This is a genomic window from Leptothoe spongobia TAU-MAC 1115, from assembly GCF_018739885.1.
Lineage (GTDB): Bacteria > Cyanobacteriota > Cyanobacteriia > Phormidesmidales > Phormidesmidaceae > Leptothoe > Leptothoe spongobia.
On sequence record NZ_JADOES010000004.1, the window covers coordinates 1 to 57,671 of the forward strand.

General features: G+C 48.3%; 52 protein-coding genes, 1 tRNA gene and 1 riboswitch (1 of these 54 running past the window's edge). Of the genes, 37 read left to right on the forward strand and 16 right to left on the reverse strand.

Annotated elements, in window-relative coordinates; translation table 11 throughout:
- The 4 genes from IXB50_RS02895 to IXB50_RS02910 form a co-directional block, all read left to right on the forward strand.
- A partial coding sequence (locus IXB50_RS02895; RefSeq protein ID WP_215607436.1) for a LamG-like jellyroll fold domain-containing protein occupies nucleotides 1-2,327 on the forward strand: 2,327 nt, incomplete at its 5' end.
- Between the two features lie 477 nt (nucleotides 2,328-2,804).
- Entirely contained in the window at nucleotides 2,805-4,547 is a 1,743-nt protein-coding gene (locus IXB50_RS02900; protein WP_215607437.1) for a Mu transposase C-terminal domain-containing protein, read from the forward strand.
- Between the two features lie 3 nt (nucleotides 4,548-4,550).
- Entirely contained in the window at nucleotides 4,551-5,381 is an 831-nt protein-coding gene (locus tag IXB50_RS02905; protein ID WP_215607438.1) for a TniB family NTP-binding protein, read from the forward strand.
- Nucleotides 5,381-5,881, forward strand: coding sequence for a TniQ family protein (locus IXB50_RS02910; protein WP_215607439.1), 501 nt, complete (start codon nucleotides 5,381-5,383; stop codon nucleotides 5,879-5,881). The genes IXB50_RS02905 and IXB50_RS02910 overlap by 1 nt, the downstream gene beginning before the upstream one ends.
- 13 nt (nucleotides 5,882-5,894) lie before the next feature.
- Here IXB50_RS02910 and IXB50_RS02915 read toward each other — a convergent pair whose 3' ends face one another.
- Nucleotides 5,895-6,104 carry a ribbon-helix-helix domain-containing protein gene (locus IXB50_RS02915; protein ID WP_216867578.1) on the reverse strand — a complete coding sequence of 70 codons (210 nt, stop codon included), beginning with the start codon at nucleotides 6,102-6,104 and terminating at the stop codon, nucleotides 5,895-5,897.
- A gap of 138 nt (nucleotides 6,105-6,242) precedes the next feature.
- Here IXB50_RS02915 and IXB50_RS02920 point away from each other — a divergent pair, with 138 nt between their 5' ends.
- From IXB50_RS02920 to IXB50_RS02930, 3 genes are all read left to right on the forward strand, one after another.
- Entirely contained in the window at nucleotides 6,243-7,055 is an 813-nt protein-coding gene (locus tag IXB50_RS02920) for a PDDEXK family nuclease (protein ID WP_215607440.1), read from the forward strand.
- 68 nt (nucleotides 7,056-7,123) lie between these two features.
- Nucleotides 7,124-9,016, forward strand: coding sequence for a type V CRISPR-associated protein Cas12k (gene cas12k / locus IXB50_RS02925; protein WP_215607441.1), 1,893 nt, complete (start codon nucleotides 7,124-7,126; stop codon nucleotides 9,014-9,016).
- 509 nt (nucleotides 9,017-9,525) lie between these two features.
- Entirely contained in the window at nucleotides 9,526-9,669 is a 144-nt protein-coding gene (locus tag IXB50_RS02930) for a hypothetical protein (protein ID WP_215607442.1), read from the forward strand.
- Nucleotides 9,670-10,036: 367 nt separating this feature from the next.
- On the opposite strand, the gene IXB50_RS02935 is transcribed toward IXB50_RS02930, so the two are convergent.
- Nucleotides 10,037-10,110 (reverse strand) — tRNA-Val (locus IXB50_RS02935).
- A gap of 233 nt (nucleotides 10,111-10,343) precedes the next feature.
- Between IXB50_RS02935 and IXB50_RS02940 the strand changes: the two genes are divergently transcribed.
- The 3 genes from IXB50_RS02940 to rpsU all read left to right on the forward strand — a co-directional run bounded on the left by IXB50_RS02940 (nucleotide 10,344) and on the right by rpsU (nucleotide 13,298).
- On the forward strand, nucleotides 10,344-11,114 hold the full coding sequence (locus IXB50_RS02940) for a DUF1350 family protein (protein WP_215607443.1): 771 nt from the start codon (nucleotides 10,344-10,346) through the stop codon (nucleotides 11,112-11,114).
- Between the two features lie 107 nt (nucleotides 11,115-11,221).
- Complete coding sequence (locus IXB50_RS02945; RefSeq protein WP_215607444.1) at nucleotides 11,222-12,688, forward strand: tetratricopeptide repeat protein; 1,467 nt, start codon at nucleotides 11,222-11,224, stop codon at nucleotides 12,686-12,688.
- A 421-nt stretch (nucleotides 12,689-13,109) separates the two neighbouring features.
- On the forward strand, nucleotides 13,110-13,298 hold the full coding sequence (gene rpsU / locus IXB50_RS02950) for a 30S ribosomal protein S21 (RefSeq protein ID WP_215607445.1): 189 nt from the start codon (nucleotides 13,110-13,112) through the stop codon (nucleotides 13,296-13,298).
- A 1,109-nt stretch (nucleotides 13,299-14,407) separates the two neighbouring features.
- Here the strand turns inward: rpsU and IXB50_RS02955 are convergent.
- Nucleotides 14,408-15,598, reverse strand: a complete 1,191-nt coding sequence (locus tag IXB50_RS02955; RefSeq protein WP_215607446.1) for a metallophosphoesterase family protein — start codon at nucleotides 15,596-15,598, stop codon at nucleotides 14,408-14,410.
- Between the two features lie 49 nt (nucleotides 15,599-15,647).
- On the opposite strand from IXB50_RS02955, the gene trmB reads away from it, so the two are divergent.
- Entirely contained in the window at nucleotides 15,648-16,304 is a 657-nt protein-coding gene (gene trmB, locus IXB50_RS02960; protein WP_215607447.1) for a tRNA (guanosine(46)-N7)-methyltransferase TrmB, read from the forward strand.
- A 142-nt stretch (nucleotides 16,305-16,446) separates the two neighbouring features.
- Here the strand turns inward: trmB and IXB50_RS02965 are convergent, their stop codons facing one another.
- The 3 genes from IXB50_RS02965 to IXB50_RS02975 all read right to left on the reverse strand — a co-directional run bounded on the left by IXB50_RS02965 (nucleotide 16,447) and on the right by IXB50_RS02975 (nucleotide 20,612).
- The gene (locus IXB50_RS02965; protein ID WP_215607448.1) at nucleotides 16,447-16,929 is read right to left on the reverse strand and encodes a hypothetical protein; all 483 of its coding nucleotides are present in this window, start codon (nucleotides 16,927-16,929) and stop codon (nucleotides 16,447-16,449) included.
- A 298-nt stretch (nucleotides 16,930-17,227) separates the two neighbouring features.
- Entirely contained in the window at nucleotides 17,228-17,983 is a 756-nt protein-coding gene (locus tag IXB50_RS02970) for an aspartate/glutamate racemase family protein (protein WP_215607449.1), read from the reverse strand.
- Nucleotides 17,984-18,215: 232 nt separating this feature from the next.
- A complete protein-coding gene (locus tag IXB50_RS02975) occupies nucleotides 18,216-20,612 on the reverse strand; it encodes a glycoside hydrolase family 9 protein (RefSeq protein WP_215607450.1) in 2,397 nt (798 codons plus the stop codon).
- Nucleotides 20,613-21,129: 517 nt separating this feature from the next.
- On the opposite strand from IXB50_RS02975, the gene IXB50_RS02980 reads away from it, so the two are divergent.
- Together IXB50_RS02980 and IXB50_RS02985 are read left to right on the forward strand one after the other, a co-directional pair.
- Nucleotides 21,130-21,450 carry a hypothetical protein gene (locus IXB50_RS02980; protein WP_215607451.1) on the forward strand — a complete coding sequence of 107 codons (321 nt, stop codon included), beginning with the start codon at nucleotides 21,130-21,132 and terminating at the stop codon, nucleotides 21,448-21,450.
- 1 nt (nucleotide 21,451) lies between these two features.
- On the forward strand, nucleotides 21,452-23,761 hold the full coding sequence (locus tag IXB50_RS02985; protein WP_215607452.1) for a hypothetical protein: 2,310 nt from the start codon (nucleotides 21,452-21,454) through the stop codon (nucleotides 23,759-23,761).
- Between the two features lie 2 nt (nucleotides 23,762-23,763).
- On the opposite strand, the gene IXB50_RS02990 is transcribed toward IXB50_RS02985, so the two are convergent.
- Nucleotides 23,764-24,582, reverse strand: coding sequence for a hypothetical protein (locus IXB50_RS02990; protein WP_215607453.1), 819 nt, complete (start codon nucleotides 24,580-24,582; stop codon nucleotides 23,764-23,766).
- A gap of 163 nt (nucleotides 24,583-24,745) precedes the next feature.
- On the opposite strand from IXB50_RS02990, the gene IXB50_RS02995 reads away from it, so the two are divergent.
- The 7 genes from IXB50_RS02995 to IXB50_RS03025 all read left to right on the forward strand — a co-directional run bounded on the left by IXB50_RS02995 (nucleotide 24,746) and on the right by IXB50_RS03025 (nucleotide 27,924).
- On the forward strand, nucleotides 24,746-25,120 hold the full coding sequence (locus IXB50_RS02995) for a hypothetical protein (RefSeq protein ID WP_215607454.1): 375 nt from the start codon (nucleotides 24,746-24,748) through the stop codon (nucleotides 25,118-25,120).
- Nucleotides 25,121-25,183: 63 nt separating this feature from the next.
- Entirely contained in the window at nucleotides 25,184-25,441 is a 258-nt protein-coding gene (locus IXB50_RS03000; RefSeq protein WP_215607455.1) for a hypothetical protein, read from the forward strand.
- 11 nt (nucleotides 25,442-25,452) lie between these two features.
- Entirely contained in the window at nucleotides 25,453-26,238 is a 786-nt protein-coding gene (locus tag IXB50_RS03005) for a hypothetical protein (protein ID WP_215607456.1), read from the forward strand.
- A 6-nt stretch (nucleotides 26,239-26,244) separates the two neighbouring features.
- On the forward strand, nucleotides 26,245-26,928 hold the full coding sequence (locus IXB50_RS03010) for a hypothetical protein (RefSeq protein WP_215607457.1): 684 nt from the start codon (nucleotides 26,245-26,247) through the stop codon (nucleotides 26,926-26,928).
- A gap of 96 nt (nucleotides 26,929-27,024) precedes the next feature.
- Nucleotides 27,025-27,267 carry a hypothetical protein gene (locus IXB50_RS03015; protein ID WP_215607458.1) on the forward strand — a complete coding sequence of 81 codons (243 nt, stop codon included), beginning with the start codon at nucleotides 27,025-27,027 and terminating at the stop codon, nucleotides 27,265-27,267.
- Nucleotides 27,268-27,361: 94 nt separating this feature from the next.
- Nucleotides 27,362-27,652 (forward strand): hypothetical protein, encoded by a 291-nt coding sequence (locus IXB50_RS03020; protein ID WP_215607459.1) that lies wholly within the window; start codon nucleotides 27,362-27,364, stop codon nucleotides 27,650-27,652.
- Nucleotides 27,649-27,924, forward strand: a complete 276-nt coding sequence (locus IXB50_RS03025; protein ID WP_215607460.1) for a hypothetical protein — start codon at nucleotides 27,649-27,651, stop codon at nucleotides 27,922-27,924. The genes IXB50_RS03020 and IXB50_RS03025 overlap by 4 nt, the downstream gene beginning before the upstream one ends.
- Before the next feature lie 337 nt (nucleotides 27,925-28,261).
- On the opposite strand, the gene IXB50_RS03030 is transcribed toward IXB50_RS03025, so the two are convergent.
- The 3 genes from IXB50_RS03030 to IXB50_RS03040 form a co-directional block, all read right to left on the reverse strand.
- On the reverse strand, nucleotides 28,262-32,002 hold the full coding sequence (locus IXB50_RS03030; RefSeq protein ID WP_215607461.1) for an NACHT domain-containing protein: 3,741 nt from the start codon (nucleotides 32,000-32,002) through the stop codon (nucleotides 28,262-28,264).
- Between the two features lie 711 nt (nucleotides 32,003-32,713).
- Nucleotides 32,714-32,881, reverse strand: a complete 168-nt coding sequence (locus IXB50_RS03035; protein ID WP_215607462.1) for a hypothetical protein — start codon at nucleotides 32,879-32,881, stop codon at nucleotides 32,714-32,716.
- Between the two features lie 10 nt (nucleotides 32,882-32,891).
- The gene (locus IXB50_RS03040; RefSeq protein ID WP_215607463.1) at nucleotides 32,892-33,038 is read right to left on the reverse strand and encodes a hypothetical protein; all 147 of its coding nucleotides are present in this window, start codon (nucleotides 33,036-33,038) and stop codon (nucleotides 32,892-32,894) included.
- Between the two features lie 110 nt (nucleotides 33,039-33,148).
- On the opposite strand from IXB50_RS03040, the gene IXB50_RS03045 reads away from it, so the two are divergent.
- The 5 genes from IXB50_RS03045 (at nucleotide 33,149) to IXB50_RS03065 (ending at nucleotide 40,767) form a co-directional block, all read left to right on the forward strand.
- Nucleotides 33,149-35,104: an eCIS core domain-containing protein gene (locus IXB50_RS03045; protein WP_215607464.1), complete on the forward strand. Its 1,956-nt coding sequence runs from the start codon at nucleotides 33,149-33,151 to the stop codon at nucleotides 35,102-35,104.
- Nucleotides 35,105-35,363: 259 nt separating this feature from the next.
- Nucleotides 35,364-35,717: a hypothetical protein gene (locus IXB50_RS03050; protein ID WP_215607465.1), complete on the forward strand. Its 354-nt coding sequence runs from the start codon at nucleotides 35,364-35,366 to the stop codon at nucleotides 35,715-35,717.
- Nucleotides 35,718-36,004: 287 nt separating this feature from the next.
- Nucleotides 36,005-36,349 carry a hypothetical protein gene (locus IXB50_RS03055; protein WP_215607466.1) on the forward strand — a complete coding sequence of 115 codons (345 nt, stop codon included), beginning with the start codon at nucleotides 36,005-36,007 and terminating at the stop codon, nucleotides 36,347-36,349.
- Entirely contained in the window at nucleotides 36,346-38,265 is a 1,920-nt protein-coding gene (locus IXB50_RS03060) for an AAA-like domain-containing protein (RefSeq protein WP_215607467.1), read from the forward strand. The genes IXB50_RS03055 and IXB50_RS03060 overlap by 4 nt, the downstream gene beginning before the upstream one ends.
- 15 nt (nucleotides 38,266-38,280) lie before the next feature.
- Nucleotides 38,281-40,767: an AAA-like domain-containing protein gene (locus tag IXB50_RS03065; protein ID WP_215607468.1), complete on the forward strand. Its 2,487-nt coding sequence runs from the start codon at nucleotides 38,281-38,283 to the stop codon at nucleotides 40,765-40,767.
- A gap of 221 nt (nucleotides 40,768-40,988) precedes the next feature.
- Here IXB50_RS03065 and IXB50_RS03070 read toward each other — a convergent pair whose 3' ends face one another.
- From IXB50_RS03070 to IXB50_RS03085, 4 genes are all read right to left on the reverse strand, one after another.
- Nucleotides 40,989-41,381, reverse strand: a complete 393-nt coding sequence (locus IXB50_RS03070) for a hypothetical protein (RefSeq protein WP_215607469.1) — start codon at nucleotides 41,379-41,381, stop codon at nucleotides 40,989-40,991.
- Nucleotides 41,382-41,396: 15 nt separating this feature from the next.
- The gene (locus IXB50_RS03075) at nucleotides 41,397-41,777 is read right to left on the reverse strand and encodes a hypothetical protein (protein WP_215607470.1); all 381 of its coding nucleotides are present in this window, start codon (nucleotides 41,775-41,777) and stop codon (nucleotides 41,397-41,399) included.
- A 73-nt stretch (nucleotides 41,778-41,850) separates the two neighbouring features.
- The gene (locus tag IXB50_RS03080) at nucleotides 41,851-42,438 is read right to left on the reverse strand and encodes a hypothetical protein (protein WP_215607471.1); all 588 of its coding nucleotides are present in this window, start codon (nucleotides 42,436-42,438) and stop codon (nucleotides 41,851-41,853) included.
- Nucleotides 42,439-42,734: 296 nt separating this feature from the next.
- Nucleotides 42,735-43,025: a hypothetical protein gene (locus IXB50_RS03085; RefSeq protein ID WP_215607472.1), complete on the reverse strand. Its 291-nt coding sequence runs from the start codon at nucleotides 43,023-43,025 to the stop codon at nucleotides 42,735-42,737.
- Nucleotides 43,026-43,325: 300 nt separating this feature from the next.
- Here IXB50_RS03085 and IXB50_RS03090 point away from each other — a divergent pair, with 300 nt between their 5' ends.
- From IXB50_RS03090 to IXB50_RS03100, 3 genes are all read left to right on the forward strand, one after another.
- The gene (locus tag IXB50_RS03090) at nucleotides 43,326-44,645 is read left to right on the forward strand and encodes an AAA family ATPase (RefSeq protein WP_215607473.1); all 1,320 of its coding nucleotides are present in this window, start codon (nucleotides 43,326-43,328) and stop codon (nucleotides 44,643-44,645) included.
- A 410-nt stretch (nucleotides 44,646-45,055) separates the two neighbouring features.
- Entirely contained in the window at nucleotides 45,056-46,141 is a 1,086-nt protein-coding gene (locus tag IXB50_RS03095; RefSeq protein WP_215607474.1) for a tyrosine-type recombinase/integrase, read from the forward strand.
- An 80-nt stretch (nucleotides 46,142-46,221) separates the two neighbouring features.
- Complete coding sequence (locus IXB50_RS03100; RefSeq protein WP_215607475.1) at nucleotides 46,222-46,632, forward strand: NUDIX hydrolase; 411 nt, start codon at nucleotides 46,222-46,224, stop codon at nucleotides 46,630-46,632.
- Nucleotides 46,633-46,813: 181 nt separating this feature from the next.
- Here IXB50_RS03100 and gcvT read toward each other — a convergent pair whose 3' ends face one another.
- On the reverse strand, nucleotides 46,814-47,890 hold the full coding sequence (gene gcvT, locus IXB50_RS03105) for a glycine cleavage system aminomethyltransferase GcvT (protein ID WP_215607476.1): 1,077 nt from the start codon (nucleotides 47,888-47,890) through the stop codon (nucleotides 46,814-46,816).
- Nucleotides 47,891-48,259: 369 nt separating this feature from the next.
- Here gcvT and IXB50_RS03110 point away from each other — a divergent pair, with 369 nt between their 5' ends.
- On the forward strand, nucleotides 48,260-49,042 hold the full coding sequence (locus IXB50_RS03110; protein ID WP_215607477.1) for a hypothetical protein: 783 nt from the start codon (nucleotides 48,260-48,262) through the stop codon (nucleotides 49,040-49,042).
- Nucleotides 49,043-49,122: 80 nt separating this feature from the next.
- On the opposite strand, the gene queG is transcribed toward IXB50_RS03110, so the two are convergent.
- Nucleotides 49,123-50,070, reverse strand: coding sequence for a tRNA epoxyqueuosine(34) reductase QueG (queG, locus tag IXB50_RS03115; RefSeq protein WP_215607614.1), 948 nt, complete (start codon nucleotides 50,068-50,070; stop codon nucleotides 49,123-49,125).
- A gap of 257 nt (nucleotides 50,071-50,327) precedes the next feature.
- Nucleotides 50,328-50,441: riboswitch (guanidine-I (ykkC/yxkD leader) on the forward strand.
- 157 nt (nucleotides 50,442-50,598) lie between these two features.
- Here queG and IXB50_RS03120 point away from each other — a divergent pair.
- The 8 genes from IXB50_RS03120 to IXB50_RS03155 form a co-directional block, all read left to right on the forward strand.
- Entirely contained in the window at nucleotides 50,599-51,774 is a 1,176-nt protein-coding gene (locus IXB50_RS03120) for an agmatinase family protein (RefSeq protein WP_215607478.1), read from the forward strand.
- 67 nt (nucleotides 51,775-51,841) lie between these two features.
- Entirely contained in the window at nucleotides 51,842-52,195 is a 354-nt protein-coding gene (hypA, locus tag IXB50_RS03125) for a hydrogenase maturation nickel metallochaperone HypA (protein ID WP_215607615.1), read from the forward strand.
- 81 nt (nucleotides 52,196-52,276) lie between these two features.
- Entirely contained in the window at nucleotides 52,277-52,972 is a 696-nt protein-coding gene (gene hypB, locus IXB50_RS03130) for a hydrogenase nickel incorporation protein HypB (RefSeq protein ID WP_215607479.1), read from the forward strand.
- A 76-nt stretch (nucleotides 52,973-53,048) separates the two neighbouring features.
- Nucleotides 53,049-54,098 carry an ABC transporter substrate-binding protein gene (locus tag IXB50_RS03135; RefSeq protein ID WP_215607480.1) on the forward strand — a complete coding sequence of 350 codons (1,050 nt, stop codon included), beginning with the start codon at nucleotides 53,049-53,051 and terminating at the stop codon, nucleotides 54,096-54,098.
- A gap of 67 nt (nucleotides 54,099-54,165) precedes the next feature.
- The gene (locus tag IXB50_RS03140) at nucleotides 54,166-55,011 is read left to right on the forward strand and encodes an ABC transporter permease (protein ID WP_215607481.1); all 846 of its coding nucleotides are present in this window, start codon (nucleotides 54,166-54,168) and stop codon (nucleotides 55,009-55,011) included.
- A 5-nt stretch (nucleotides 55,012-55,016) separates the two neighbouring features.
- Entirely contained in the window at nucleotides 55,017-55,793 is a 777-nt protein-coding gene (locus IXB50_RS03145; RefSeq protein WP_215607482.1) for an ABC transporter ATP-binding protein, read from the forward strand.
- 198 nt (nucleotides 55,794-55,991) lie between these two features.
- A complete protein-coding gene (locus tag IXB50_RS03150) occupies nucleotides 55,992-57,419 on the forward strand; it encodes a dihydrolipoyl dehydrogenase family protein (RefSeq protein WP_215607483.1) in 1,428 nt (475 codons plus the stop codon).
- 154 nt (nucleotides 57,420-57,573) lie between these two features.
- Nucleotides 57,574-57,671, forward strand: partial view of a hypothetical protein gene (locus IXB50_RS03155; protein ID WP_215607484.1) — the start only. 142 nt of this gene lie beyond the right edge of the window; the window shows 98 of its 240 coding nt (coding positions 1-98); the start codon lies at nucleotides 57,574-57,576; its stop codon lies beyond the right edge, outside the window.

Below are 57,671 nucleotides of genomic sequence, written 5' to 3' on the forward strand. Positions count from 1 at the left end.
GTTTTCTCAGAAATTGGGCTATTTTGGTTAATCTATATGTACTACTGTCTCATTTGAGACGGGTGCAAGATCTGAGTATTATCTATCTCAACGGACATGAGATCGGATCCAATACAGCAGATACGCCCTATCAGGGATCGGGCAACCTACGCCTAGGCAGTGGCTTAGGTGGTGATTATAAGTTTTCGGGGCGACTGGCAAACGTGCGCATCTGGAAGCGTGTCCGGACTGCTGATGAGATTAACGCCACAATGCACCAGCAGTTCACTGGCCAGGAAACGGATTTGGTGGCTTGCTGGCCATTAAGCAAACTTGAAAACAATGGCACGACCACTCCGGACCTGACGGGAAATCATCCAGGCACCATCAATGGAACCCTGGTGAGCGGCTTCTACGATGCGCTAGTGAGTAGCGAATACAGCACCATCACCGTTGACCCAGTCACACAGCGTAAGTCCGCCATGATGCGACGGTTCTTTGCCTGTCCCACCCTGTATGGCATTGAACTCTTGCCAGAGAAGCGAATAGAACAACTGCAACTGCAATGGATCGGCAACGGTCAATTTGCCCCCACCTTGTTGGGCTACATCGAAGGCGCTCCCCCCATCCCCAGCGAAAATCTCACCGAAAACAACGACTATAACGGAGCCACCTCCGTTGAGCTAGACGTGTCCGAAGACATGGAATTTAGCTGGAACCGCTCTCAGGAAGATGTTTTAGGAGCAAGTTTCGAAGGGTTTATCGGGAGTGACACTGAAGGCTATGGCGGGCAGTTTGCACTACGTAAAACAGATAAGTTCCGAGGTGGGTATAAAGGCAGCTTAGACTTTAGCTATCAATTTATTGAGGAGAGTAGCATTACCTCAAGTGCATCGAATTTGATGAGCGATAGCCTCGAGTTACGCGGTTCTCCGGAACAAACGGTTAAATTCTCCCACCTGGGTACCCGCTTTATTCCCAAGAATGTTGGTTATGCCTTAGTGGTTTCTAGCCTGACCGATATTTTCATCACCAAGCTCAGCCGTACGGGCAGAATGGTGGGCTACCAAGTCCAACCCATTAAAGCAATTCCCCCCGATGTCAATACCATTACGTTTTTGATCAATCCGGCCTACACCATGAATGGTAGTTTAGACGGCATGACCGGGAGCTATGCCACTAGCGATCGATTCTTCCGTCACGTTCCTGAAATGCGGTCACAATTCGGTTCTCTCTATCCAGCTAGTTACTACCGCCTAAAAGAAGCCTACGATTTGAAACAGGCCATCGAGCGGGAAGATAAGCGCCGAGAATCCTATTTTGAACAGTTCGATGTACGTTACTTTGGTCTTCAAAGTGAGAAGTCTCTAGAGCAAGAAATTGACGGTGGTGATGTCCCCGAGAGTATTTCTGTGCAACGGGAGGAAGACCAGTTTGATACAAATATGACCGATGACGAGCGCAACGCCGCTGAAGAAGAAAAAGCTAAGAAAATAAAGGAGGAGATGAAGGCTGCCCAGGGTGGAAATAAGGATGAAGTTAAGGCAAAGCAGGTAGAAATTCAGAATAGAATTGACGACGAAGACAAAAAAGCCCATGCTTCAGAGAGCTTTGACAATTGGCAAAAGAAAATGGAAAACATTTCCATTCGAGCCGGTAAACACAACATTGTCAACACCTATGTGTGGGATGCAGACGGTGGATTGCGCTCAGAGGTACAAAGCTTTGCCAACACCGCAGAACACACCATAGGCGGCTCATTTGACTTGAGCGCTAGCCTGGGGGCAGACGTCGTAGTTGGTGTTGGTTCTGGACAAGTGGAGTTAACGGCCTTGGCCAATATCAATCTGACTCAAACCATCACTAAAACTCAGAGTCATAGCCGTGGCATTGAGCTAAATGTTGACCTCAGCGGTGTCGAAAGTATTGGCATTACCGACTATAACGACTATCCCATCATGCCTGGGGAGAAAGTAGATCGCTATCGGTTTATGAGCTTCTATCTCGAAGGCTCCAATGACAACTTCTACGACTTCTTTAACTATGTTGTCGATCCAGAATGGCTACGCAGCAATGACGAAGAAGCGCGGGCTCTGCGTCAGACAATGGCAGGTAAAGCCAACAAAACCTGGCGAGTTCTGCACCGGGTCACCTACGTAGAGCGCCCAGCCTTAATGGGCTTTGGCCACGATACTCGTAATCTGGTTGGGAGCAGCGATGAGATTACCCAACGTCTCTACTCCAAGATAGAGAAACTAGAGGAAGATAATCGCAACCTGAACCGCAAGATAGATGCACTGTTTGAATTGACCAAAAATATCGGTCAGTCCTTAAATGGAGGGTCATAAATATATCTGGAGGGCTAGAAGGGGGAAATGCCTTAGCATAGAGGGGACTAAATCGATAAAGCCGGTTGATAACCCCTTCTCTAACAGCTCTCTGACAGCTAGCTTTCCAAGTATCCTGTCAACTACAGTCTCCCAAGCGTTTGCAAGGGAGATTTTTTGTCACTCCTACAATAGAGATGGGGCTGCCACCACAGCTGCTTTGAGCATCTCGATAAAGGCAAATACCGGTGGCGGCAGCAGGGCATCCGCCAGGGTAGCCACGCAAATATAATTCGGTAAAAAGGCTCCGGCAGGCTGTAAACCGTCTTAACTTCCTCTAGAATCTGAAGAATTTTTCAAAAAAGTGACACATTATCTGGCGGAAATAGTTCATATAAACTATGATTCAAACGTACTTATTTCGATTGACCAGATAACCCGCAATGGGATATTTCGCACAAATATTCGCTTAGTTACTCAGTTTCCAGAGGTGAAATAATGCAGTTTGATGCAGCACGATCAGAAAATAACTTTCCGCCAGATGCTCAACCCCAAAAAGGGTCAGAGATAAGCGAGGATCTTGCGACATCAGGTGCCCATATTATCGTCACTGAACTTTCTGAAGAAGCTCAACTCAAGCTTGAGGTTCTTCAGACGTTGATTGAGCAATGCGATCGCACCACCTATGGCGAAAAACTGCGCGACGCTGCCGAAAAGCTGGGATGCTCTGTTCGTACAGTACAGCGTCTGGTTAAGCGCTGGGAAACTGAAGGAGTAGCATCCCTGGCTGCTTCAGGTAGAGCTGATCGCGGCAAACATCGTATTTCCGAATACTGGCAAGATTTCATCATCAAGACCTATACAGCTGGCAATAAGGGCAGCAAGCGCATGAAGCCCAAGCAAGTTGCTGTAAGGGTACAGGCAAAAGCTCGTGAAATTAGCGATTCCAAACCACCCAGCTACAAAACGGTTTTGCGTATACTACAGCCAATTATTGAAAGAAAGGAAAAGGCCAAAAGTATTCGAAGCCCTGGTTGGCAAGGCTCTACCCTGTCAGTCAAAACCCGAACGGGTCAGGATCTTTCAATTGAGTACAGCAATCATGTGTGGCAGTGTGACCATACTCTCGCTGATGTTTTTCTAGTGGATCAGTACGGAGAAATCCTTGATCGTCCCTGGCTAACAACGGTGATTGATACCTATTCCCGCTGCATTATGGGTATTAATCTTGGTTTTGATGCCCCCAGCTCTCAATTAGTAGCCCTGGCCCTGCGCCATGCCATTCTTCCTAAAACCTATGGCCCAGAGTACAAACTCAACTGTGAGTGGGGCACCTATGGTAGGCCAGAGCATTTCTACACAGACGGGGGGAAAGACTTCCGCTCTAACCATGTCAAGCTAATTGGCACAGACTTAGGTTTTACCTGTCATCTACGTAATCGACCATCTGAAGGCGGTATCGTCGAACGTCCTTTCAGAACTTTGAACGATCAGTTATTTTCCACTCTGCCTGGATACACTGGCTCGAATGTTCAGGAACGCCCTAAGCAAACGGAGAAGGATGCCAAACTAACGCTCAGGGATTTAGATCATTTGATTGTGCGGTTTATTTGCGATCGCTACAACCAGAGCATTGATGCCCGTATGGGTGACCAAACCCGTTTTCAGCGTTGGGAAGCGGGTTTGCCTGATGTGCCTGACGTTATTGACGAACGTCATTTAGATGTTTGCCTCATGAAAGCAAGCCGTCGCAAGGTTCAGCGTGGCGGATACCTTCAGTTTGAGAATTTGATGTTTCGCGGTGAATACCTGGCAGCTTACGCAGGTGAGACAGTCTCCTTGAGATTTGATCCCAATGACATCACAACAATATTGGTTTACCGCAGAGAAGAGACGCGAGAGATTTTTCTTACCCGTGCTTATGCACAAGGTTTAGAAGCTGAAAAGCTTTCATATGAAGAAGCGAAAGCCAGTAGCAAACGACTGCGAACAGCAGGTAAAGCTCTTACCAATGAATCAATTCATCAGGGAGTACTGGAGCAAGATGCCCTGGTGGCTAAAAAAAGCCGTAAACAACGGCAAAAAGAAGAGCAAGTCCTGGTTAAATCTCAATCATCAAAGCCTGAAGCCCCTAAAGATGTTGAGGTGGAACCCATTGAAAATGAGCCTGAGGTGGAAATGGATTTAGACGTGGAAACCTTTTCACCTATTGATTTTGATGATCTTCGTGGAGCTTGGTAAAGCATGATACAGGCACAGGCATTAGCCAAAACATTAGGAGAACCTGCACAGGATGAAGCCTGGCTCAAGGCAGAGACGGCTCGACTTAGAAAAAAGAGTATTCTGCCCCTCGACCATGTGAGTCGGCTTCATGACTGGTTAGACGGCAAACGGAAGGCAAGGCAGTCATGTCGGGTTGTTGGAGAATCCAGAACCGGTAAATCTATTGCCTGCGAGGCATATTTTTACCGTAATAAGCCTCAACAAGAAACAGGTAAAAAGCCAATCGTACCTGTGGTCTATATTCAGCCTCCACAGAAGTGTGGTTCGAAGGAACTCTTCAAAGAAATCATTGAGTTTCTAAAGTACCGGGCAACTAAAGGAACTGTCTCAGACTTCCGGGGTAGGACGATGGAGGTGCTGAAAGGTTGTGAGGTGGAGATGCTAATTATTGATGAAGCAGACCGCCTGAAGCCGGAAACTTTTGCTGATGTGAGGGACTTCTATGACAAGTTAGGAATATCAGTGGTCCTAGTAGGTACAGACCGCCTTGATGCAGTCATTAAGCGAGATGAGCAAGTCTACAACCGTTTCCGGGCATGTCATCGCTTTGGCAAGCTCTCAGGCACAGATTTTGTTAAAACGGTCAAGATTTGGGAGCAATCAGTTTTGAAGTTGCCGGTGGCTTCTAATCTGACTAGCAAGACAATGCAGAAAATTCTTCTTGAAGCGACTGAGGGCTATATTGGACGGTTGGATGAGGTGCTTCGAGAAGCCGCAATTCGTGCATTGTCTCAGGGCATGAAGAAGATAGAAAAGTCAGTGCTCCAAGAGGTGGCCAGGGAGTACAAGTAATGGTTGATTCGGGGATTCAACCCTGGCTGTTTAATGTGGAGCCTTATGAGGGTGAAAGTCTCAGTCACTTCTTGGGACGAGTTAGGAGTCGCAATCATCTAACGGCAAGTGGCCTTGGGCAGCTGGCGGGCATTGGAGCGGTAGTTGCCCGGTGGGAACGATTTCATTTGAATCCTTACCCGACTCAGGCGCAATTTGAAGCGTTGGGAAAACTGCTGGGTATATCTTCAGAACGTTTTTGGACGATGCTACCGCCGCAAGGTGAAGGCATGAAGTGTGAGCCGATTCGTTTATGTGGGGCGTGTTACAAGGAAAGCCCCTGTCATCGGATTGAGTGGCAGTTTAAGTCAAGATGGAAGTGCGATCTCCACAATCTCAAGCTGCTTGCCAAGTGCTCTAACTGTGAGGCAAGGTTCAAGATTCCGGCACTTTGGGAAGATGGACGTTGTAACCGGTGCAGAATGTCATTTGGTGAAATGGCTACTTTGGAGAGATTGTAGCTCGTCATCTGAGTCATTGCCCCTTGGAATGCTCCTTAGTCTCTCCATCCTGCTGTGTGCTCCAATCCTCACCTTCCCGTTTCGCCTCACTAACTGCTCGCTCTAGCAAGTAAGCACACAAATTTGAAACGGGCCGACCATCATAATCCGCCCATTTTTCCAATTCTTCCGCCAAGCGATCGGGGACCGTAACCTGAATTCGTTTACTCATGGAATCAATCATAATTCCAGACCTCCAATCACAGTAGAAATAACACTCATTAGAGCTTAGCTGTGTTAATGTTACTCATATATGAGTTTTATTGATGTCTAGCCGCAGCTTTAACCTTTCTGCCTTGAGTAATTCGTGGAAGAGCAAATTATGACCAACCTCGACCACTACCGACCCACAAGCATATTGAATAGCTCCCCACAGAGTCCTATTACTCAGCCAGGTGGAGGAAATCGTGGACCTACGCCTTTGAAAGCAATCGAAACCCGTTATCAAGGCTGTCTATTTCGCTCAAGGTTGGAAGCACGATGGGCCGTTTTCTTCGATGCCCTGGAAATTCCATGGGAGTACGAAAAAGAAGGCTATGACTTAGGCGAAGCCGGTTGGTACTTGCCAGATTTTTGGTTGCCTCAGCAGCAGTGCTTTTTTGAAGCAAAAGGCGGTGCTGCTGACTTTTCTACGAAACTAAAAGCGTTCTACCTGAGCCTCACTCTCCAGAAGGTGGTCGTTGTTTCCTCTGGCACTATGGGTCTGAGGTTAGACCGCGCAAACCAAACCTACAAAGCTGAACCATCCCACACAATGCTTATGTTCGCTGGCAGAGCCTGGGATAACTGGAAGCCAGCTTCCCATGACTTTTCTCAATGGGAAGCTACCTTGATTTACAGCTTTATTAGCGCAAACCGAGAAATGAATCCCGGTAAGTGCATAACCTGGGAGCAGGCCACTCACCTCTGGCAAACCTATGAGGGACGTCGGCACATGGTAGCCACTATCAATATGGCAGACATAGCCTTAGGTAAAGAACCCCGATATACCTGGGGGCGCTTCACTGCAGCAGGCTGGAAATATAGTGCGGCTGACCATCCCTGTCTGACCTTTACAGATCCCAGTCCACTATCAGCTAAAACATCCTTAAAGCTTTACCAGGCAATGCAATTAGCCCGCGCTGCCCGCTTCTAGAAAAATAGAGCTTCCTGAATGAAGTACAAATGTGCTAGTTTCCTTGTAGAAATTCCAGGCAATCCAAGATGTCTCAAGTCACGATCCAATGTCGTCTTGTAGCACCAGAGGCAACCCGCCGACATCTCTGGAAACTGGCGTCAGAGAAAAATACGCCTCTAATCAACGAGTTGATTCAGGGAGTTGTAAATCACCCTGACTTTGAAGCATGGCGGCAGAAAGGTAGGCATCCAGTAGATATTGTTCGCAAGCACTGCAAGCAGCTTAAATCCGAAGCACGATTTTCTGGTCAACCTTCCCGTTTCTATATGTCTGCCGAAAAGGTAGTGGACTACATCTTCAAATCCTGGTTCAAAATTCAGAATCGACTCCAGAAAAGGCTTTCTGGTAAGCAAGACTGGCTCACTATCTTGAAGAGTGATGATGAATTAGTTGAAATCTGTGGACAATCGCTGGAAAAAATCAAACAAAAGGCAGTTCAAATTCTTAAAGATATCGAACGAAAAACTGAAACCAGCCACACTAAGGAAACTCAAACCTCTAGTCAGAAATCTCTCACCAGAAGCCATCTGTTTAAACGATATCGATCAGCCAAACAGCCTTTGACTCAATGTGCGAGCGCATATCTGCTCAAAAACAGTTGCAGAATTCCCAAACAGTCTGAAGATTCACAGAAGTTTTCTCAACGGCGGCGCAAATCTGAATTACAGGTTCAACGACTTCAAGAACAACTTGAAGCAAGAGTCCCCAAAGGGCGAGATTTAACCGAGCAAGACTGGTTATCAACGCTTTTGACCGCAACCTCTACAGTGCCAAAGGATAACCAAGAGCATAAGCGCTGGCAGGATCGCCTTCTAGCCAAACCACACACCATTCCTTTCCCAATTCTGTTTGAAACCAATGAAGATCTCTCATGGTCCTTGCATTCTAAAGGTCGTCTCTGTGTCCATTTCAATGGTCTCAGAGAGTATACCTTCCAGATTTACTGTGACCAGCGACAACTCTCCTGGTTCAAGCGTTTTCTAGAAGATCAACAAACTAAGCGTGCCAGCAAAAACCAGCATTCCAGCGCACTATTTACTCTCCGTTCGGCTTGCCTTTCCTGGCAAAAGATAGACGACAAAGATCATCCTTGGGACAACCACTATCTAACCCTTTCCTGCACCGTTGATAAACGTCTCTGGAGTGCAGAAGGTACAGATCAGGTTCGTCAGGAAAAAGCAGCTGATACTGCTAAAATTCTGACCCGTCTCAATGCAAAAGACAGTCTCTCAAAGACTCAGGCCGCTTATGCCAAACGCCTTAACTCAATGTTAGACAAACTGGAAAGTCCTTTTGATCGTCCCAGTCAGCCCCGCTATCAAGGGCAATCTCAAATCATCGCAGGGCTCAGTTTAGGCTGGGATTCACCCTTAACCCTGGCTATCTGGAAAGCTGACACACAGGAAATACTAATCTACCGTAGTCTTCGACAGCTACTGGCTAAAGACTACCCTCTCTTTCTCAAGCAACGACGAGAGCAACAAAAGCAATCTCATCGACGCCATAAAGCCCAACGTCAGGGAAAAGAGAATCAATTTGGGACATCTAACTTAGGGCAGCATATAGATCGATTGCTGGCAAAAGCCGTGGTCAATACGGCTAAGCAATATGGTGCGGGCAGCATTGCCATTCCAGCGCTAGACAACATTCGAGATATCTTACAGGTAGAAATCGATGCTAGAGCTGAACAAAAAATTCCAGGATATTTAGAAGCCCAAAAGCGCTACACCAAACAATACAAAAGCAATATTCACAAATGGAGCTATGGCAGACTGCTGGACCAAATTACCAGCAAAGCTAACCAGGAGAACCTTGCTATAGAGAAGTCTAAACAACCTCTATCAGGGACTTCCCAGGCAAAAGCTAAATTCGTTGCAATCAATGCCTATGAATCAAGAAAAACAGTACGCCAGAACTAAAAAAAGACCTATAATTGGTCTAACACTTTTGTACTTTGAAAATTGAATTCTCAATAGCGCCGCGATTCATGCTCTGCCTCTGAGTCGTGTGAAATAAGGGCTAGTTTGGCTGCCGGAAGGCAGTCGTACTTTCTGGCCCTGATAGCTGCTCACCCTGATGCTGTCGGATGGGAAGTCTTGGCTTTTCAGAAGAGATATAAGTCAAATAGAGTAGTCCAATGTCTCTATTATGGCGTAGGTGCGCTCCCAGCAACAAGGGCGCGGATATACCGCTGTAGTGGCTATCGAATCACCCCCGAGCAAGGGGGAACCCGCCTCCATTATTACTTTCAGAGCTTCTGAGACAGACGATATCCCAAATGGATTCGAGCAAAGCCTGCACTCCTTTGATAGAGGGAGTTTTCAGGCTTGACACTCAAGCTCAGTAATGTAGATAAAACTTCTAACCAGGATGCTACATTCGATTCGCGCAAATATGTTCTAAAGCCCTCACAGGCAAAGGAATGTAAATGAGCGCCGTCGCAATCACCCATCCTGGCCAGGGTGGGTTGAAAGAAGCAATCAACCACCACCACACCGCAATGACTACGTCGCAATCACCCATCCTGGCTGGTACAGGTCAAGACATAGGTATTGCATCCATACAGCAGTGATAACCAGATAATTGTGGTCAAGTCTTTTATCAAGAAGGCATGCAATCCTGAGAGTTATCAAATGGCGGGTTGAAAGAGAGCGCATCGTTGACATCCCAATAGGGGATAAGAACTTTGTCTCATAGAGGCATTTTAATAATGCTGTGCAAATGGAGTTCTGACATTTTACAGAAGCCCCCAACGTTAATTTTCAGAACGTTGGGGGCTTCTGTATACCTATACTTAGGGAGTGGATTACTCAGCTAAATGACATTTAATCTGACACCACCAGTTAAGCGACACCAATTTGTCCTAACGACATTAATCTGACACTGATGACGCTAATCTGTCACCACTGACAAATAATTAGTCACTGTACATCAGGGAATGGACGTACGCCGACTCGAACGGCGGACCTCATCGATGTCAACGATGCGCTCTAACCAACTGAGCTATACGTCCTTAACGATTAATAAGCGTAACACAGTAGCTCCAAGTGGAGCAACGGATTTTAGAAATATTACGGAAATAGGGAAGGCAATACGTAGGGCCATCCCTCGTGGGTGCCCTGGGGGTAAACATCGCAAGTATTAGGGCCATCCCTCGTGGGGGCACTTGGGCAAGGGTAGAAGACCCAACCACCAGTCCAGCAAAATTCATCTACGATAATTCAGGATGTAGGGAGCGATTGGTTTATGGACTGGCGAGAGGTGGCGGGTAACTGGCTGTTAATACCGCCAAATCCAGTGGGGATTATTCATTTTCTGGGGGGTGCCTTTGTGGCGGCTGCTCCCAGTGTCACCTATGGTTGGCTGCTAGAAAACCTTTGTGAGCAGGGCTATATCATCGTGGCGACGCCATTTATTAATACGTTTGACCATGGTGAGATCGCAACCGAAGTCCTCACCACCTTCGACCAGGCCATGATCTACCTACGTCGTCAGATCATCGGTGAGCGCTACCTACCCATCTATGGCATGGGTCATAGCATGGGCTGCAAAGTCCACCTGCTGATCGCCAGCCTCTACAATATTGACCGCGCCGGTAATATCCTGATCTCCTTCAATAACTATCCCGCCCGCAAGTCTATTCCCCTACTCGAACAGTTCGTCCAGTTCGCCCCTGATTTCGCCCCAAATTTTGACATTGAGTTTACCCCCAGCCCTGGTCAAACCTTAGATTTAGTTCGAGATCGCTACACCGTAGGTCGCAATCTGCTGATCAAATTTCGCAAAGACACCATCGACCAAACCTATGACCTGAGCGATGTACTGTATCAGCGGTTTCCCCAGATGACGGCCATCCAAATTCTCAAAGGAACCCATACCACCCCTATTGCCCAAGACGTGCGCTGGCAGACGGGCACATCCTTTACCCCATTTGATGCCCTCGGTCAGTTTGTAAAGCAGGAGTTTTATCGAGATTTAGGACAGCTAAAGGAAACGGTACTGCAGTGGTTGGGATAGGGGCAGAAGCCGCCCAAAAATTCGGCCTAGTATAGGAGGTCGAATTTATACATTTGCTGTTAGGGTGGATAAATTCTGGCGTTTTACTATATTTCCTCTATATTATTATGCTTCTTCGCTTGCTGACGTTGGGGACTGTTGGTCTATTACTTATATCTCAGGCCCAGCCGGTCTGGGCGAGCTCATCTAGCCTCATTGCCCAGGCTGATGAGAGTGCTGTGCCTGAAGAAACCCAGGACTCTGCCATTGATGATGATGCTAAGTCAGACAGTGTGGCACCGGACAGTGTGGCACCGGATAGTGCCACGCCAAACCCTGAATCCCAACAGCCTTTAGACGAGGTGGATCAGCTGATTCTTGACGGCCTACGCCAGTATGAAAGCCTTAATTTGCCTGAGGCTAGAACCACTCTAGAGCAGGCGCTTGCAGCAGCCCGTACCAATGAAAATCTGCCCCAGGAGTCGTTTGCGCTCACCATGTTGGGCGTGATCACTATTAATCAGGGGGAGTATGAGACAGCCACAGACTATAGTCAGCAGGCGATCACAGCGTTAGAAACTGTGAATGATCCCGAGTCTGCGGTGGTGGCACTCAATGTCCTCGGTCGTTCGGCTCAACTTCAGGGCAATTTACCTGATGCGATCAATTACAGTCAGAACGCGCTTCAGTTGGCTGAAAATATTGAGTTTGATACGGGCAAATTGGATGCGTTGCATGTGCTAGCAACGACCTATGCAGCCATTGGTCAATATCCCCTGGCATTCAATGCGGCCCAATTAGCGATTCCACTAGCTCAGTCAGAACAAAATGGTCGCATCTTATTGAGTTCTCTCAATGTGGCTAGCTCTTCGTTGTTGGATCTAGAAGAATATGAGACAGCCCTGGCCGTGGCTCAAGATGCTTTGACCGTAGCGACTGAGCTGGAAAGCGATCGAGGCAGGGCATTAGCCCTAAGTAACCAGGGGGTGGCTTACTATCGTCTGTCTAATCTAGAAAAGGCGATTGAGCTGGAGAATGAAGCGTTGAAAGTCGCCCAGGATGCTGGGGTCCTCGATGTCCAATTTACGGCGTTGTATGTGCTGGCTCTGGCTCATTATGACCAGGAGGACGTGGATACAGCGATTGATTTTTATCAACGTCGTCTCACCCTCAGTCGTGAGTCCGAATCGGTGGGGGCTGAACTGCAATCGCTGCTATGGCTGGGGTCAGCGTATTTAGATAGTGGTCGGTATACAGATGCGATCGCATCCTTTGACGAACTATCCACACTATCCGAAACCCGTAAACAGCCAGCATTTCAGCGATGGAGTCAGTCCGGTTTAGGCTTTGCCAACGTACAGCTGCAGGACTACCCCACCGCCCAAAGTCACTTTGAACAAGCGTTAGACATTGCCAAATCCATCAATGACCGGGTGGGCGAATTCGAATCCTTGAATCTGTTGGCTCAGGTTCACCAGGCCCAAAATAATGCCGAACAAGCCGAAGAGTATGCGACTCAAGCGGCAGCCATACAGGCCGAAGTACAAGCCGAAGTAGACGCGCAAGCAGAATCATCGACAGCTAACGAAGAGTGATTCATGAATGCCAGGTTTAAGCCCAGGCATTCTCTTTTTTGTACGTCTCTTTTAAGCCTTCAACATCATAGCGAGTAAGCAGTGTGTCTCCTTCGGCATCCGCTTGCTCGCTTCTTCTATTTTCAATGCTGCTTGAGGCTGGAAAGATCTTTATGGCAAACTCTAAGCCTCAATATTTGAGCATTTACCCTCACAATTATTTCGGTTGCTTTACCAATGTAAATTTGTCGCAGCAGTTGAAATATATTAATATTCAAGGCTGTTTGGAACGTCGTCTTCGAACAATTTTTTCGATATGATGCAATCTTGAAATTTGTATAGGGTAGTTGGCTAAGGGGAGGACAGAACACCTACCCGTCGTTGATGAACAGATTCTTTAAAACGCTTAAATCTAGTGATGAATCAAGGAGTGTTAGGTTAGATGGCCCAGGTCATTATTGGTGAAAATGAAGCTATAGAGTCAGCGTTACGGCGCTTTAAGCGTCAAGTGTCGAGGGCCGATATCTTTTCAGATATCAAAAAGAAACGTTATTTTGAAACTCCTATTGAAAAAGCCAAGCGCAAGGCGATTGCCCGTCGTCGTAAGCGTCGGTTCAAATCCAGTACCTAACCCAATGGCTTGAGCAACGGCTTGACTAGGACGTAGTTTAGCCCCCCTAACAGCGAAGGGGCGATGAAGTTAAACTTCATCGCCCCTTCGCCATAATTAAAGCCCTAGCCTTTAAGCGGCTCTGCCTAGAATAATTGCCAAGCCCCTTGAGGTCAGGCGGTTTAGGAATAGTGTTTTCTGCTATGTCCTAACTTTACTTCCACCAAGGACCGATAACCGTGCGTGAAATCACACATTTTTAAGTTTCATGTCACACTACCGCGTTGCAACCCAGGCGAACTACCGATAAAGGCCTCATCAGCTTAATTAGTAATAGAAAAAAATCCGCTTAGATTTCATCGATGGGGTCTAAGCACCAGCCCTGTAAAGGTGAAATGAATACTTTTAATAATTCTCAAAAGCTCCTCTCTTAAGTAGATTCAACTTTTCCGAGCTAGAAAAGCATTCTCTACAAATTAAAAATTCCTGATAGCAATAGCCGATTTGTTTGGGATATTTTTTCTGAAATAGTCTTAAACTGCCTGAATTTCTCTGATTTTAGTGCATTTGAACTAGCTATCTAAATTGCAAAGTTTGGTCCTAATCCATGAGTAATAATGGTTTTGTCCAAATATAAAGCTCATTGCTAGCCCACCTTGAAAGGGCTGGGTCTAAGCACTTAGGCTTGATAAAGCTCTAGCGGCCATCCATCAGAGGCCTGGAAAAACGTGAATCACTGGCCTGTCAGTTCGTCTAATCGTAGGGGTTCAACGGACATATCATGATTTTTGAGGTGGTTGATATTATAGGCCAGGTTTTCCACAGCGAGGGCGAGGTGTCTTAGCCCGCAGGCCTCGGGATGCGTCGAGAGGGAGGGGGGCTTATGAAAACCAGATGTCCGTAATGTCAGAGGGCCTGTCAAGGGCATTTCAGCAATTATGACCAAAAGCTGACTTTAAAAAACCTCTACGGTCGAAAATTCGTCCTGGAGGTTTTTTCAGATTGGGTGGGCCATGTTTTTTCGGCAAATCCCTTGCTAAATTAGAAGTGGCTTAAGAGATGCCCGGTGCATTAACTAATTACAACTAACTTGGTAATTACCCCGGTCCCGATGAGGCCGGGGTTTCATTTTATGCCGTTGCTGATTTTGAGGATGAAGCGATCGGTGACGCGGTCCCAGACTTTAGCCATAGGGTGGCATTGTTATCAACATAGTTGGGCTGTCCGTCAGCGGCAATGGCGCTAAAGCTCTGAAAGTAGCGCTGTAGCTTGGGGGGCAGTTCGGGAAAATCAAACAGGCCATCGCCAGCGGCAATGGCGGCCCAAAAGTTTCGCATGATGGGGGCGTATTGCTCTGCTTCAGTCGGTGACAGGTGGAGGGGCTTACTGGTGAGTAGCTTCATCATAAAGGGGAAGGATCGATCGGCCATCCACTGATGGGAGGTGGCTTGCAAAGTGGGCCAGTCGGGAACGGCCTCGATGCGGTGGGAGGTGATGTCTAGACGATGGGCATTGCCTGTTTTAGTCAGCTCACAAATGCGGTACGGATGGGGATAGCTGACGAGAGAACCGGTAGTGACTTCGTAGAGCTGATCGGCCTGGGCTACATCCTGGACATGCAGGTGACCGGTGAGCATTAGGGGCACCCCGGCTGTTTGCAGCCGCTGGGTAAGATCGCTAGCATTTTGGACCATATAGCGCTGTCCCATGCGACTGCGAGATTGGCGGGGCAGGTGTTCTAGGGCATTGTGATGGAGCATCACCAGAGTCAGCGGTCCACTGGACTGGTCGGTGGGCTGGTCGGTGGGCTGGTCGGCGAGTTGGTCTAGTTGTTGGTCAAGCCAGTTGAGCTGTGCTGGGTCGAGCCAGCCGCTGTAAAAGGGGTCTCCATTCGCTTCAAAGCCGTTGGAGTTGAGGCCGATCAGATGCAGGCCATCGAGAAGTTTATGGTGATAGTAGGGCTGACCTGGGTCGGTATAGCCAAAGGCTTGGTATAGATGGACAAACTCATCTAGGGATATGGTGAGATCGCATCCACCAGATCGCACCACATCATGATTACCCGGCACTACATACACCGGAAAAGGCAGCTGCTCTAAGCGACGTACGAGCCATTGATGATTTTCCCGCTCACCATGCTGGACCAAATCCCCAGGCAGCAACAAAAAATCAATCCCCACTTGCTCCAGGTGATCTAAAATCTGCTCAAAGGCTGGAATACTCACCTCGACAAGGTGAAATCGACTCGGTGAGTCCCATACAGTATGGGGTAAGGCAATATGGAGGTCACTAACCACCGCAAAACGAGCCAAAAGAGCCATAGGAGTTGATAGGGTAGATAAGCTTGTCCCATAATCGCCTTTTTCGACCATGACCCGTGTGCGCCAGCACGTCAATCCCCTAAACAATCGCTACAGTACCCCTGTAACACCCCCCCATTGGGGCGATGTGTTTGCTCACCCAGAACAACCGTTACACATCGATATCGGGAGTGCCAAAGGCTATTTCATCTGCGATATGGCCCAGCTCTGCCCAGATTGGAATTTTCTTGGCTTAGAGATTCGAGCACCTCTAGTAGAGCAATGTCTCAGACAGCGGCATGAGCTGGGTTTGAGCAATCTGCATGCATTGTTTTGCAATGCTAATAATTCTCTGCGGCCTCTATTGGCCAGTCTGTCCCAGCCTCCCCAGCGAGTCAGTATTCAGTTTCCTGATCCCTGGTTTAAAACACGTCACCAAAAACGACGTGTCGTCCAACCCCAGCTCGTGGCCGACTTAGCAGAGTATATGCTGGCTGGTAGCTGGGTTTGGCTCCAATCTGATGTGGAAACGGTTGCCGAGGATATGGTGGAGGTCTTTACGGCCAATCCCCAGTTCAATCGCTCGTTGAACCCATCTCACCCTACCCCACCAGGCACAACTGGTCCCTGGCTAGCAGACAATCCCCTAGCCGCCCCAACCGATCGCGAACGAGTCACCCTGGCTCAGGGCAAACCAGTATACCGAGCCTTATTCATCAAGGCTTAGAGAGTGGCCATCGTCCATTCTCCATTGCCCACAATTATCCCAAATCCGAATTCCTCAATCCCGATTCAAAATGAACAATCCTGTAGGGGCATCCCCTTGTGGGTGCCCCTCGATATCAGGTGCTATTAGTCAGGATTTCGTATTATTCAGTAATTGTTAGGTTATAGCGATGACGCCCTTCCTGAGCAAATGAACCGACCCAAAACCGATAAGTACCTTTGGCAAAGACGTCTGTAATCTCAGCATCTTGGCTTCGACGACTAGCATTGTCATTGCAGCGGATAGTCCCATCATTGGGGCCTTGAATCAGTAATGTGGTATCTGCACCACCACTATTCACCGCAATAGTGAGCTGGCTAAAGTCTTGCTCCAGGGTAACAACATGATCCGGAGTGCGATCAGCATAGCCTAAGCAAAATTCACCATTGCTGTCACGACTGGCAATGTTTGCTAGACCATAGGAACCAACAGTTTCGCCAGTAGCTTGGGTAGAGGAAAAGCCCAAGGCCAGTCTCATTTCACTAGCCGCTTGTGCAGCGGTGGCTAGCACTAAAGGCAACGCAATACTGGTTAATTTGAATGCTGTTGATTGAGTTATTGATCTAAGCGTTGTTGACTTAAACATGGTCACACCTAAGAAACACACAGGGGACGCCCATAATGGGCTAAACAAATGTCCCAAGGGTTTAGGACACTTGACGGTCAGTTGTTTAGGGTGGTGAGGTAGACCTCTACCCAAAACAAGGGCACGTATAGTTAGCTATTTCTAGCGACCGTATAGTTCTACAGTATCTACATTCTCAGGACAGGATAAAGCAAAGATGACGCTTTAGTACACTGGTACAGACTAATGTTGCATTAAGCTTAAAAAAAATTGATGGGTAGGGTAGATGAAGCTGACAACATAGCTGCTCATATCTATCCTAGCGACAAAAGTTCTCAGCCTGATAATGAGACGCGTATCCTTTAATTTCTTTACGTTCCGGTAGACGATACGTGAGCCGTTTGCTAGTTGTTTTATCCAAGCTCACCAGGGATTCTGCCATCTTGACCGCTGCTGCGACAGCGTCAATCACTGGCACACCCAGACGTTGTTCCAATTGTTGTTCTAAACCGCTCATGCCAGCACAGCCAAGGCAGATAGCCTCGGCCCCATCCTCTCGGATAGCGAGGTTTCCAGCCTCAGTGAGTACATCCAGGGTTGCTGTCCGATCTTGTTCTGTATCCAGCACAGATAGTCTTGTTGTGCGAACAGAGGCGCATCGTGCAGTCAGTCCTGTTTTCTCGACTGTTTTTTCGACCATATCGCGGACTCGATGCAGGGTGGTGACTACGCTCCACTTGGCTGCCAACATATTGGCAACATAGAGACTGGCCTCAGCAATGCCGACAACTGGTTTTGCCGTAATCTCACGAGCTGCTTCGATACCAGGATCTCCCCAACAGGCCAAAACAAACGCATCGGAGTCCGTATCAAGAATAATCTGTTCTAGAATGCCAGGAATAGCCAGGTACTCATCATAAAAACTCTCAATGGACTCAGGTCCGGTCTGAGGTTGCACCGTTACAATCTCAGTATTGGAAAACTTAACACTTTGAGCCGAGGTATTGATATTGATGGTCATTGGTTGGCAGGTATTGCCATTGATGATTTTGATGCGACAGATAGGTAGAGACATAAACCGACAAAGCAAAACATCTTCAACATTTTGCCGTACTCCTGCTCAAGGTCTCTGGATCCCAAAAACGACCGTTCGGACAACGGCTAATTTTGGTCATAAACTTATGCGGGAAATTTCCCCAAGGGTAGAAGTCAGGAGCCAGGAGCCAGAATCCAGTTCCTTTCTGATTCCTGACTTCTGACTCCTGGATTCTTACCCAGCCTTGATTTCCCGGTCTAAGTTGAACGCCCTAATTTTTATCACTGGCGGCAATATAACCCCAGGCATAGGCCGTGGGGCCGATGGATTGCTGTACCGTAAATTCCACCACAGGGATAAAGTTGTAGGCATCAAAGTAGGCTTCAGACGTAGGCCATTCGTAAGGATTTGGGTTAACTTGTTCTGCAAAGAGGTCTATAGCCCAGGCCCACCGGTCGGCATAGCCATCAGGAACTTGCATATCCACTGGTCCATAGACTGTAATTCCTGGGGGTGGAGCCTGACCGGACACACGGGCGTCCTTAACCAAGATCATATTGGGGTTTCTATAGCCAATGCCAGTGGTATGCACCATATTATTGGGATTAGCACCGGCTGAATATTGGGTTGCTAAAATCCCCGCTCTTAAAAACTCACGTTTTCCTGTAAGGGCGTGGGCCCGAAAGAGGCTTTGGGTTTTGGGTGCGCCTATCAGGCCCCAACCAATGCGCAGCTGAGGGTTTATATTCCATTTATAGCCTGAGAATTCTATGTTTTTAATATCAGCATGGGCATCTCGCACCATTGCCTTGATCGCATTTTGCTGGATCGTCTGATTGACTGTTGGTTGCTGCGTGCGAGCATAGACAAATGCCGCGTGGCGGTGATCATGTTGTTTCCAGGTTGCGATGGGGGTATCGGCATCTTTAAAGACGGTGGTGTCAAGAAATAGCTGATGCCATTGGTTATCGCCAGTCAGTCGATAGAGTTCTGCCGCAGCTAGGTTCCGTTCGTTATAGATCCAGCTATCACGATCGTCTGGGTCTTTAGCCAACTCAGCATTGGCCCAGTTCATCGCGCGAATTGCGCTGTCTTGATAGGTTTGAGCCAGGGTCTTGTCATACTGGTTCAACACATAGGCCGCCCTAGCCGCTACATTGGCATATATATAGCTGGACCAAATCCCTGGTCCATAGGCCATGATCATTTGTGACTCTTGCCAACTACCTTCATAGCCCAGGGGATGGCCTGCGGATTCGATCCCGCCTGGAATGCTGCCCTCTTCAGTTTGTAATCGACGAAATACATCCAGCCCCCACAGGGCTTCATCCAAAATATCGGGTAGATTGTTGCCAGACTCAGGCAGGTTCAAATTAACAGATTTGAAATAGTCTGGATAAAGGTCTACCAGTTCTAGAAAAGATCGGGTGACCTCAAGATGTCCAATCCGTCGATCCCAATCTCCTGCATCCATCCACCCTCCCCAGGCATTGGGAAGCAATTCATCTGTCCGAGTCTCCACCAATGCATCAAAGGCATTCACCGTGTTTTCGAAATGAAAACCCATATTGGTTTCCATTAAGGGGATGGTTGAGCGATAAACTTTGACACCGTCATCCGGATGAAACGAGCGGGGACGTTGATAATCGGTATAAGGTTGTTCTAGAGCAATACCACTGCGCTGATGGTACATGCCCCTGGCAGACACATAAAATGCATCTCGCCAGGTATTTTCTCCAATTTCGAAGTCATAGGATGTGCCCACACCGTCTACATAAACGCGATACTGACCCGGCGTTGAGAACTGACTAAAGTCCATGATGAACACATCAGTGTCATTATGATTTCTCTCTCTTAAGTCTTTGGTGTTAACGGATTGGGAGAGGGTGGTTTTGCCTTCATAGACGTTCTCTCCAGTGTCGGCATTGATTAACCAAAAGGGTTTACCCTCGGGATAAGTCAGTCCGCCTCCGGCTCCCATCCATGTCGACAGAAAAGCAACTTTAGCTGGGTCATCTGGATCAAACCCCAGGTGAGAAACTTGAACGGCTTCACTGCGAGTTTGATCGGGTTGATAGATAAACTCATGATCCTGGAGCGCATTACCTGCAAAGTTAAATTTGTAGGTTTCACCTGGGGTGAGGGGCTCAGGCATTTCTAGGAAGATGGTGTGGACCATTGGCCAGTCAAAGTGCCAAGTGCCTGTGCGAGCCATGCCTCTGATGTTGCTTTTGCGATAAATGTTGGTGGGGGTAATCTTGGTGCCATTACTGGTGATGATTTTATAATGGCCCAGATGGTCAACACATTTAAGGTTAAGTTTGGGACCGATGATTTGATCCACTTGCCAAATTCGATCGGGTGCACTGGGAATAAGCTGGCCAATGATTTTGCCACTGCGCTTGACCCAATTATCTTTCTTGACGATATCCTTTGGCTCGGCTTCATAGGGAACCTGTTTACCCCGCACCAGTTCACCGGTTTCTATGCGCAAGGCCATCACATTTTCACTGACAGTGTAGATGTGAGTGACCGGAATGCCTGCTCCCCTAGCATTTGTTAACGAGGTCAGGTTGGTAATGCTTGACGTTTGGCTGGACGATGGCCCGGCATTGCATTGGCCAACTGTAGTCAAACTCAGTAGAAAAGAAAGGAAACTTTCTAGCATCTAGACACCAGTGAGGGGAGCTTGGAAAATAGGGTTTGAGGATAATTGTCTGATTTACTCCCTGAAAAGTTCCTTATTTTCTTCAACGATGTCTCAAGCCATCATCCAGACAAAAAAAATACAGCAATGCCAAGCTCTTGGGCGATCCATCACCCCAGGTGGACTTTATTTAGGCCCATCCTCAGCTACTAAGAGTTTATAGTTCACGCTTAACGATACAGTTGGAGGGGCCGATGAGTTTCTTGAATTACAGGGATTTCAGTCACTGTTCGCCATAGTTGAGCTCCAAACGAACGCTATCTATTGTGGCACTGGCCTTAGCCGCTGGCAGCTATGCCTAATTTCAGCCCATCAAAGGAAAATGTATAGAAACATGAGGCAGATGGCCATGGGTTTGATGATGGCGGTTTTTTGAGCGTGAGATCGCAATATCTGTAGGCTGCGATCTCACAGCCCCATTCATCAACCGATCTAGTTGGGCACTCTTCAGGTTGTTACCGCTTCTGAGTTCTGAGTCATGCAATTTACGGCCTCAATGATTCCTGCCGATATCGATACCTTTGAAAAGTTGTCGGCTTGGTCGTCAACGATTCTAAATGCTCATGGTTATGCGCTCGACTATAACGAACGGCCCCCGAGTGTGGTCACGGGCGATAGTGGGATTCAGTCTCAATTCGAGAGAAATGGCCCCTTTGTCTCCCATCAAAAAGACCATCGGCTGATCTTTCGTCAAGCATTTCTGTTAGAGGATGATCACGCCGGTAGTGCTTACGCCATGGAGTACCAAGCCGTTAAGGAAGTGATCACAGCTCCCGTTAATGTAGACTTTATCGCCTAAGATGCCGACGCCAACCGTTGCCCCCGCCAGCCTTCAGCAGGCATGGGGGGTTAAGCCTGCCCAGGCCTATCATGGCCCTGTCAACCATGGCACCTATGGGGTGAGAACCCAATTACCGGCTGCCAGACGTGACTATTCTAGTTACCGTGGTGGCAGTTCTGGCAGCTGGGGCCATCGTCCAGGCGCGAGTCAACCCGCTAGACAGTTAGTCGGTCCTGCTAATACAGCCAGTCAGCAACTCCCCAATCGAGTCCGGGCAATGACGGGCTCGACTCAAAAGCTAACCCCGTTCAAGGGTGCCGTCAGTCCTACTAAACCCAGGTTGCCCGGTGGTGCGAGTACGGCAGTTGGCTTGGGATTGACCGCATTCGGCACCGCCCAAGGCTTAGCTCAGGGGCAAGGGCTGTTTGAATCGCTCGGCGGACAGCTCACCAGTGCCGTGGGTTCAACGGGGGGGCTGTTGACGGATGGCTTGATTGCGGGTCCTGTAGACTTGGCTTCTTTCGCAGCAACGGGCCAGACTGCCTCAGTTGCTGACCCGTTTCGAGCCAATGCCGTTGAGGATGCCTGGACTCGTTTGGGAGAGAACTGGGGGCGTCGGCTAGACGCTCTCATCGGGTCTTTCTTTCCGAATCGAACGGGTCCTGACCATGAGTATCAGGGGACCGGCGTCCCACCCTTCCAAGGGGGACAAAGCGCGGGGGTGTCGTACTACGTTTACACCGATTACGTGGAGACCTCCAATTATCATGGGGTGGGCACCCAAAAGACCTTTAGAGCCACCTTACCTGGCCCGATCACCGGGGTTGACGTTGGGGACCATATCAGGTTTGGCTCAAGCCATACAGGTCTGATTTATACCTATGGTCCAAATGGAGATCAAGTGATGGGACCTACGGGTCAAACGGGCCTGTTTGGGTATACCTTCTCGGAGGCCACCATCACCCATGTTGAGCGCGTTGATGGTCTGCCCGATACCGGAGGGAATCCGGCTGCACCCAACCAGACCATCCCTAAGTCAACGCCTCAACCTCATGCGACTGTGCCGTCTGGAGTACCGAACCAGTCCCCGACCACCCTGGATGATCCAGACACAAAAGAGGCCCCTGAAGATACAGGCTTGCCGGTGATTCCGTTTGTCTTGGCTGGAGGGGCTGCTATCCCAGCAGCCCTATTAGCGGGTGGACTCCCTCAGGTGAATCTTGGACCGGGTCCCAACGCCTCAACAGCGAGTGCCGGGGCATCGGGGGCCGGTGGTGGTTTACCCTTAAAGCCATCACCGCCCAGACCTGCCAATCCTGGCAAAACTCCTGGTAAAGCTACACCCCCAAGCATGGGACGAACCCAGAAAAACAACCGCTGTGGCTGTAACAAGGGTCTCTTGGCTGGGATGTCCAACTTATTAAAAAACAATCCGTTAACAGCGGCTAATACAGCCCTATTGACCAAAATCGACGCAACCACAACCGCGACTGGGGTGGGGGTTGCGTCCAATGCCGGTGTTCTCGCTCAAACCCTCAACATGGTTACGACCATTCAACAGTTTAGCCGCAAGACCTGGGACTTTCTCCAGATTGATCGATTCTTAGCCGTCGCTAACTTCACCTTTAACCTGCATAACGCCTATTTTCTCTCTCGCAGTTTAGCCGATACCATCGGCTGGACGGTTGATAGTGTCTTAAACGTCCTGGGCTTGGGTCTCAAGGATGCCGATGACAATCCACTCTCTATCACTGAACTGGTCTCTGACTGGGTTGATACGGCGGTTGATGCGGTGATACCGGAGGAGACACAGGCTGAGGTTGCCGAGACTCTCAATAAGGCGAATCGCATCTACCAGGCAGCCTCTAATATCTACTGGCAGCTATGGAGCTTAATGGATAGCTCTCAAGCCATTGCCGAAACCATCGGCCAGTATGTCGGGAAAATCGGCAATGCCCTGAGACGGTCTGGTGCTGTGATGGAAAACTCCTATGGCTGGATGACTGAGCGGTTCGATACCCTACACACCAGTGGGCGACGGTGGGAGAAACTTCAGGATACGTTGAATTCGGCTGAAGAGGCCGTCAGCGCGGTTGGTCTGGTCTCTGGGGAAATCACCACCATCCAGCAGATTGCCTCAGAGCTACCTGAACAGCGCCAGGCGCTGTCTAACGCGATTAAGGCTAGCGGCGGAACTACGAGTGAGTCTGACCAATCTAGCAGTCCGCTCACTGAGTCAGAAACTATGGTCAAGCTAGACTCTGAAGCCTCTGCAGGCTTGGAAGATGAGACCTTTGATCCCACGACTGCCGGTCGGCCAGAGGAGTAGTGTCAGCCATAAAGCTCTTGATGACGACCATAGAGCCGGTGAGAAACAGCCCGGTCAATCAAAACAATGTTCTGCAGTGACCCGTATAAATGCACTTCAACCTTGTCTAAGACGGTGGTGGCAATTTGTCGTTGTTCATCCAGCTCTTTTGTTTTCCCTAACACCCGTGCTGTTCGTCTCTCACGATAGTTTCGGTTGGGATGCTCACTCACTGACAGTAGAGACCAGTCGGGGGTGCTCCCTTCCAGACTGAGCACACGGCTGATCAGCTCCTTGCCATCCGGTACCGTGTAAGGCGCTGTGATAAAGTCCCATCCATGCTCCTTGTCACGGTAACTGACTTTGTATCGACCGGTCTTAAACGACCAGCTACGGGGGAAGGTGGCATTGATAGCGGTCGCCAGTTGCCGCAGCTGCGCCTCAGTCACCGCCTCGCTATCGCGATCCATAATCCGATAGCTCACCCTCACCTGCTTGCGTCGCTTAGCCCCCCGAGCTTTCCAGGCATCAGTTTTCTCGGAGAAGGTGAAAATCACCTGAGGTTTACCCTTGACAAACTGATGGGGATGAAAGTCAGGCAGGGCAAATATTGGCGGCATGCCATGATTGCCGGATTCTCGGATGTCATAGAACAGTTTGAGGCGGAGGCTAACCATCTGAGTGGTGTCATTGTCCTTGATCAAGCAAGCATGCCGCAGAGCGCTTTCAGGAATGGTGAGATTGTCAATATCTAGATCTGCTCGGAATGAGTCTCTAACAATCCTGTTCTGGACTCGGATCAGGGTTGATTGTAGATGCTCCCATTCATTGATATCAGACATGGTTCATTGATGAGACCGCGTTCTAGGACTAGCCATTTTTAGTCAAGATGGCATCCGTAAGTTTAAGGAACAACCCAGCTATGAACGACTCGGCAGAAACCTATAGGTTTCGACGGGAGTTAGGATCGCCCAACCCCTTCCCATGATAGGACCGGAGCGAATTGTGAGGAGTGTCTCAATGGCCAGTAACTCAAGGAAAAAAGAAGATTTCTTTTTCAATACCACGGGGAAAAACTACGCAAAGCTCAACCTGGTGAAGGCGAGCTTTAGCGGTGCCCTGCTCACCGCCATGGGAGCGGTCGCAGAACTACCCGCTGATGGAACAATCATCGCCACAGGGAAAGAAGCGGCCCTGGGTGTTGGTATCTCCTACCTGAACATCTATTACCCTGGCCCGACGGGCAAGCTGCAGTCGGCCAAGGTGCCCATTGCCCCCAGCAAAGCGGATACCGCCATTGCTGACCTGCCTGGCAAGACCTATCGCGGCAAAAAGATTGAACTCGCACGGGTGCCCCGTCGCCGCTGCTACACCGTCTAAGCGAGGTAGCCTCTCAGGTCTATCAAGTCTAGTTACGTGCTCATTTATTAAGGAATTGGTTTCATGGGTTGGATTGTTGCATTTTACGCAGACGAGGCAGACTCAAACACCTCAGTCGCCGGGGTTTGGGATGGAGACGAGGTCGTACTTTTAGCCGACGTTGCTGACTTGCCCACCTTGTTGAATAGCGCTGAATTTATTGCTGAAGCAGCGGGTAACGACATTAACAGCGCACGGGCGATTGAAGGGGACTTTCAACAGCGGTTTACGGATTACGACGTTAGAACCGTCAAAGCTCAGCAGACGATTACGCTCGTTTAAGGTCATGACGGATGCAGCAGTCTTTTATCTTAGAGCGGCTGCAGACCGAACCGCAGGTCTTAAGGCCAGACGACTTTAGTCATTGTGGCTCAATCCTGGCGGAGTTTATGCGGTGGCCTAGGGGTGAAATGGCCGCAACGGGGGATTCATATGCTCCCGTCTATCTCAATCGGGTCTATGTCGTGAGAGGCTCGGACTACCGAGAGCAACCCACGCTTAGCCTACGGTCACGGTTTGCCCTGATCCATGGCAATGGCTGTCATGGTGTGGCTGTGGCCGCCAAAGAGGACCTAACTAAGGTCCGTATAACGCTTGATTCAGGTGATGGAGACAATGAAGTGTTAGGGAGTGCTGGGGCGTCAGAGGTTGGGGTCTTTCAGATACGAGACAACACGACATCAAGCGGGGGTTCGTTCTCCCCTCCCAACACTTGGATAACACGGCCTCTCAATTTCAACTCCTCTCCGTTTGGGCGATTGGATTCGCTGGGACGGCTGGAGTTGGACCCTGGTCACTACTGCCTGGAGGGGTGGGCGACCGGCATGGAGGGGGGCCGTATGCGTTGCCGGTTCAGGTCACTCGATTCTGTGATCAATTGGCCTGGAGCGACAACCTATTCCCTCCATTATTCCTGGCATATCCCGATCCACGCCATTTTCACCCTCACCGAGACAACAACGTTTGTCTTAGAGATGCGGTGTGACCGGGACCACGCTAAGCCGTGGGGGTTTGGCTATGCGTCCAAGCTACCGCCCGAACTCTATGCCTCGCTTATGTTCTCTCGCAAATCGATCTAAACTAAAATGGCAACTACTGTAAAACAAAGTGCGGTTGATTCTCTATCCTTGGTCGGGCCGATTCTGGGCATGATGCCAACGGCTGCGATTAATGAGGCCGCTGTTGCGCTCCATGCTCTGATTGAACAACAGGCTCAAGATATTGCTTCCAACAATACCGATATTACCGCCCTACAAGCGGCGGTGGCTGACCTGCCGAATTTACAAGATGCCGAGCGACAGGAAGTCTTAGCACTGATTCAGGACAATCTACCGGATCTCTCCTATACGGTTAACTACCGAGGTGAGCAGATCGCGGCATCTGTCTTTAGTCAAATGTTGGCTGACCAACAAGCAATTAAGCCCGTAGAGGTGACTGAGGTCAACAAGACGAACGGCCATGTCACTAGCGCTAAGATTGTGTTTGATGATGCTTCCGAGCAAACGATTACGTTTACACGTACGGTCAATGCTGACGGTACGATTGCGACCTATGTAGGTCAAATTGGGGATGGTAGCGGCGGCTTAGTGGATGGCTATGAGTACACGTTCGGGATTGAGAAACTAACGGTTGCCGGGCTGGTTTTGTCCTCGTCTTGGGATGCTGACTTACTGAGTCAAAAGCTGTTTGTCAGCAACTTGAGTATTCAGTTTGATGCGCTATCCAGTGGAGAGCCAGGCGCTGGTGACGAGGCTCCCGCCACCCTCTGAACCGCTCAGGCCACTAGCCTAAATGATGGTGTCTTTGAGGGGGCTGAAACACTCTCAGGGGGATACAACCTCAACATAGACGGGGTTCTGAGGTCTGTGATTACTGTCACCTTACCGGCTGGAACGTCATCCATTCGAGTGAGGGGGCATAGGGCACCAGCACCCATCTCAGTCTATGCGCCGGGTCCTACTCAGTTTAGCGTTGGCGCTGAGTTACTCACTGTTAGTACCATAGCTGTCACGCAAGACTTTATCGTGAGCGGCTCTGGGGGGTCTATTCGAATTGTCCTGGCTGACATCGGTAGTCCAACCGTTCAGATTGAAGGGGTCAGTGTATAAGTTAGTGAGTCTTTAGTCTTTATCTTTGTCTCCCTGCCATCAGCCCAATATGGCAGGGTTGAGAGCCAACGGGCCTTTACAGGCCCCTTTTTTAATGATGGACAACGACAGCATTGACCGACTGATCAAAGATCTCAAATACTCTCATGGCGTTGTCGTTATCCCTGAAAGAGACAGACGATGCTGGGGTATTCATGAATGGGGAGAAAAGAGGGATTTTGTATTAGCTCAAGCCATTGTTAGCTATCAACCTCATGAGGCGATCTCCCGTGGCGTAGGACTCAGTTTCTTTTTCGCCTATTGCTATCCTGCCTGCAGAATGGACATCAAAGAGAATGGCATTGTACACATAAACTCGATCGGGTTTCCGGTTGATGACCCATGAATGTTGTGTTGAATAATCTCGGGTTAGCGTTAACGGTGGCGTCTGCCCTGGCCGGTGTGTGTGGCTGGGGGATCGCTCGCATTCGCCGAAACTATGGATTTGAGCGTGATATCAATCATCTAAAGAACGATTACAAAGGACTCAATGACAGCTGCAATAAGCTATTCACGGAGTTAGAACGACGGCTGGATGCAGCCGAAAAAGAGCTTGCTATATTAAGGGCTGTTAATGAAGCGTTGATTCAGCAGCAGCGCCCTACTGACGTCCGGTAAGAGAGCGTCTTGTTGTAGAGCATTAGAGCAAGTCTCTACGTTGGACTAAGAGACACTAGCGATTGGGTGCGCTATCCTAAGCCCCTAGAAAGATAAGTTCTCATTTGGGCGAGTTCAGCGTTGATAGGACTCGCTTTTTTATTTGAAAGACACTCGTTGCCGTTGCCTTTAGAGTAACTTTTTAACTCGCTGAAATCTTTCTATTTCTTGGCTTCCTCATAATCTCTTTCCGAATATCTACACTCTCTCACAACTAGTCAAAAAATAGCTGCCTTTGAAACTCTTATTCAGAGATAGTTTCAATTGAAATCGTAAGTTGCTGTCGAAGTGAGACTGCTTATTTTAGAGGGACACCTGCCCGACTTGCATATTGCCGTAAGGTAGTTTCTAATAAACCGCCTTGAAATGGATTGAGTGCTTTAGCTTCCTGTCGCTGACCCTCGTACCATAAATATAGGCAAGTAAGGGTAAGGATTAACTCTGTTACAAGAGCTGTCTGTAAGGTGCTAATGGCTTGGATTGTTATTCCTGAAAAAAAGAGTGTCATCGGTAGCCAACAGAAATAGGGTAAACTTAGCAGTACCAAGGGTGGGCGGCGTACCTTTTTTTGGGTGGGTTGTTGGTTAGTGGCCCAATCCCGAAGTCCAAGAGCGCCAGCGAAAGCGCCAGCGAAAGCGACAGCGCCAGCGAAAGCGAAAGCGCCAGCGAAAGCGAAAGCGCCAGCGAAAGCGAAAGCGACAGCGACAGCGACAGCGCCAGCGACAGCGCCAGCGAAAGCGACAGCGACAGCGAAAGCGCCAGCGAAAGCGACAGCGACAGCGACAGCGAAAGCGACAGCGAAAGCGACAGCGAAAGCGAAAGCGCCAGCGCCAGCGCCAGCGCCAGCGAAAGCGAAAGCGCCAGCGCCAACGAAAGCGACAGCGCCAGCGCCAACGAAAGCGACAGCGCCAGCGCCAACGAAAGCGACAGCGAAAGTGGTGTTAAAGAGTTTTGTTTCTTGAGCTTTTTGGATAGCTTTAATGCCTACCCAAGTTGGCTGATAAGTCCAATAGTTGCGGACTTCGTTAACAAAGGTAATGAGTCCTAGAGAGCCTAATTTTAAGAAGTATTTGGATGCTAAAGGTTGTTTTTCGTCCTGTGTATATAGAGCAACCCAGAAGGTCACTATTGATATAGCTGCAACGCCAAGAATGCCAATTAATGCAGGCTGATCTATAAATAGTTCGGAAAAAATAGCCATGCCAGCGATGGCCATTATTGAAGCGATCAAAGTAATGACGAGAATGCAGCGATAATGCCAGGATGTTTGAAATCGATAGGATGATTTTTTGAATACGTTTTCCCAATGATGTTGTTCAGGTTTTTTATTGGGGTTATGAATCAGTCGATTGAGGGTATCTAGCTGTAGCTGGGGTTCTAGACTCGTTAATAAGTCCTTCCATATGGAGGCATCAGAAATATTGTTGAGAACTGGTTTTAGAATTCTCTGGATTTGTTCTTCTATTTCGGGGGTGAACTGTGTTTGTTCTAATAACGTCTCAGTCTGAGCGGGCAACGCATCAGGGAGTTGAGCTATCTCTAATGGGTGAATAATGGTGCATGTCGGTAGAATAATTCTTGGATCTAAGGGGGAATCGGTGTTTATAACTCGTGCCTTTTGGAAGTGCATTGGTAGCAGGTATGCAATGCGTCCGGCAATGGTGGCTAGGCTACTTCGTGGAGAGCCAAAAGGCTGCCAGAGCCAGTCGTAACTATCCAACTTCATTGTGTTTTCTGGCAATGGCTCAAAGTTCAGTAGTATTTCTTCGATTTCTGCTTTTGGTAGTAATGCGGCGAGCGCCCAGGCAGCTCTACCAGCCATTGATATGTTGTCATTCGAGAGTATTGGTACTAATGCTTGAGCTGCGTTGGGAGTACCGATGGAGTATAAATCATCAACGACTGAAACAATGTTCTGCTCAAGTAAACCTGCCAGAGATGGTACGGCTAAATCTCCCATGCGAACCAGTGCTTCATGGGTATTGACCGATTCACGATATCGTATCGTGAGCACAGTGACTGCTTCAGCTGAGTTCGTCGTGGCTAGCGCATTGACAGCAGTGATATAAGTTGGTGAGTTGACGTCAGTCGCCAGGCAGTCCTCTAAAAAGGAAAATACCTGTTGACCACGAGGACGAGTATCAGCGGCCACAGCGCCAAAGGCACTGGCCAATGTTTCGCTGTAGGCCTCTGTTTGTATGCGCTGCTTAAAGTTTTCAATAATTGAATCAGCTACTGATTGATTAACCGTTTTAGCATCGGCTAAACACTCAAATCCAGTGAGTGGATCAATGGCATAAACCTCTTGAATCAGGTCTGTACAATCTACTTCTAGGCCACACCAGAGTTTAACAACTTCTCTCCATGCATTTATGTCATTCCGAAAGTAGTTAATTAATTGCTCAGGCTTTTGTTTGAGGGCCGCCGCCGCAAAATACTCCTGTAATGTCAGGTGTGAGAACTGATAATTTTCTCCCTTATCGATTTGGATAAATAGGCCACTCCGTTCTGATATTTCTTCCAGAATGGGGATGGTATCCTGGTCTGGGGTGCGATTGATACTGGGTAGTATTTCTCGGATTTGTTGCAGGGCAGAGGTATAACTGATGCTGCGTCGGTCGTCTTGTTCCAGGCTGAGTTCTTGGTGTTTAAGTGCTAACTGCTTTAGCACCGTACGCTTTTCACTCGCTTTATACTGATTGTGTTTGTAGTCGTCTTGCCCTTTATATTCGGCCTGCTCTAATAGGATGCGGGTGGCCTCTTCATAGAAGTCAGTACGGGAGTGTGGCAGTACAAATGTTGGTTTGCTGTAGAGATAGGCAATGATCGTCAGCAGTAACGGATTACGAGCCAAGGCCATGATCCTGGGACGTTGTTGCAACGTTTGAATAAGCTGGTCGATTGACTTTTCTGGAGGCATGTCATTTCTCCATGCCCTCAGAAATTGACGGATTTGTTGATCGCTAAATTCAACAACTTCTAAGGTTTGATTTGTCGTTGCAGCAAACTCATTGCTATAGACTGCTGTTCTGCAGGTAATTACCGCGCGACAGCGTTCATAGGTATCTAGTAAGTCACTAATGCTTTGAGAAATCTCTGCCCGAGCATTACTTTTAACTTCGTCTAACCCGTCCAGTAGTAGCAGCAGTGACCCATTGTCTAATCCCTGTTTTACAAACTCCTCCGCATTTGGAAAGTCATTACGTTTAAAGACGTCTGCCAAGGCTTTAATTAGCTGCTCCTGGCTGAGCTTGGCATTCCCCAGTCGATGTAGCTCCAATAAAACAGGTACAGGCCCTTCTGGAATCGCAGTGAGTCGATTATCGCCATAAACGAAGGCAATATCCTTGAGCAGCATTGATTTGCCTGACCCAGGTGGTCCTTTAACCATTAAGCGTTGATGGCCGTTAATGGCGGTATAGATGTTTTCCAGCTGACGTTGGCTACCGCCCTCGACTTTGAGTGGTACGTAGACATCATTCATCAGGAGTGGCTTTTGATTTTCCCGAAACGGGATTTTTAGCTCCTTATACTTGTCTAATAATGCCGATCGATAACGCCGCAATGCGATATCTCGAAAAAGGCGATTGCCTGCAAATCTTGCATAAATCCAGTCACTGCAAGCTTTAAATAGCTTTTTGATATTGGTTAATAAAGTCTCCTCAAACAGTTTTCCTAGACCTGCACCGACCAATAGCAAGAGAGGAATCAGTAAACCGTTATCAGGTAAAAGTCCTCGTAAGTCTTTCTTTTTTGCCTTTTGGGCTTTTGTATACGCTTTGTCGTAAATCTGCATGATTTCTGGACCAGTTAAGCCAGATGAGGATTTTTCGTACAGATCCTTGGCATAGCTTGGTCGGCGCGTAATGTCATTCTCTACGTCGTCGGCTGCCAGCTGCTGAATTTCTTGTTTTGTGCCAGGCTGGGGCGTTGGGGTTTGGCTGCTCACGCCACTGCCGAGGAGCAAAGAGGCGCATAGGGTGAGGGTAAATAGACTGATGAGCGCTGGACGTCTAGAACCGATCAACAGGGGGCACATGTTTTCTAGGGAAAGACGTTGGGATGTAGAAATTATAAGCAATTCAATCCCTTAAATCAGACATAAATGACTGGAGTGTGCCAGTTGCCCTATCTTACTGGACTAGGGTTGGTCTGGCGAATCGTCTTAGGTATGTGTCAGTTGCCCAAACCCCTTATCCCACTGTTCCACCTCAAAATCATGGACTAATCCCTAAGCCTCCTATCAGTAATGCGATGTAGGCGAAAAAGTGCCAAAGAGTAGTTGCGCCTACTGCAACTATGCTGCTGCCAAGAGCTTTGGAAGATATGTAGAAACCTTCTGCCTAATTGTCTAAATCGATATGGTAGCCGAGTGACTTTCCGAACTTGATTGAGCAAGTATGGCGGTTTGGGCGGTAGCCTGGCAAGTGACGTATAACTCCCGCCTGAAGCTGCTTATGTGTCAAAAATGACATATAAGCAGCCTATTTAGCATGCTTAACTGTTAAAAATGACAGATACTAGTCTGTATTTCTGGAAGTATACGTCAAAATTTGCATTTAAGTTCTGCAAATAAAGGTGTTATCACCAAAAAATGATATATAAGATCCAGAGTCAAGGGTCTTATATGTCAGATCTGACGCTGAATTATAAGTTCGGCTGCAATCGAGAGAGAGATTTTGCCAAGGGTCAGATCGGGGGTGGTGCAATCGCCCGCTATTGAGTTGCGCGTAGTTCAGGTATCCTCAACTCACGACAAGTCCCACAACGTTGTCGTCGATAGCGTCAGCATGAGTTTTGTTAACGGCTGCTCAAGTCTCAACAGTCCCACCAGATATTGGCGGTCACTTGCCGCAATATCCTGATTGTCAGTGGCGGTATCGACGAGTGCGCTCGGTGGGTGTGCGGAGTCTGCCAACTAGCGACGGTTACGTTTTGTCAACGGTTGGCCAGTAGCGATGGTCCCATTCAATATCGGTAAATCGCCTAGCGTGAATGGGTTTGAGAGAACGGTAGTGGGATGAGTGCAGGTTGAGATCGTGACAGCCCTCGCCATAGGTTTTGCCTTCGAACACTGCGTTAGAGCGGTCTGAACGAAAAGTATTGGCTATACTTCAGAAGTACTGCACCAGCCGCACAACTCCATCGTTAGGCTTCTGAATAATCGGAGGAAAGGAGATTAATCATGCGTACCTTTGCACAGAAACAGAAGCCAGCACAAAAGGCAAAATCTGAAAGCTCAGTGAGGCCCAGCCGGACATTTGCTGGACAAAGCCGTGAGGTAAGTTCTATCTTTCAATTACAGCGCACGATCGAGAATCCTGCCGTGCAGCGATCGCTACACGATAATGGTGAAGAGCGCGAAGACAATTCACTTACTAGTACATGGCCCCACTTTGCCCACGATTTCAGCCGAATAACTTTACATGCAAATGCATATACCAACATGCAACCGAAGCTGAGGGTTAATGTCCAGGGAGACAAATACGAGCAAGAAGCCAACCGAATAGCAGAACAAGTAATGCGCATGCCTGATGTTAATATTGGTAGTATTTATCCCGATAAGGATGGCATACAAAGAAAATGTACCGCTTGCGAAAGTGGCGATACACCCTGCCCAAAATGCGCTGTGAAACAGGGAGAGAAAACCCAATTAGAACCGCTTGTCTCCCAAGTTACCCCCTTAGTGCAGCAACAGACCATGCCAGAAGAATTAGAAGAGGATAAAGAAGAAAAAACACAGGCGAAGGAAACCCCAGGCAATACCCCTGATATAACACCACAAACTGCCACCAAAATTGGTGCATTGCGTGACGGTGGGCAGCCGTTGTCGGCAGCCACGCGCCGATTTTTTGAGCCGCGCTTTGGGACGGATTTTAGCGGAGTGAGGGTTCATACCGGTCAACGGGCAATGGAAATTGCAAAGGAAATTAACGCTCGGGCGTTTACTTTGAGGAATAATGTGTTTTTTGGTGCGGGGCAATATGTACCGGAAAGTAGTGCCGGGAAAAAGTTATTAGCGCATGAGTTGACTCATGTAGTACAGCAGGGAGAAATCCAAGCAAAGTCCATTTCTAAGCCAGTAGGACCAATTGTTAATTCACTTCAACGTCAGCCCTCCTCCCCCGGAGAGGCTGAATTTACTTGGTCTGAGAAAACAAGAAAAGGCGTAAGGAATCAAATAAACCTCCAATTAGCTGTTTTTAATTCAAATTTTGGTGATGCTGCAGTTGAGGTTAAAGTGAAATCGGCGATCGATGAACTTAAAGAAAAACAGTCGATTGGTTTAGAACTGCTATTTGAGGTTGCTGAGGGTTTTTTAACAGCAGGATTATCAAAACTAATAATTCATGGGATAAAAAAAGGCTATGCCTTGTTAGCAAAAAGATCTATAAGAATAGCTGAACATTATGTAAAGCTTTCGGAAGATACAGATTCTGCAGGAAAATTATTGCAAGTTTATGCTGGAATATCAAATCCCGCTTTAAATCAGGCTAAATCGTTTATCAAAAGTCAATTTTCTAGTATCGGTTCAAATAAAGCAGCAGAAGCTTTTATTGATAATTTACGCCTTGGTGCAAATCAGTACACTTTGAATATTTCTGGGCAAGTTCCGTCATTAAATGACGACAAATTGAAAAGTTTACTTTTTGCATTGCAACCTGAAAACATACAAATAGGAAGATTTAGAGAAGAAATAGACCAACTAGCTCAAGAGTTTAAAAAATATGTTTCTGAAATTGGGGATTGGAAGCGACGCAAGCCTGGTTATTATGCAGACCCATATAAATTTTCTGAGAAAGCAATTTGGGTTAAAGGTATTAAAAACAGAAAAGTTTTAGCATATGTAAAAACCAATAGGAAAGGTTCCCATCTTCCGTATGAACAACGTCCTAAGACAGGCGGAGGAGGTTTAAGAGGGGAAGGTTTTCCAATAGGATACGATCCAATATATTATCGTTTTAAAGGATGGATTCCGCCCTCTGTTGCTGACTTGGCAATCGCTACGACTAAAGATTATTTTGGCAGTATAGAGACTGTTCCCGTTGATGAAGTTCGTAATCTTTCTCTCGGGGATATCTACCATCTTAAGTCTGCTGATGATCCGTACTATGATGCTTGGATAAAAGGTAGTGACTAGTGATGACCAAACGGTCATGAGCATAGAAGTATACCCTCTATATGCTTTGAGGAAATTGTTCTGACGAGGGTTTTGAAATGAGGTGCTTTCCAGCAAGAACATACGTAGAGTCAAGTTATTGAATTGCGATATCTGCTTGATGCCGAACTCAAAACAAAAACTTAAAGCTTAAAACGTACAAAATTGTATCAGAATGTGCCTAACACTTTATCAACCGGACGCGGGCGTTTTTCGACAGTAACTGAAAAGAGGTAGCAAGATGGATCAAGCACCCATCAAAGAATTAATCAGATTCGAGGATTTTGAGAAACTGGACGTTAGGGTTGGCACGATTACGACTGTAGCAGAAGTGGAGAAATCGGATAAGCTGATGAAGCTAACCGTAGACTTTGGTGATCATACTCGCACAATTCTTGCTGGTATAAAGCAAGAACGTGAAAATCCATTCGAGATCGAGGGTAAACAAGCTTTATTCGTTGTAAATTTACCTGAAAGGAAAATGGCTGGAGAAGTATCTCAAGGGATGCTTTTTGACATCGGGTATGCGGACAAGCTCACACCATGTTTGGCAATACCCGAGCACCACATGCCAAACGGCAGTAGAGCTGGGTAGTATTAGTTTGCAAACAACGCCTAACAAGCACATGCAGACGGAACATTCCACTCGCTACGCGAGTGAAACGGTCGCAGTCACACTTAAAGGTAGTAACGAAAAACGAGGGGTTTTAGAATATAACTAGCTAGCGATATAGGTCAAAACCAGTCACAAGATTCATAACCGTAGTTTCTGCGCGTATACCTTTGTTGGCCCTAGACCGCTACACAGATCTAATGGTTGCTGTTATTCCTTGCTAAGAGCGTAGAGTATAGTCATTACAGAGTACTCCATCCCATTTGCCCATGCCCCCGGTGCAGAGGATTTTGATCTTAGCTGCCAATCCGTTGGATTCTTCCAGACTACGTTTGGAGGAAGAGCTACGCGAGATTGAATCTGTACTACAGCGGGCTAAGAAGCGCGATTTATTTGAGCTAAAGCCTCAGACTGCCACACGACCCAGCGACATCCAGCGAGCACTGTTGGACTACAACCCGCAAATTGTGCACTTTTGTGGCCATGGGGAAGGTACCCAGGGACTGGTGTTTGAAGATGACAGGGGCAACGCAAAGTTTGTAGATTCCCTGGCCCTGGCTAATCTGTTTGGCTCTATATGGGTTTCTGGGAGGTCTGAATCAAAAAACGCTTGAAACCCCTGTTATACAAGGCTTTTAGTCTAGGTGGTGCGGCATCTCTGAAACATGGTTTGGGTAAGGCTTACAGGCTATTTAATGAGTTCATCTCCCTGAAACAGCTATTGAGCCATCTGTTTAAGCTATTTGCTGACCAGGTCAAGTGTGTGGTGTTAAATGCCTGCTATTCCGAGGTGCAGGCTAAAGCCATCGTTGAGCATATTGATGCGGTGATTGGGATGAATCAGCCCATCAGTGATACTGCTGCCATTCGGTTTGCGGAGGGGTTTTACCAAGGATTGGGGGCAGGCAAAGATGTGGAGTTTGCCTATAAGTTGGGACGTAATTTACTAGAGCTGCAAGGCATTCCAGAAGAGCATATTCCAGTACTTAAGCGGAAAAGTGCAACTGACGAGGCGATTACGACATCACGCATCTTTATCAGCTACAAGCGAGATGTAGCCCCAGATGAACCGGTGGCTAAGCAGCTATATGAAGCATTGCAGACTAAGCACGAGGTGTTCATTGACCAGCAAATGCCAGTAGGTACCCCCTGGGCTGACCACATTGATGCTGAACTCAAGCGATCAGATGTGCTGATCGTGCTGCTGTCGGAGCATTCGGTGCACAGTGAAATGGTGGAGCATGAGGTGGAGTTGGCCCATCGGTTTGTTAGCACCAGCGGAAAACCGCGTATTTTGCCCGTGCGCCTGGCCCATCGTAAACCGTTTCAGTATCCGCTGAACCAGTATTTAGACCCGCTTAACTGGGCTTTTTGGGAAGATGATGGGGATACAGATAGCCTGATCGCAGAACTGCTCAAAGCCATCGAGGGTGAACCCCTATCGATTGCGGATGAGGCTAAAGATGACTTGTTAGAGCATCAGGTGGAGGATAAGATTCCTAACCCGGCATCGTCCGCTCAGCCGGTTTCTCTGGAGTCGCCAGACCAGGGGACGATGGCCCTGGAATCCAAGTTTTATATTGAGCGGGCAGAGGACCGGCGGGGACAAACGGCCATTGATGCTCAAGAAGGCACCGTGATCATCAAAGGGGCGCGGCAGATGGGCAAAAGCTCATTGCTGAATCGCATGATTGCCAGTGCGGTGGATCAAGATCGGCAGGTGGTCTTTTTAGATTTTCAACTGTTTGATCAGCCTGCCCTGGAAAATCGACAGCGGTTTTTCCGACAGTTTTGTCGATTTCTAGCGGATGAGCTGGACCTGCCTAACCGCATTGATGACTATTGGGATGAGGATTTGCCATTACCGCAAATCTGCACCAGCTACATGAAGCAGTTGCTTAAAGCGATTGATGAGCCCATGGTGCTGACCATGGATGAGGTGGATCGGGTGCTGGATACTCAATTTCGGTCAGACTTTTTTGGGATGTTGCGTAGCTGGCATAACAAACGGGCCATGAGTAAGGTATGGCGGCGATTTAGCCAGGTGTTGGTGATTTCGACAGAGCCGTATCAGCTGATCGCTGATTTGAATCAGTCACCGTTTAATGTAGGGCAGACGCTGCGGCTGCAGGATTTTACTACGGCTCAGGTGACGGAGTTAAATGAACGCCACGGCAAGCCCTTTAGTGGCAGTGAGCTAAAAGAGCTAATGCGATTGTTGGCGGGGCATCCCTATTTGGTGCGGCGGGCGTTGTACCTGATCGCAACAAAAGAGTGTAGTTCGAAGACCTTTTTTAAGACGGCCAGTGCGGCGCAAGGGCCGTTTGGCGGGCATTTGCGGCGGCATTTATTTCGGTTGAAGGGGCAGACAGATCTGACTCGGGGGCTGATGGAGATTTTGCGGAGTCAGTCTTGTGGGGATGAGAAGTTGGTATGGCGGTTAGAGGGTGCGGGGCTGGTGCGGAAGACGGAGACTGGCGCGGTGGCGCGGTGTGAGCTGTATGCAGAGTATTTTCGGAAGCATTTGTAGGGGGGCAATAGTTCTATGAATACGCCGAATCCTGGTTTTTATACAGTTGGTGGCCCTGTACAAGCGGGGAGTGGGGTCTATGTGCCCCGCAAAGCTGATAAGGAACTGTTGGCCCTGTGCAAAGAAGGGACATTTGCCTATGTGCTGACGGCGCGGCAGATGGGTAAATCCAGCCTGATGGTACGCACGGCACAGCAGCTGGCGGATGATGGCATTGTGTCAGTGATTGTTGACCTGCAGGGGTCGGGGAAGCTGGTGTCGGTGGACCAGTGGTATCTGAACTTTTTAGTGTCGTTAGAAGAGGCACTGGACGAGCAGGATATTGAACTGGATACCCAGGTGCGAAAGTGGTGGCAGGAGAACCAGGATCTGGGGCCATCGAAGCGGTTTTCGGTGTTTATAGAGCAGGTGCTGCTGGCGGAGGTGACGGCACCGATTGTTATTTTTGTAGATGAGATTGATACCACCTTGGGCATCGACTTTACCGACGACTTTTTTGTCGCGATTCGGTACTTTGCGGTGTCGCGGGCAGTGAAGCCAATATTTAAGCGGTTGTCGTTTGTGTTAATTGGGGTGGCAACACCGGGGGGACTAATCCGCGATCGGCAACGGACGCCATTTAATGTAGGGCAACGGGTGGACCTGACGGACTTTACCCTGACTGAAGCTTGGCCTTTGGCTAAGGGGTTGGGTTTGCCTCAGTTAGAGGCAGAGAAAGTGATGGAATGGGTGATGGGGTGGACGGGGGGACATCCTTATCTAACGCAACAGCTATGTCGGGCTTTGGCGGAAAAAAATGAAGATGAGCATCAGGGACAGGCCTGGACAAAGAGAGCCGTGGATGACGCGGTTGCCGCTACATTTTTTGGGGCAATGGCGGAGCGGGACAACAACCTGCAGTTTGTGCGGGGGATGTTAACGGAGAGTGATCATGAGATCTACGACGTACTGACAGCCTATCGAGATGTATGGGCGGAACGGCAACCGGTAGTAGATGATGAGCAATCACCGATCAAGTCTCATTTAAAGCTGTCGGGAGTGGTGAAACGAGAGGCAAAGAAAAACCTGCGAGTGCGCAATGAGATTTATAAGCGGGTGTTTGATGGGACGTGGGTGAGGGATAACCTGCCCGTGAACTGGCGGAAGCGGATACGACAGTTGCAGGGGACGATTGCCGCGAGTTTGTTAGTGATAGGAGGGTTGTCGGGGTTAACAGCCTGGGCTTTATGGGAAAAGGCTAATGCTCAGGCAATTTCAGAAGAGTTAGCGAAAGAAAAACAAACATTAGAGCAAAAAAGAGAGATATCTTCAAGAACGGCACAAAGAGCCGCAATTTCTTTAGTTGAGGCGATCTTACAAAAAGAAATTGCAGAAGAACAACGGGATACTGCGAATACTGCTAAGAAGACAGCAGAAAAGCAGCGTCAGGAAGCAGAAACTGCCCGCAAACAATCCGAAGAGGCAAAAGTAACTGAAGCAGAACAACGGCAATTAGCAGAACAACGTCAGCAAGAGGCGGAGCAGGCTAAGCAGGCAGAAACGGTGGCACGGGAAGCAGAAACAGTTGCTCGAAAGAATTCAGAACAGCGGCGAGTGGAGGCAGAGGTAGCAACACAGGTTGCGAAAGAACAAGGGCAGATAGCATTGGCCCGTCAGCTTGCAGCTCAAGCTGGTTGGGTGAGGCAACAGCGCTTAGATCTGTCTCCCCAGAGTCTGTTGCTGGCAACAGAATCAATGAAACGGCTACAGAAACTGCCCACATTTACATCGGATGCAAATCAGGTTTTACATGGTTTGAAACTATTACCGCCTGAGAAATCATCGATCGCCCATGAGGGGTATGTCGAGGACGTGCGTTTTAGCCCCAATGGCCGTTATGTGGCGACGGGCAGTAGGGACAACACGGCGCGAGTGTGGGACATCGAGCGGAATGTGGAGGTGGCCCGCATCGCCCATGAGGGGTATGTCGAGGACGTGCGTTTTAGCCCCAATGGCCGTTATGTGGCGACGGGCAGTAGTGACAACACGGCGCGAGTGTGGGACATCGAGCGGAATGTGGAGGTGGCCCGCATCGCCCATGAGGGGTATGTCTATGACGTGCGTTTTAGCCCCAATGGCCGTTATGTGGCGACGGGCAGTAGTGACAACACGGCGCGAGTGTGGGACATCGAGCGGAATGTGGAGGTGGCCCGAATGGTTCACGCGGATCCCGTTAGACAGATATGGTTTCACCCTAGCGGAGAGTATTTGTTGACCCGTAGTGGGGATATTGCTGAGGTATGGTTACTAAAACCTGAGAGTCTAATAGCAGAGGCGTGTAGTCGTTTAACGCGTAATCTAACGGTTCAAGAGTGGGAGCGTTTTATTGGAAAGGATGAGCCCTATACAAAAACTTGTGAAAATCTTGACTATCCAAAAGATCATATGTCACATAACAATCTGTCAAACCTCTCTCACTGGATTGCTGCCCGTGTGGATGATGTGGTGGGTATGGTTCGATAGCTCAACGCCCCAAGTACACCTGGGGCGTTGAGCCGTTGCGAGTGCTAATACTAGAGAAAACAATGGTTTCACGGTTCACCCCTAATGAGAGAATGAGGGGTTTTAGGTATGCCAGTTGACCACTTCACTCCATTTTTCATCCAAACTTAAAAAATCCCCAGTTGTTGTTTGCAACTGGGGAAAATCCATAGAAGATAGTTAGTCTAGCCACAGACTACTCATCAAAACTTGAGACCTTTAATCACTCCTAAACTTTGAAGGTTTTCCAAGCGCTTACAGGCTGCTCTAATGCACTTGAGATCCATCGCTTCAGCCAGTTTCCCAATAGTTGTTAGCGCGTAAACAGAGCCAGTCTGCAAAGGCAACAACAACTCATAAGCCTTTTGTTGACCAGGTGATAAATTCCAAGGATAGTCAGTATCAACAGAAATACTGCACGCCTCAACGCCCGCTATCCCCTCAAAATTATCACCCCCATTGAAAACCAACACAATACGGCTGAGTTCTTCATCAACCTCCTGATGGTCTTTGAGAAATTCAGGCGTGTAACCGCTATCATGCTCTAGATAAAGTGATAGGTTTTCCTGACAATTTTCAATGTGGATTTCAGTCATGGCTAGTCTTAGTAACTACCACTTAGGCCAAAACCTAAGCGCTGTTTGCTCTGATGCTTCATCATCGACGGCATAATCATAGCCCTCTGTATCATCGTCCTCGTCGTCTGCTGGCCCTCCCTCCTGGTCCCCTTGCCATTCTATATCCTCTTGCTCATCAACATCACGTTGAGCCCACCAACGATGCTCACTGTGATCACGCCTGAGGAAATCTTGCAATGACTCTTCACCTACATAGTCTTTATTGCGAGCTAAATCAGCATTACGCAAAGCTTGACGTATTTGATTAGAGCCCTTGGTCGGGATTGTAAAAACGATCTGATCGCCATTATCGTTGCTAACTTCAAATGTGGTAGTGTCTGGTTCTTGAGGCTGGAACCAATCAAATAAACCCATGTGTTATTCAACTCCTGAGTCGCCTAATGATTAGCCAGTGGTATCTCCACCGGAGTAGTGCGGATGTCCGAAATTACGACTCCAGCCGTTTTTGTTGAAATCTGTTGTAAACCTCAACCTCTGCTTGAGCTTCGATTTTGAATCGAGCAGCGCCACGTTGAGCACCATTAAGGCGAAATCGAGCCACCTCTGCTTCTGAGAAGTTAGACTCAGCCTGCTTAAGACTATCCATAAACTCATCAAGATCGGCTAAGTCTTGCTGTAAGGCAATCTCAGCAGATGAGTTTTGATTAGATAACGTAGCCAGTACTCCACCGACTTCATCAGGCATTAATTCCCCTTCAATGACTCCAGCGGTTTCCCATTCATGGGAATAGCGGCTTTTTGCATCGGTCACCCATATTTCACGCTCGTGGGTGTTGATGCTGCGAAACTCTCCCAGGAGTGTTCTCGCTAATTCGGTATAGCCTGCCTCGGTCTTGAGTAATGGCTCGGGAGCTACTTTAGAGACCCATTTAAACCAACGGGTTCTAAGGTTTGATGAACTGGTGCCGAATTCTGTTGCTAGCTGTTTAGCTGTGTAGTGCGCTCCGGTGCGCTCCACTGCGCTCTGAGTGCGCGGCGTGTTGATCTCTGAAATGCGCTTTATTTGTTCGCTCAATGTTCTATCCTTTATGATTCAAGGGTTTTGACTGCGCTATCGTTTGTTTTGTTGTTGCGCTGTTAGTGCGCTCTAATATGCGCTACTATTTCGCTGATGGCCACGACAAAGCCATCACGATCAACTGCAAGGGTTTGATCGTTTATCATTGATCTGTCTGGTTTTGAGAGTTACTTGGAACTAGATATGTTTGGCGGTTGGGTTAGGGGTTCAATTCTTGCCCAACTGCCTGCTGCGAATATGTCACCTCCTCCCATAGACGAAATGTATTGCCGAATAAAGTCTTTGAAACGGAGCTAGTCACCGCTTTTTTTATTGTTGTAATCTTCCAAGAAATCAAGCACATCGCTTGAAAGCATCGATTTGGGGAGGTCCGACCACCTTTTACCAAAGTGCTCTTCTAACCAAAGATCGATACTCACAATCTCTTCAGCAGTGAAACTGGGTTCTTTGCCTTTTGTCACTGCCCTCCAAACTTTGTCTGGAGAACAATTCCATGCGCGGGCTAACCCTCTTTGGGTGTAACCCATTGATTTCATAAATTGTTCGATCACATTTGGACATTGATTATCTTCCTCTTTGGACATAATATATCACTGTTGCCGCAAATTGCGTCGCAATTTGCGGCATTTGATTGACAACCACACGGGGTAGGCGGTCAAACTTCCCCCGTGTGGCCATTTTGCCACCGTTCACATGTTGTGCGGTGCATAAAAAAGCGGCCCCTACCGTATAGCTAGGGCCGCTAGTTCATGTAATTACTTTGAGCGATGAATGAATCACCCTATCCGTATTATTACATATTCCTCAGTGTTCGTCCACGCAGAAATGACCTGCTGGCAATGGTTTGAGCGATATTGATGCGTACACAAAACTGAGAAATAGCAATGCACAAAGACATAATTGACTCGATCCGGGCCGACCGAGATCGACAGCTTCTAGATGACACGCTAGGTGTAGTGGTCGGGGCAAAGTTCAAGGATGCAGCCTTAGCACAAATAGCGTCTGCTCATATGTTACCGCTGGATATCGTGCGTGCGATCGCCAACGACCTACTCCAGACCTCCACCGGGGAAAACCTCGATGATGAAGAATTTAACGCAGCGGTCAAGCAGGTCAAATGGATCGAGGAAAACATCACTGACGAGGGGCTCAGACTGTGGAAGCTGCAGGCCCTGGCCAAACGCTATCACCGGACCAGTGCCCAGCTGACCGAAGCATACACCAAGGCACTGATCAATCAAATGCCTATTGAACCCTTATCCATCAAGGACTTCAGAGAAAAGCATCGAACTAGAACAAAGTGGCTTATACCTGGCTGGATTCCTTCCAGCACCACACTATTGATCCATGGTGATGGAGGAGCCGGTAAATCCCTATTTACCTATCAAATCTTTGAAGCGGTAGTCAACACAGGCATTTGGAACGGGTACCCCATCGACGTGGGGCCAGGTCTACTAGTCCAGACTGACGAACCGGGACGGGTTACCGCTGAGCGGATGGACATTAGAGCTATTCCGGATAATGCCCCCATGGACATATTGAGTGATTGGACCGCATCGGGGCTTCCTCAGTTGGCTAAGTACATCGAGATTCAGGAACCTAAGCTAGTGGTGATTGACTCACTATCGACCATCAATAAAGACTCGATCTGCTCTGAAAAGGACACCGAGTACGCAAGACCATTACTCCACTTGAGAGATATAGCCGAGCGATTTAACACAGCGGTGATTGTCATTCACCACAGTAACGCTAGCGGTGGCGTTCGAGGGACTACAGCCATCAAGAATAGTGTCTCAGAAGTCTGGGCATTGAAGAATGAAAGCCCCCATAGACGTATTCTCAATGTAGAGAAAACTAGATTAGGCAAACCCCCTGGGAAATATGCGTTTGAGTTCGATGATAGTGACTTTACATTTCATCTATTGGGTGATCAGACTTCTGATGGAGAAATCGAAAATAACTCTGGCCAAGAAGAGAGAATTCGCCTATGGCTGAATGAAGATGATCGAGTAGGGATCCCATGGTCAACAACTGAAATCGCTGAGTTTGTGGCTATTCCAGAAAGTAGCTGTAGACGAGTCGTTAGAGAACTATGGGCGACGGGTCGAATTAGTCGCGATCGCTTCAATGGCAACCGCTATTACTCTTACTATGCTGGCCACCTGCGGGACTTCGTGGAGCAGCAAAGTCTATGTGACAGTTAACAAAACTCAATCTGATCAACTGATCAAAGGGGGCAGACCCATGATCAGTTTGACGATCAGTTTTGAATGAATTGTCAGATAAAGGTTTCAGGATGAAGTGATCAACTGATCATCAAAATCGCCAAAAATTGACTAATGCGAAAGTGCCATACCCTTGATCAGTTGATCACTTAAATTGATCCAGATCACAATCATCGTCTGAAACCATTCAAAAATCGTTCAGAAAATTCTAAATAACAGACATGGCGAACTGATCAACAAACTGATCACGAGCTGATCATCAACTGATCATGCTGTTTGTTATTGAGAATGCTTAACAAACAGCAATAAAGCGAGGGTGGTTTTCCACAGGTGTACTATATGCCAATTTCGGAGTGAGCAAAAAACGCCACAAAAAAGGCTCAGTTGCTGTGCATAATCGCAACGGTATGCTAAGGCTGCGATGGACCTACCAGGGACGCGGCTACTCGTTGGCAGTGGGTCTGCCCGATATCCCCATTAATCGGGCAGCTGCAGAAGCGAAAGCGGCACAAATTCAGATAGACATTGCCTTAGAAAAATTCGACACCACACTTAACCGCTATCGCTTCAATCCTGAGACCGGGCAGCTAACGGGTGATCTGTTTGAAGATTTCACTCAATGGAAAGTAGATAATGGTGAAATTGCCGAACACACTGCCAGCAACCAATATAAAACCCGTCGAAACTATCTCAGGCGTTTTGGTTCTATATCTAGCGTTGCTGATGCTGAGCGCTTTTGTGTGATGCTGCAAAAGCGCATGGTACGACATATCTACAACAACTGCCTTTTTACCTATAAAAAATTTTCTCAGTGGGCTGTCAAGTATAGTTACACCACCCAAGACTACTTTAAAGATATTTCTCCTCTGAAAACTTTAGCTAAGCAAAAAATAAAGCGTAAACCATTTACTACAGCTGAAGTCAAGCGAATATTAGAGGTTTTTCAAACAACAGAATATCTAAGCCACTATTTTGATTTTGTTCTTTTTCTCTTTTGCACTGGCACAAGACCTAGTGAAGCTGTTGGATTGCGGTGGGCATCAGTAGATTTAGATGCCCAGACGGTAACGATTGAAGAGGTCATTGTTAGACATGGCGGTCATGGTAAAGCTATTAGAAAAGGGACAAAGAACGGCATAGTTCGATCCATTGGGTTATCGGATCGAGCGCTGACTATGCTAAAAAATCGCCATGGGGATATTAAGCCTAATGATCTGGTTTTTACTGCCCCGAGAGGAGGAATTATTAATGCTGCATCGTTTGCGAGACGCTATTGGGGCAAAGCGCTACAGCAAGCCGAGGTCTCTCATCGGCCACTGTACACAACTCGCCACACGCTGATCAGTCATGGTATCGAGGACGAGAATTGGACCGTAGCCCAGGCTGCTGACGTGGCAGGGGATTCAGTCGCTACGGTGGCAAAACACTACATCCACCAGATCAACCCCCCATCGATGCCCGATTTTGACCAATAGCGGACGTAATCTGTACGTTATCTATTGTCCAGCTTATGAAAAACCCTTGTATGATAGGGGTTACAGCCCCGAAAAATCGTATGTCTCAAGCCATCATCCATGTTGTTGCCTATGCCGTTGTTGATCAGCAACAATTACTGACTGTTCGGAAAAAAAACACCCATAAGTTTATGTTTCCAGGCGGTAAGTTTGAGCCTGGGGAGAATGCTGAAATGGCGATTCGGCGAGAGGTTAAGGAGGAGCTAAATTGTGATATTGACCTCAATACATTTAAGCGCCTAGGAAAATTTGTGACGACTGCGGCCAATGAGGCAAATACGCAGCTGGTAGCAACGGTTTTCCAGGGTGGACTGATGGGTGCGCCTGTGGCATCTAGTGAAATTGAAGAACTGCGGTGGGTGCCGATTATGGCGGAGGCGTATGATGTGGAGCTGGCACCGTTGTTGACAGAGTGTGTATTGCCGCAGTTGAGGGCAGCGATTGGTTCTTGAGGGAAAGAGCTGAGACCGTTGAGGGGCTTAGCGATAAGTGGTTTTGCGAAGGGGAACCGTCAGGGAGGTGTGTGGATAACTGGCGCAAGTGGCCGAAGACCCCTCCGTTGGTTCCCCTTCGCAAGGGGAACCGCTGTTATGCCACTTTATGTGACAGTCTGATAGATGTGTATCCCATCCCCTAAGCACCTGCCTTATAAAACGGTCGCTTCACCACCGTTGCCGGTACCGTCTTCTGACGAATTTGCACATCTACCACAGTCCCCACCTTCGCCAGCCCAACCGGCACATAGGCCAGAGCCACCGGATATCCCAACGTAGGCGACAAAGTACCACTGGTGACAATACCCACAGATTCATCACCCTGCACAATCGGGTAATCATGACGAGCAATATTGCGACCCTCTAGCTGTAGACCCACCAATCGACGAGCAACCCCCTCAGCCTTCTGCTTAGCCAGCATATCCCGACCAATAAACTCTGACACCTTATCCAGATGCACTAACCAACTCAGACCACCCTCTAGCGGAGTCGTCTCATCATTAATATCCTGACCATAGAGCGCCATCGCCGCTTCCAGCCGCAGAGTATCCCTGGCCCCTAGACCACAAGGTTCAGCACCATGGTCTTGCAGCGCTTTCCAGATAGCGGGAGCATCGTCAATGCCGACCATGACTTCAAAGCCATCTTCGCCGGTATAGCCTGTACGAGCAAGAAACGCCTTGTGGCCCAGCACCTGACCATGGGCATGGTTATAACGACGAATGGCACTGAGATCGATATCTGTAATCAGCTGTAGAGTTACGACAGCCTTGGGACCCTGTACCGCTATGAGTGCCTGGCTTTGGGAGTTATCCTGCAGGTCTATGCCAGATAGATGGTCGAGGAGCCAAGTCTTATCTTTATCAGTGGTGGCAGCATTCACAATCAGACTGACCCGCTCCCCTTCATCATAGATAATCAGGTCATCGATAATACCGCCCTGAGGATTTAACAACACGGTGTATTGAGCTTTACCAGGAGAAAGCTTGCCGAGGTCAGAGGGCACTAGCTGCTGCAGTGCGCCCAACACGTTATCCCCAGTCAGAATAAATTTTCCCATGTGGGAAATATCAAACATACCTACCGATGTGCGGACGGCGGCATGCTCCTGCTTGATACCGCTAAACTGCACGGGCATTTCCCACCCGGCAAAACCGGTCATGCGGGCTTTGTCTTGAACACACAAATCATAAAGCGGGGTACGAAGCAGACTCATGGTAGACGGGCAGGAAGCTAGACAGCATAGATAATCCTACTCTCTTGGCTGCCCCGGTTAAACCATTGATGTGATATTGAGGATCAGCAATGCTAAATCAGGGTATCAACTTAATGCGGGGCGTTTTCTGGAAGATAGTAGTTGGTAGTTAGTTGAAACCTGTAGTTTCTCCCACGGTAAAACGACCGTCCAGGACGTGGACAAGGTTTATTTATTTATATCCACAAGAAAATAGCAATGGATTCGTGATGCCTTAATCTATGGATTGTTAATCATGTTGTTTGGTTGAAGTCGACTTCGCTGAAATTGATTGACTAGAATCAACCGGGAAAACTGGGGGCTCTCAGGGTTAAGGGATTGTGACTGTTTATGCCATCTACATACTATTCTTCTTGGTTGACCCAGCAGCTTCAGACTTTTATTAATCGTCAGCGCCAGCCTATGCCGCAGCCATCTTATCGCTTTGTTCTATTTGGTACAGAGTTTAGTGGTGGACGCATGGTGATTGATTTGCTGCGTCGTGTAGCGGATGCTCGCTATGGTCCTCTACCGTCCACATGGAATGTAGAGTCACTTCTAAAGCAACGTCATTTTTTCCCGCTCCGACATATTCAGCGTCATGGGGGAGACTGCTCAGACTATCTCTTTGGTTTCAAGCTATCGGCAGTGGATCTGATGAACACCCATGGGATGAATGAACCCCATCGGTTTATGGAGTTGCTGTATGAGCAAGGGTATAAGCTGATTTATTTGCAGCGTCGTGACTTGATGCGGCATGCGATCGCAATTCTCAAAGCTCAACAGCCCAACGGTCAGCCCAACAGTCGCCATATCGATCCCCAGGAATTGGTCACCACTATCAAACGGCTAGATGACCAGCGCATTGCCGAAGCGACCATCATTGCCCAGGTGCCTCACCTAAAAATTACCTATGAAACGGATCTCATTGATCCCAATGTCCACAATGTGACGGCTCAGCGACTGTGTCGCTTTTTATCCCTACAGCCAAGACAGCAGACTCAATATTCTATGAAGCTAGTGCACCAACGGATTTCAGACCTGGTCACTAACTACGATGAAATATGTGCCATCTTAGAGCACTCGGACTATGCCTATGTATTGACTGAGGCATCTGCCAAGTTAGTGATTTAGCAAACAGAATTCCTAATACGACATCCTGACTGATAGCACCCGATATCGAAGGGCACCCACCAGGGGATGCCCCTATAAAATTATCCATTTTCAATCGGGGTTGAGGAATTCGGATTTGGTATAATCCCTGATCCCTTTACTGCTGAGGCATTGCGTCGCCACATAGCCGGTTTGATCCGTCTGAGGGCGGATGCAGGAAAACGCTGATTCCAGTCTGCTTCACTGAGGTTGGCCAAGTCCTCTAGCTGAGGAGCCACATTGTCTGGATAGGGGGCAAACTCAGCTACATCAGTGGGTTGAGCAAAGCGTTGGTTCCAGGGGCAGACATCCTGACAGATGTCACAGCCTGCAACCCAATTATCGAGGTGATTGGCTATTTGGGGCGGGAGGACGGGGTCGCGATTTTCGATGGTGTGGTAAGCAATGCAGCGACTGGCATCGACAACACCAGGGGCTCGAATTGCGTTGGTAGGGCAGGCGTCAAGACAGCGGGTGCAGGTGCCGCAGTGGTGAGTGTGGGGTTGCGATGATGAGAGGACTACATTGGTCAGAATCTCTCCCAAAAATACCCAAGAACCATAGTCACGGGTAATCAAATTGCCATTTTTAGCGACCCAACCCAGGCCTGCCTCCTGAGCCCAAAATTTATCCTGGACAGGACCTGTATCAGCATAGTATCGAGCGATCATGTCCTCGCCCTGGGTCTGCAGCCAGAGGGCTAGCTGCTTTAGTTTTTTGTGCATCACCCGATGGTAGTCACGACCCCAGCCATAACGGGCAATTTTTCCGTACTCAGCTCCCCCAGGCCGCTGATCTGGGGTGTAATAGTTTAACGCGACACAAATAATCGAGCGCACCTCGGGCATGACGCGGCGAATGTCCTGACGCTTAGGATTTGCCATCCAGGCCATATCTGCTTGGTATCCCTGGTCCAGCCATTGCTGTAACCGAGTTTGCATAACCCGCTCTGGGTCTGTGACCTCAGCAGGCACCGCCACAATGCCAAACCGGTGAAAGCCAACGGCCATGGCCTGTTGTTCTAGCTGCTGACGGAGTGAGTTGTTAACTGGTTGGGAATCTGACACTGCATAACGACCCGCATAATCTTTAGGTTATTTTCTGATATTCACCCTCCTGGGTTTGAATTATGTTGAGAGAATGTAACCTTTGATGAATTCCCTAATTTACTATTTTTATTGGAAATAATACGTCACATTTTAATGAGGGTTTTGGTAACAACAGATACTCCTTTGGGGGTGACAAGATTGAATACTAAGGCAACCAACAGATAGGTTTCTAGGGTTCCGATTTAATGTCCTGGGCTGGCTCAGCGTTAAATGGCTGGACCGAGAGAAACCGCCAGTTTTCTGGTACACGGCGGGATAAAAGCCCGGGAGAAATCATGCGGCAGACGTTGTCTGCTAAGGATTCTCTCGGGCTTTTGATTTTTCACCCTCTGGTGATTTTCACCCTCTGGTGATTTTTCACCCTCTGGTGATTTTTCACCCTCTGGTGATTTTTTACCCTCCGGCCTTTTGCCCCTCCGCATAGACATCATGAGTGATACCCCTACTTTTCGTAGTCCAGTTGACTCGGAAGCCAATCGTGCCCTTGAACGTGAGGCTCAGCTACCCTTTACGGGCTGGCAACAGGAAGTCTCCCAGGGGTTAGAGTATGGTTTAGAGGCTGCTGATAGTATTCGCGATCGCACTATTCCCACCTTCTCTCGCGGTGAGCTGCCCCACTATGCCGGGATTAACACCTTTCTCAAAGCTCCCTATATAGAAGATGTTCGTAAAGTTGGAGAATACGATGTCGCCATTGTCGGTGTTCCCCACGATTCTGGCACCACATATCGCCCCGGTACTCGATTTGGTCCCCAGGGAATCCGGCGAATTTCTGCCCTTTACACGCCCTACAACTTTGAGATGGGTATCGATCTGCGAGAACAGATTACCCTCTGCGACGTAGGCGATATTTTCACCATTCCAGCCAACAACGAGAAATCTTTTGACCAAATCTCAAAAGGGGTTGCCCACATTTTTAGTTCCGGTGCATTTCCTATCATCCTGGGGGGTGACCATTCCATTGGATTTCCGACTGTACGAGGTGTTTGTCGCCATCTAGGCGACAAAAAAGTCGGTATCATCCACTTTGATCGCCATGTCGATACCCAGGAAACGGACCTCGATGAGCGCATGCACACCTGTCCCTGGTTTCATGCCACCAACATGAAAAATGCTCCTGCTAAAAACTTGGTGCAGCTGGGCATTGGGGGGTGGCAGGTACCGCGTCAGGGGGTAAAAGTTTGTCGGGAGCGAGCGACTAACATTCTCACAGTGACCGATATTACCGAGATGGGTCTGGATGCTGCCGCTGATTTTGCTCTAGAACGCGCCCTTGATGGCACCGATTGTGTCTACGTCAGTTTTGATATTGACTGCATCGATGCCGGATTTGTCCCTGGTACTGGCTGGCCAGAGCCCGGTGGTCTCTTGCCCCGCGAAGCCTTAGCTCTACTGGGCAAGATCATTCGTAAGGCCCCCGTCTGCGGCCTAGAAATCGTCGAAGTATCACCTCCCTACGATGTCAGCGATATGACGTCCCTCATGGCCACCCGTGTGATCTGCGATGCCATGGCGCACCTGGTCCAGTCGGGCCAGCTACCGCGCACCACCCCCGACTATATTCATGCCGAAGCCAATATGGATGTCGGCAGCGGCTGGCAATAATTCACACCGCCTGTAGGGGCGTTGAATGCAACGCCCCTACCCCAATGCCCATTACCATTGCCTGCCCATGCACGAAACCGACATGACCAAGGCCTTGATTGTCACCATCCAGGACTGGTGGGATGCCCAACCAGAACGTCCCACCATCGAAAAAGTTCATCTGGTGGTTGGGGCCTTTACCTGTGTAGAACCTGCCAGCCTTCAGTTTGCCTTTGATGTCCAGACCCAGGGCACCTTTCTCGATGGGTCTCAGCTGGTCATTAAGGATATCCCCCTGGTGGCCCACTGCCATACCTGCCGCCGTGATTATCGTCCCGAGTATGGCAGTCAATATGCTTGTCCCACCTGTAACAGTCCCATGGAAGATATTCGTTCTGGTCGAGAACTAAAAATTGATCGCCTCGAATGCGTTGCCGTCTGAGATAACGCATTTTGTAGAGGCGTTCCATGGAACGCCTCTACAAAAAATCTATTAACCATTGCCCATTATCCTTTTATCCCTATGCACCAAACCTTTGATGCCGCCCTCGAAATGAACTTGCTCCATGCCAATCAGCGAGGGGCAGACCATAATCGTGCCCACTTTGATGAGTGGGGTATTACCTGTGTGAACCTGATGAGTAGCCCCGGCGCAGGTAAAACTCAGCTTCTAGAATCTACGCTTGAGGGATTAAAAAATCTCAAAATCGCTGTGATTGAAGGTGATATGACCACCGAATTGGATGCGGATCGACTGCGTCAACACGGTGTTCCAGTCATTGCGATCAATACCGGTCGTTCCTGTCATTTAGATTCAAAAATGGTAGCGGGTGGGCTTCATCAGCTGCAGCATGATTACGATCCAGCCAGTCTAGATCTAGTGGTTGTCGAGAATGTGGGTAACTTGGTATGTCCTGCCGAATTTGAGGTGGGAGAGCATATCAAAGTGGCTCTGCTCAGTGTCACTGAAGGCGAAGACAAACCGCTGAAATATCCGGTGATGTTCCGAGAAGCAGATTGTTTGTTGATTACAAAAACAGATTTGACTCCCTATTTAGATGTGAATCTAGACCAGATTGAGGCCAATATTAGACAGATTAATCCTAATGTCACCATCTTTCGCGTGTCTGCCAAAACCGGCGATGGCCTGGAGAGCTGGCTTGAATGGCTCCAACAAACGATGACCCATCAGGCAAACCGTTTACAACTCACAGTATGACAACTTGAGATCTTGCATAAAAGCGAGACAACTACAAACTCCCGATAGCTTGCTAACTAATGTAATGAGGTGAACGATGCAACGAAACCGTTTTTTATCTACATGTTTAGCGTTCTTTTTTGGCGTGGTAGTTGCTGTGGGCTGCGCTGGTAATGCTCCAGAAACAAGCTCTGAGCCGACCAATACATCAGAGGTTGCTGCAGTCGACGGTGCTCCTTTAGTCATTGGCTACAGTAGCTGGCCAGGCTGGTTGCCATGGGCCATTGCCGAGGAAAAAGGGCTGTTTGAAGCCAATGGTGCCAATGTAGAACTTAAGTGGTTTGATGGCTATCTAGCTTCCATGGAAGCCCTGGCAGCTGGACAACTGGATGGTAATTGTCAAACTCTAAATGACACGATTTCATTCGCGGCAGATGCGGTCAATGGCGAGGTCGCTGTTTTGGTCAACGACAACTCTGCCGGGAATGACAAAGTTATTGTTGCAGAAGGCATCAACAGTCTCGAAGATTTGAAGGGTAAGACGGTGGCGTTAGAAGAGGGTGTGGTAGATGACTTTATGCTGACCCAGGCTTTAGAAGATGCGGGTATGTCTCGTTCTGATATCACCATCAAGAATTTAGAAACGGGGGCGGCGGCAGCAGCGTTTGCCTCTGGTCAGGCTGACGGATTTGCTGGATGGCCCCCTTTCTGGAGTATTGCGTTGGAGCGGGAAGGCAGTAAAGAACTGTTATCGTCTAAAGAGTATCCAGGCGCAATTCCTGATCTGTTAGTAGTCACCCAGAAGGTGATTGATGAGCAGCCTGACCAAGTACAGGCTATGGTCAATACGTGGTTTGCCACTCTTGACTATATTGCTAAAAATCCTGAGGAGTCAAACAAGATTATGGCCTCTCGTGCTGGGGTATCGGCTGAGGAATATAAGGCCTTTGAAGCAGGTACTCGTATCTTTACGATAGAAGAGAATCTGGAGGCATTTAGCGAGGGTAACACCATGAAGCACATGCCTTTTGCGGCGCAAAAAATGAATGACTTTATGGTGGATGTAGGCTTTATCGAAGCCGGACCTGAAGATTTAGGGGCTATTTTGGATGACAGCTTTGTTAAAGCCTATGCGGAAAGCTCTTAGATAGATTCGATGCTAGGGGCGCACAACCGTGCGCCCCTAGTTGTTTTTTACAGATGGTTTTAAGAAAATGATCCAGGCCTCTGAACCATTGAAAGATGAGTTTGAGCCAACGCCTAAAAGCTTACAGCCTACGGTGTTTTGGCGTATTGCTGAAGATATTCCAGATGGTCTCAACTGGTTACTAATTGCAGTCTCAATCATCGTTCCACTAACAGTCTGGTGGATACTGTCAAACTATACCAATATTAATCCTAAGTTTTTACCCAGTCCCCAAGATGTGATGGGGGCATTTCAACGATTATGGGAGAAAGGGTTTATCACCCAAGACATTCTGGCTAGCTTTGGACGGGTAACGATTGGGTTTACCCTGGCGGCGATTGTATCGATTCCCTTAGGTATCAGCATGGGGGCCTTTGCCAGTATACGTGCCGTCATGGAGCCCATTACTAGCATTTTGCGGTATATGCCCGCCCCAGCATTTATCCCACTGCTGATCATCTATTTGGGTTTAAATGAAGAACCCAAAATCGCTCTTATTTTTATCGGCACCGTGTTTTTTAACATCCTTATGATTATGGATGCCGTAAAGTTTGTCCCCAAGGATTTGATTGAGACTACATACACCCTGGGAGGACAGCGCTGGCAGGTGCTGATGTCGGTGATTACACCCTATATTGTTCCAAGTATTATCGACACCTTTCGCATAAATGTTGCCGTGTCTTGGAACCTGGTGGTAATTGCAGAGCTAGTCGCTGCAGACGAAGGATTGGGCAAACGTATTTTGCTAGCTCAGCGCTTTTTCAAAACCGATGAGATATTTGCCTGTCTGATTATATTAGGGATAATTGGGTTTGCCCTAGATTTAATCTTTCGTTGGGTGCTCAAGACCAGTTGTAAGTGGGCGTTTGATTAGTTGTTATGCATCTTAAAATCTCTAAGCTATACAAACAATTTCCAACGAAACAAGGCCTATTACTGGCACTTAAGGACATCAATATGCATGTCGAAACGGGGGAACTGGTATGTGCGGTGGGGGCCTCTGGCTCGGGTAAGTCAACGCTGCTGCGGTTGATTGCCGGGCTGGATATACCGACAGGGGGCGAGATTACTGTCGACTATGAGCCGGTGAAGGGGCCAGGGGCCGATCGGGGCATGGTGTTTCAGAAGTATACGCTTTACCCTTGGATGACGGTGCAGCGCAATGTGGAGTTTGGCCTCAAGCTCCAGGGAATGCCTAAGAAACAGCGTCGGGAGCGGGCTAGTTACTATCTAGATGTGGTGGGTCTGACCAACTTTGCCAAGTCACTACCGAAGGAACTGTCGGGTGGGATGAAGCAGCGGGTTGCGATCGCACGTGCTCTGGCCTGCCAGCCCAAAATCCTGCTCATGGATGAACCCTTTGGCGCACTGGATGTACAAACCAAAGAAGCCATGCAGTTATTTTTATTAGATCTTTGGAAGCGCACTCGCTGCACCATCTTAATGATTACCCACGATGTGGAAGAGGCCGTTTTCCTATCCCAACGGGTATATGTGATGACGGCTCGACCCGGCACAATCCAGCGAGAGATTATCGTTGACCTGCCAGAGGAACGCACCTACGCAGTCAAGCGAGAAAGCAAGTTTCAAACCTACAAATACGAAATCACTGACCTGTTGCGAGGAAAGCAAGATCTAAAACTTATGACTGTTTAGCCTTGGTCACCATGGCGCTGGCATACCAACCCCCAAAACTCCCTACTAGCAAGACAAAAATAAGCTCCTTAAGCAATGGTAAAGCTAGAAAAAATGTCATAGCAATAGCTTTAGTATTTTTTCTACAGGTTCTCAGCTAGGGTTCAGAAAGCACCTGTAGCTTTTCAAGTATGAAACCAACCAGGAGCATTATTAACGATGACAGTTGAGTACGATCTTGTAGTGATTGGCGGCGGATCTGCCGGACTTGTGGCCGCCAGTGCCGGGGCCCAGCTCAACGCTCGCATTGCCCTGGTCGAAAAGCATCTTCTGGGTGGCGATTGTCTCCACTATGGCTGTGTCCCTAGTAAGTCCCTCATCCATGCCGGACAGGTGGCCCATCACGTACGTACAGGATCTAAGTTTGGCATCTATACATCCACACCCACCATCAAGTTTGAAGAAGCCATCAATCACGTTCAGAATGTAATTGGCGTTATTCAAGAGCATGATTCAACAGAGCGATTTGAAGCTCTGGGTGTAGATGTATTTTATGGTTCTGGCCGGTTCACCGATTCACGCACCTTTGAAATCAATGGCCAGCAGTTAAAAGGCCGAAACTTTCTGATCGCGACCGGTTCTAGACCTGCCATTCCGCCCATTGAAGGCTTAAAGGAAACAGGCTTCTTAACCAATGAGCAGGTATTCTCCCTTAAAGAAAGACCCGACTCTTTAGCGGTGGTTGGCGCTGGTCCCATCGGCTGCGAACTCGGCCAATCCTTTGCCCGATTGGGTGCGGACGTTACCATTATCGCTAGTCGCGATCAAATCATGCCCAAGGAAGAACCTGAGGCTGCTGCTGTTGTGCAAAAACAGCTAGAGGCTGAAGGTATTCGAGTCCTAACCAAGAGTCGGGCCCAAAAAGTCGAGGTGATCGATGGGAAAAAGCATCTTTATGTGGGTGATCAAGTCGTCATAGTAGACGAGATTTTACTATCCACTGGTCGAGTCCCTAATGTAGAATCCCTTGGCCTGGAAGCGGCTGGCGTAGATGTCGGTAAAGCCGGTGTTAAGGTCAATGAAAAGCTCCAGACTAGCGTCCAGCATATCTACGGTGCAGGCGATGTCATTGGGGGCTATCAGTTTACCCATGTGGCGGGATACGAAGCCGCCGTGGTCATTCAAAATGCCCTATTTCTGGCCACCAAAAAAGCAGATTACCGGGTGATTCCCTGGGCCACCTTTACTGAACCTGAATTGTCCCGTGTTGGTTTAACAGAGACCCAAGCACGGGAGCGTTATGGTGATGACGTAGCCATCCTCAAACATGACTTCAAAGATGTGGATCGCGCCTTAGCCGAAGCAGCGGGACATGGATTTGCCAAATTCATTACCCGTAAAAATGGCGAGATTTTAGGAGCTCATATCGTTGGTCCCCATGCTGGTGAGCTGATCCATGAGGTTGTCTTAGCGATGAGCTACAAGATGAAAATCGATGCTATCAAGAGCATCATTCACGTTTACCCCACCCTGTCGGAGATTAATGCCAAGGCGGCTTTACAGCTAACTAAGCAAAGCTACGCTAAAAATGATCGATTACAGAATATCCTGCGGCGTTTCTTTAATTGGAGACGTTCTTTAGTTTAGGACAGGTTGAACGACATCCTAGGTCACTGGCATTCGGCATCTAAATCCTGTGTTTGGTGTGATCATCGTCATCTTCACCGTAAATTTACAGGGCTATCATAAATTCAATAGTTCCCTAATCAGCGCATCTACTGAATTTTACGAGGGTGTCACAATGCCTTTTTTACCTTTATTCATCGTCATCGGTATCTTCCTAGCGACAAGTAAAATTCTCCAACCCAATCATCATCAGCATTTTCAGTCAGCTTCTGA

Coding starts and splice junctions, on each gene's coding strand:
- IXB50_RS03055 (WP_215607466.1), top strand. CDS start 36,005: ATGCCCCCGGTGCAGAGGATTTTGATCTTAGCTGCCAATCCGTTGGAT.
- IXB50_RS02975 (WP_215607450.1), bottom strand. CDS start 20,612: ATGCTAGAAAGTTTCCTTTCTTTTCTACTGAGTTTGACTACAGTTGGC.
- IXB50_RS03120 (WP_215607478.1), top strand. CDS start 50,599: ATGAGTGATACCCCTACTTTTCGTAGTCCAGTTGACTCGGAAGCCAAT.
- IXB50_RS03005 (WP_215607456.1), top strand. CDS start 25,453: ATGCAGCAGTCTTTTATCTTAGAGCGGCTGCAGACCGAACCGCAGGTC.
- IXB50_RS03135 (WP_215607480.1), top strand. CDS start 53,049: ATGCAACGAAACCGTTTTTTATCTACATGTTTAGCGTTCTTTTTTGGC.
- queG (WP_215607614.1), bottom strand. CDS start 50,070: ATGGCCGTTGGCTTTCACCGGTTTGGCATTGTGGCGGTGCCTGCTGAG.
- IXB50_RS02930 (WP_215607442.1), top strand. CDS start 9,526: ATGAGCGCCGTCGCAATCACCCATCCTGGCCAGGGTGGGTTGAAAGAA.
- IXB50_RS02910 (WP_215607439.1), top strand. CDS start 5,381: ATGGTTGATTCGGGGATTCAACCCTGGCTGTTTAATGTGGAGCCTTAT.
- trmB (WP_215607447.1), top strand. CDS start 15,648: ATGACCCGTGTGCGCCAGCACGTCAATCCCCTAAACAATCGCTACAGT.
- IXB50_RS03085 (WP_215607472.1), bottom strand. CDS start 43,025: ATGTCCAAAGAGGAAGATAATCAATGTCCAAATGTGATCGAACAATTT.
- IXB50_RS03020 (WP_215607459.1), top strand. CDS start 27,362: ATGATGGACAACGACAGCATTGACCGACTGATCAAAGATCTCAAATAC.
- cas12k (WP_215607441.1), top strand. CDS start 7,124: ATGTCTCAAGTCACGATCCAATGTCGTCTTGTAGCACCAGAGGCAACC.
- IXB50_RS03075 (WP_215607470.1), bottom strand. CDS start 41,777: ATGGGTTTATTTGATTGGTTCCAGCCTCAAGAACCAGACACTACCACA.
- IXB50_RS03065 (WP_215607468.1), top strand. CDS start 38,281: ATGAATACGCCGAATCCTGGTTTTTATACAGTTGGTGGCCCTGTACAA.
- IXB50_RS02900 (WP_215607437.1), top strand. CDS start 2,805: ATGCAGTTTGATGCAGCACGATCAGAAAATAACTTTCCGCCAGATGCT.
- IXB50_RS03010 (WP_215607457.1), top strand. CDS start 26,245: ATGGCAACTACTGTAAAACAAAGTGCGGTTGATTCTCTATCCTTGGTC.
- IXB50_RS02980 (WP_215607451.1), top strand. CDS start 21,130: ATGCAATTTACGGCCTCAATGATTCCTGCCGATATCGATACCTTTGAA.
- IXB50_RS03150 (WP_215607483.1), top strand. CDS start 55,992: ATGACAGTTGAGTACGATCTTGTAGTGATTGGCGGCGGATCTGCCGGA.
- IXB50_RS02985 (WP_215607452.1), top strand. CDS start 21,452: ATGCCGACGCCAACCGTTGCCCCCGCCAGCCTTCAGCAGGCATGGGGG.
- rpsU (WP_215607445.1), top strand. CDS start 13,110: ATGGCCCAGGTCATTATTGGTGAAAATGAAGCTATAGAGTCAGCGTTA.
- IXB50_RS02915 (WP_216867578.1), bottom strand. CDS start 6,104: ATGATTGATTCCATGAGTAAACGAATTCAGGTTACGGTCCCCGATCGC.
- IXB50_RS02905 (WP_215607438.1), top strand. CDS start 4,551: ATGATACAGGCACAGGCATTAGCCAAAACATTAGGAGAACCTGCACAG.
- IXB50_RS02945 (WP_215607444.1), top strand. CDS start 11,222: ATGCTTCTTCGCTTGCTGACGTTGGGGACTGTTGGTCTATTACTTATA.
- IXB50_RS02955 (WP_215607446.1), bottom strand. CDS start 15,598: ATGGCTCTTTTGGCTCGTTTTGCGGTGGTTAGTGACCTCCATATTGCC.
- IXB50_RS03025 (WP_215607460.1), top strand. CDS start 27,649: ATGAATGTTGTGTTGAATAATCTCGGGTTAGCGTTAACGGTGGCGTCT.
- IXB50_RS03070 (WP_215607469.1), bottom strand. CDS start 41,381: ATGACTGAAATCCACATTGAAAATTGTCAGGAAAACCTATCACTTTAT.
- hypB (WP_215607479.1), top strand. CDS start 52,277: ATGCACCAAACCTTTGATGCCGCCCTCGAAATGAACTTGCTCCATGCC.
- IXB50_RS02965 (WP_215607448.1), bottom strand. CDS start 16,929: ATGTTTAAGTCAACAACGCTTAGATCAATAACTCAATCAACAGCATTC.
- IXB50_RS03045 (WP_215607464.1), top strand. CDS start 33,149: ATGCGTACCTTTGCACAGAAACAGAAGCCAGCACAAAAGGCAAAATCT.
- IXB50_RS03000 (WP_215607455.1), top strand. CDS start 25,184: ATGGGTTGGATTGTTGCATTTTACGCAGACGAGGCAGACTCAAACACC.
- IXB50_RS03145 (WP_215607482.1), top strand. CDS start 55,017: ATGCATCTTAAAATCTCTAAGCTATACAAACAATTTCCAACGAAACAA.
- gcvT (WP_215607476.1), bottom strand. CDS start 47,890: ATGAGTCTGCTTCGTACCCCGCTTTATGATTTGTGTGTTCAAGACAAA.
- IXB50_RS03110 (WP_215607477.1), top strand. CDS start 48,260: ATGCCATCTACATACTATTCTTCTTGGTTGACCCAGCAGCTTCAGACT.
- IXB50_RS02990 (WP_215607453.1), bottom strand. CDS start 24,582: ATGTCTGATATCAATGAATGGGAGCATCTACAATCAACCCTGATCCGA.
- IXB50_RS02970 (WP_215607449.1), bottom strand. CDS start 17,983: ATGTCTCTACCTATCTGTCGCATCAAAATCATCAATGGCAATACCTGC.
- IXB50_RS03050 (WP_215607465.1), top strand. CDS start 35,364: ATGGATCAAGCACCCATCAAAGAATTAATCAGATTCGAGGATTTTGAG.
- IXB50_RS03090 (WP_215607473.1), top strand. CDS start 43,326: ATGCACAAAGACATAATTGACTCGATCCGGGCCGACCGAGATCGACAG.
- IXB50_RS02940 (WP_215607443.1), top strand. CDS start 10,344: ATGGACTGGCGAGAGGTGGCGGGTAACTGGCTGTTAATACCGCCAAAT.
- hypA (WP_215607615.1), top strand. CDS start 51,842: ATGCACGAAACCGACATGACCAAGGCCTTGATTGTCACCATCCAGGAC.
- IXB50_RS03030 (WP_215607461.1), bottom strand. CDS start 32,002: ATGTGCCCCCTGTTGATCGGTTCTAGACGTCCAGCGCTCATCAGTCTA.
- IXB50_RS03100 (WP_215607475.1), top strand. CDS start 46,222: ATGTCTCAAGCCATCATCCATGTTGTTGCCTATGCCGTTGTTGATCAG.
- IXB50_RS02920 (WP_215607440.1), top strand. CDS start 6,243: ATGACCAACCTCGACCACTACCGACCCACAAGCATATTGAATAGCTCC.
- IXB50_RS03140 (WP_215607481.1), top strand. CDS start 54,166: ATGATCCAGGCCTCTGAACCATTGAAAGATGAGTTTGAGCCAACGCCT.